The organism is Myxococcus sp. MISCRS1 (genome assembly GCF_026626605.1).
GTDB classification, from domain to species: Bacteria; Myxococcota; Myxococcia; order Myxococcales; family Myxococcaceae; genus Myxococcus; species Myxococcus fulvus.
In genome coordinates, this window is record NZ_JAPNKB010000001.1 from 3,682,029 (window position 1) to 3,739,699 (window position 57,671).

Below are 57,671 nucleotides of genomic sequence, written 5' to 3' on the forward strand. Positions count from 1 at the left end.
TGCCAATCTCCGTCACCACGCGCGCGCGCGCCTCGGGCGAGGTGTTCGCCACGCTGCCCTGGCACTCCATCCCGTCCACGGCGCAGTTGAACTCGTTGGCGTTGAGCGCCCCCACCCCCGACGCCAGGTCGCTGACCTCCGGCACCGTCTGCGTCTTCAGCAGGGAGAGGCCATGGCTCGAGCCGTCCTTCACCGCCTGCAGCGTCTTCTCATGCACCTCCCGCTGCGAGGTGTGGATGTTGTCCACCATGAGGTCCAGGCCCTCCATGGCGTTCTTGAACTTGCCCTCCAGGCCCCGGACGTCCCGGTCGTACATCAAGGACTGCTTGGCGAACTTGGCGGCGATCTGTCCCGCCTCGACGGCGTGCTGGCAGCAGGGGCACTTCCCCTGACAGGCGGCGCACTTGGCGGCCTCGGAGGCGGCGATGGCCGTGAAGTTCACCCCGCCCGCGCGCAGCATCTCGCCGGTGACGCTCGCGGCCGCCATGTACGCGTGCAGGCTGTTCATCGCCACGTAGGAGCCGGCGATGGCCCGGTTGCTGACCGCGTAGTAGTTGAGCGCGCGCGCCTCCAGCACGCCCATGGAGAACGCCATCGCGTCGCCGTGCTGCTGCAGGGACATCTTGCGGCGCAGCGCGTGGCTCAGGTTGAAGCTCAGCGTCACCATCAGCGCCAGGACGAGGAACGACAGCGAGCCCAGGACGATGGCCTGCCCGCGAGGAGAGCGGCGACGCGGCCGGCGACTCAGTATGCGAACGGGAAGAGGCATGCGTTCCTCGAGGGCAGGTCGTCGGTGTTGGTATAGAGGTTCGACTGCATCCGCATGGTGTAGGTGGCGCGGATGGGGGCGATGTAGATGCGCTTGGACGCGGCGGCGTCGTAGGGGCCCTCGCCGGTGGAGGCGCTCCCGAACTTCCGGACGGCCACCTTGCTCTTCTCCGTGCCCTTCACCTCGCCCATGCGAATCACCATGGGCATGTCGCGGGCACGTGCGGCGTTGAAGATGACCCAGTCCGCGAACGGGACGACCAGCCGGAAGTTGAACGTGACCTGGATGCGCAGCTTGGTGCGGTGGCTCTGCTTCCAGTCAGCGGAGGTGGCGTTGTCCGGGTCGTCGAAGTCCACCTCGCCGCCGCTCCCGCCCGCGTCCGCCTTCGTCGGCCCGCAGATGGTGACCTCGGCGTACTTCAGCTCCGTGTCCGCCATCTTGTTGTCCTTGAGCTCCTTCCACTTGTCCGCGAACTGCTGCCCGCTGCCCACCGGCCGCACGTACTCGATGCCCCCCTGGCCGGACGCGCGCTGGGCGAGCATGGGCAGCAGCACGGCGACGGCCGCCTTCTCCATCTCCCGCACGTTCGCGTTGTGGATGGAGCCAGCCCGCACCGCCTTGTAGGCCGCGTACTTCGTGAGCAGCCGCGCCTGGTGCATCAGCCCCAACTGCAGGATACCCAGGATGAGGAACACGAAGAGCGGCAGGACAATCGCGGTCTCCACCGCGGACTGCCCGGACTGCGCCCTCGCAAGATGTAAGCGGAAGGAGCATCGCATCCATCAATCACTACCACGCACGCAGAAAGAACCACAAAAGCCGAGGATTCGATTCTTCCACCCCTGACCGGGAATGTCCTGCGCCTCACATCAATGACAGCCATGAATGGACAAAGCCATCCCAGCCTCCCCGCCTGCCTGCCCGCAGCCACATCAAACAAATACAGGCAACGACCTCGGGGGAATCCACGACATGACGACGCCTCCGCGACACTTCATCGCCCTGGAGGGCAATGAGGTGGCTGTCTTTCGGAAAACACGTAAGGGTTTCCCGTCCGCCCTCCAGGCAGCCGGCGCCCACGCGCGCGAACGCGAATCAACCAGACAGGAATGAAACAGCCCGGTCGAATCCAGCGCGCCAGGAGCGCGCGACTCGTCCCGGGCCAGGGGTTGCCGCCGGCGCCCTACGGAATGGGCGACTGGATGACGTAGTAGATGGAGTTGAAGTACCGGTGCAGCGCGTTCAGCAACTGCACGAGGAACGGCCAGCCCATCACGGTGAAGCCCATCAGCGCCGCGGTGACGACGGCGTACTCCACCATCGACTGGCCCCGGGCACGCCCCTGCTTCCTCAGCGACTTCTCCACCACGGCCTCCTTCATGGCACAGCCCCGCGCTGCAGCAGCGACAGCTGGAGCTCCACGCCCGGCTCGGGCAGCTTCAGGCGCAGCGTGGCGCGACCCATCGTCGTCCCCCGCATCACCTCGAACCCGATGCCACCGGCGTCCATCGGCTCCACCGCCCCCACCTCCCAGCCCTTCTCCTTCAACAGCGCCCGGTACGTCTCCCCCACCGCCTGGGGAGAGTCCCCCGGAAGCCTGCCCGACACCACGTGGTGCGCCGCGCCCTCCATGTCGAAGGACAGCGTCACCGGCCCGCTCAGCTCCGGCGGCAGCGGCATCCACGACGGCACCTTCGAGGCCCGCTTGAGCAGCGGCGCCACCTGCCCCGCCGACACGAAGCCCAGGGTCTCCCCGCCCTGCGCCAGCACGGACACCAGCCGCATCTCCTCCGTGGCCGGGCTCCAGTACCCCACCCAGCCGCCGTTCACCCCGTGCCGCTCGCCGAGCACCGGCAGCCCGTTGTCGAGCAGCACCTTGCGGTAGTGCTCCAGCACCTGCTCGGGCGTGTCCTGCGTGGTGAACCAGGCCACCGCGATGGGCACGTCCGGCCCCAGGTAGTCCACCGCGAGCAGCTCCGCGCGGCTCGCGCGCGGGTACGCCGGGAAGTGCACCAGCGCCCGCTTCAGCGCCGCCTCCTCCGCGGGCGAGCGGCCCGGCGCCTTCGCCGGAGGCGCGTCATCCAACGAGGGCGGAGGAGACCACTCCTCGGACACGTCCCGCCGCCCGTAGACGGCTCCCTCCCAGGCGAAGCCGATCAACGCGCCCACCACGGCCACGGAGAACAGCAGCGCGGGCACGCGAATGACCAGGCTCGACGACTTGGGCATCAGCAGCGCTCCGCCTGGGCGCAGCCCAGGTAGTTGTTCCCTCGCGCGTTGTGCGTCTTCTCGTTGTTGTTGCGGTCCCAGTCCCGCCACTCGCTGTTGAAGTACGTGGCGCTGCCGCCATTCTGGTTCATCGTCTGTGTCGGGCCGCCGCTGGACGGGAACGGGACGATGGAGAGGCTCGCCTCGCGCGGGTCATCCCCCGGCGGCATGTCATCCAGGCGGATGTCGCTGCTGAGCACCTCCTGCGTGGCCTCGTTGACGAACGCCTCCGCGGCCGAGGACATCTGCTCGTAGGCCGGGTTGTCTCCGCTCTTGTAGATCTGCGACACGCGCGCGTAGAGGTTCTCCTGGTCGCTGTCCTCGGTGCCCGGCTCGTAGCGGGCCTCCTTGGTGAGCGCCCACGTGTCCGTCACGATGGCGATGCGCTCCCAGGGCAGCAGGTAGACATCGCCCGCGAGGCCCCGCGGGTCGTCCTGCAAATCACCACCCTGCGCGTTGCTGTGGATGCCGTCGCTCTTCTTCTTCGTCTGGCGCGCCAGGTTCACCTGGCTGAAGTCCTGGAGGAAGGTGCGCGGCAACAGGTAGTTCTGCACGCCCAGGCGCGCCGAGCAGCGGATGACGCCGCCCTTGCCGAAGTCATCCATGTACGCCTGGTGCAGCGTCACGTTGTACGCGCCCGCGGGCCCACCACCGCCGCCGCCGTTCGGGTCCGCCTGGTTCAGCGTGCACTGCACCTGCTGCGCGCCCGGGTTGAGCCAGCACGCGTGCGCGGTGACTTCGGCGTGGTGGCCCTCGTCGTTCTCGCACTCGGGGCCCTTGCCGGGGCCGAAGCTGTCCAGGCCCGACTCGTGGTCGCAGTACTGGAGGCGCGCGTAGTACTGGGCGCCGTTGAAGCCATAGAAGGGCTCCTCCGCGCCGCCCTCGGGCGGAGGGTTCTTGGGCTTCGTCGGATAGTCCTGGACGGCGTAATCCCAGATGGTCGACAGCGCCGTCTCCTGCGAGTCCAGCGTGTGCCTCAGCAGGTCATCGACGAAGAGCGCGTACATGAACACGGGGATGATGACGAGCATGCACAGCGCCGTCTCCACCGCGGCCGCGCCGCGCCTCGCGCGTTGTCCATAAGTCTTCACAGGGCCACCCCGTCCACCTGGGACATCTGCGCCGCGTCCGAGTTGCCCGCCGCGTCCAGCACCTGCTGCGCATCCCCCTTGGTGAAGGGGTGCAGCTTGGCGCGCCAGTAGGGCGCGAAGAGGTTGGGCGCCTCCTTCCAGCCCTCCTCGCCGAAGCGGTGGTAGTAGACCAGGGACTTGGACATGGCCATGCCCTCGGTGGCCGCCACGGTGAGGCTGCCCTGGCCCTGCTGTCCGTGGGTGAGGCGCACCTGCGCGGACGAGTTGAGCTCCCACGGCGCCTGGCGCGTGTTGCCCACGCGGAAGGGCATGGACACGTAGCTGTAGACGCGCGGCTGGCCCCAGTCCCGGTCCGGGTCCGGGTTGGCGCGGAACTTCATGAAGCAGTTGCCGGAGCCCGCGCAGCCGGTGAGCGCGCGCGTGTTGACGCCCTCGAAGCGGTGCTGGCCGGAGTGCGCGCCGTTGTTCACGTGGCCACCGCCGCCGTCGTCGCTCCAGACCTCCGACTTGAAGTTGCTGGTGCCCACGCCGTGCTCCCAGCGGTGGAAGATGTTGCCCTCGTCCGACGCGGCCACCATGATGCCGTCGTTGCCGCCGGACTGGCCGCCCTGGGTGAGCTGCCCCTTGCTCTTCACCGTCTTGGCGGTGCCCTTGGTGCCGGAGATGAGCTTCGTCGCCTCGTTGTCCGGAATCTCGTCCAGCTCATCGAAGAACTGCGAGTTGAGGTACTTGGGCAGGTTCGCGGACGCGCCGGCGCCGGGGCTGTCGCGGTTGGCGGGCCAGCCCGAGCGCGTGGCGTTGGCGATCTCCGTCATCACCCGCGCGCGGGCCTCGGGCGAGGTGTTGCTCTCGCTGCCCTGGCACTCCATGCCGTCCACGGCGCAGTTGAACTCGTTGGCGTTGATGGAGCCCACCGCGGAGACCAAATCCGTGGCGAGCGGCGCGGTGTAGTCGCGCAGCTGCCCCAGGCCGTGGCTCCTGCCGTCCTTCACCGCCTGGAGCGTCTTGTCGTGGACCTCGCGCTGGGCGGTGTGGATGTTGTCCACCATCAGGTCCAGGGCCTCCATGGCTTGACGGAAGTTGGACTCGAAGGCCTCCACCTTGTCGTCGTAGTCCTTGCCCGCGTCGCGGAAGTCGCCGGAAATCTTGAACGCCTCCGCCATGTGCTCGCAGTGGTCGCACATGAACTCGCAGGCGACGCACAGGCCGAACTCAATCATGGCGATCTGCATGAAGTTGTTCGACGACGCGCGCATCATCTGGCCGGTGAGGCTGGCGGCGGACATGTACGCGTGCAGGCTGTTCATCGCCACGTAGGAGCTGGCGATGGCCCGGTTGCTGACGGCGTAGTAGTTGAGCGCGCGCGCCTCCAGCACCGCCATGGAGAACGACAGCGTGTCGCTGTGCTGCTGCAGGGACATCTTGCGGCGCAGCGCGTGGCTCAGGTTGAAGCTCAGCGTCACCATCAACGCGAGGACGAGGAACGACAACGAGCCCAGGACGATGGCCTGCCCGCGCTGGCGGCGGCGGGCGGGCCGGCTCAGTAGGAGAACGGGAAGAGGCATGCGTTGCTCGCGGGCAGGGCGTTGGCGCCCAGGTACAGGTTGGACTGCATCCGCATGGTGTACGTGGTGCGGATGGGCATGATGTAGATGCCCTGGGAGGCGGCGCTCTCGTAGGGGCCCTCGCCCGTGGCGGCGCCGCCGAAGCGACGGGTGGACGTCTTGGATTGCTCCTCCGCCTTCATCTTCCCCATGCGCATCAGCATGGGCACCTCGCGGCCGCGCGCGGCCTTGTAGATGACCCAGTCCGCGAAGGGCACCACCAGCCGGTAGTTGAGCGTCAGCTGGATGCGCAGCTTGGTGCGGTGGTTCTCCCGCCAGCCGTCCGGGTGGATGTTGTCCGGGTCGTCGAAGTCGAACTCACCGCCGCCGGACACCTCCTCCTGCGTGGGGCCGCAGATGGTGACCTCGGCGTACTTGAGGTTCGCCCCGGGCATCTGGTTGTTCTTCAGCTCCTCGAACTTGGTCTCGAACTCCTGGGCGCTGCCGACGGGCTTGACGACCTCGATGCCCGCCTCGCCCGAGGTCCGGGTGCTGAGGATGGGCAGGAGCACCGCGAGCGCGGCGGCCTCCATGGTCTCCACCTTGGCGTTGTGCAGCGAGCCGGCGCGCACGGCCTTGTACGCGGCGTACTTCGCGAGCAGCCGCGCCTGGTGCATCAGCCCCAGCTGCAACGTGCCCAGGATGAGGAACACGAACAGCGGCAGGACGATGGCGGACTCCACCGCGGCCTGGCCTGATTGGGCCCTTGTGGGGACGGAACGCATCCAGCCTCGCTTCAGGAGCGGCCGCCCCACCGGGGGCTGCCGCCGGACGACAACAGGGTTGCACGGACCTTTAGATCTCGCGAATGAAGGGCCCGTTGTTGCGAGCCCCTTCCCCCCCTCTGGGAGCATCCCTCTCCTTGGGGGAAAATGCCGTGCGCGAAAGAGCCGTTCGGCCAGATGACCGATGGGTCCCGGGAAAACTCTCAGCGCCTGGAAAAGCGGGTGACGTGAAGAGACATCCATGCACCGCTCGGACGGCTGCTTTCGGGGGGATTGACCGGGCTAGCGGCGGCGGGCCATCTCCTGGATGAGCTCCACGTAGCGGCGGTTCTTGGGGTTGATCTTGAAGGCCTTGCGCAGGGCCTCGTCGGCCAGGGGCCACTGGCCCTCGCCCTGGGCCACCTCGCCCAGCAAGGCCCAGCCATCCTCCAGGCCGGGCTCCTGGCGGACCACCTCCTGGAGCTCCTGGAGGGCCAGCCGGCCGTGGGACTCGGGCTTCATCAGATACCGGGCCCAGGCGCGCCAGGCGTGGTGCAGGGGCTTGGGCTCGATGTCGCAGGCGTACTCGAAGTACTCGAACGCGCCGGCGTACTGCTTGTCGTTGAGGCGGCGGCGGGCCTCGTCGAACTGCGTCCTGGCGTCGAGCAAATCCGTGCGGATGCGGAACTGCTCGGCGGTGGAGGGGCGCCCGGTGGCGGTGCGCTCCTTCTCGCGGTGGGCGGCGCGGCGCTTCCGCCACAAGAGGTTCTGCTCCGCGTCGGACAGGGTGCCATAGGCGCGGGCGTAGGCGGCGAGCAGGGACTCGGCCTTCTCCTTGAGCTCGGGCGTCTGGAAGCGCAGGGGTGAGAAGCGCTCGGCCCAGGCGAGGAAGGCCCGGCGCAGCGGCAGGGGCTGCACGTCCTCGGGCACCTCCAGCAGCGCGAAGGGGTCCTTGGCGCGGTGCGCGAGGAAGGCCGACACCAGCGCGTCGCGCGTGGGCACGTCCTCGTCGCTGAAGGGCAGGCCCCGGGCGGCGACGGGCTCGGGCGCCACGGGCTCGGGAGGCGGGGCGGCCACGGGCACCGCGCGCGAGGACAGCTCCACGGCCCGGGCGTCCACGTCCTCCACGAAGCCCGCGACGCCCAGCAGGCACAGCGCGTACAGGCGGCGCAGGACGGTCTCCATGTCGAAGCCCGTGCGCTCCATCAGCTCGTTGAAGGTGGGGCGCTGGCGCAGCTGCTGGAGCAGCCGGGCGTCCTTGGACGACAGCTTGGGGCCCGACTCCACGGCGGGCATCTGCCCGAAGCGGCGCTCGTCGGTGAAGGTGAAGTGGGTGGCCACCGCGTCGAAGGGCATCACGCCCTCCACGCCCGTGAGGATGAGCTGCGCGGTGTTCATCCGCACGCTCGCGTCGGGCGTCTCCACGTCCGCGATGAGGCGGTACTTCGCGTCCACCCACCGGAAGCAGTCGAGCAGCTTGTGCGCCAGGTTCGCCTGCAGCTGCTTGTACAAGTCGAACGGGCTGATGAGCCCCTTCTGCACCAGCAGCCCGCCCATCTGCATGCCCGAGGAGACGCTCTCCGCCAGCGACTTCTGGTAGTCGGACTCGGACAGCTTGCCCTTCTCCACCAGGTACTTCCCCAGCGTCTCGTGGAGCAGGTTGGACTGGCACGCCACGGGCGAGCCTTCCTCGAAGAGGATGCGCTTCTCGCGCTGGCGCACCTTCAGCTCCAGCGTGCACGTGCGCTCCTCGGCCATCAGCGCCTGGAGCAGCAGCGGGAAGGGCGTGTCCGCGAGCAATCCCTCGCGCTGCCGGAGCACCTGCGACGGGGAGGGAAACATGGAGCGGGGCCTCGGCTGTGGACGCGGGGAGGGACGACGTCTTGAAGCCTACGCCCGTCCCGCCACTCCAGACATCCCCCGGCCCCAGGGCCCTTCACCAGGAGGTCCGAACAGCGAGCGGACCGGCCTCCACTCGCGGTCCTGGGGTCTGGGGCTACCCGGCGCGCTACTCGATTGGGGGCCCGGCCTCTTCCCATCCGGCGGCCGAGGGGGCCTCGCCCGGGGGGTAGCCCTCGCCGTAGCCGCCGCCGTAGCGGTGGGTGCGCTGGGTGAACAGGCCCATCTGGCGGGCCATCGTCGCGCCCGTGCCCAGCACCAGCGCGAGCAGCACCGCGTAGGTCAGCGGACGGCTGGGTCGGGACAGCCACGCCCACCGGCGCTCGCGGCGACGCTGGAAGCCCGGGGCGACGACGTACTCGTTCCACGCCGCGTCCCGAGCGCGCTTCGCGTCCGCGCTGCGCCCGTCCTTCGCCAGGGCCCGGGCGAGCAGGTAGCGGCCCTCCACCGAGCCCAGCCGCGTCGCGCAGAAGCGCTCCAGCGCCTCGATGGCGCCCTTCACCTCGCCGCGCTTCAATCGGAAGCGGCCGCGCTCCAGGTCGATGGCGCCCTGGCGGTAGCCGGCGTCCAGCTTCGCCGCCTCGTCCAGGAGCAGCTCGCCGCGCTGCGCGTCGCCCGCGCCCAGGTACGCGACGCCGAGCAGGAACAGGGTGTCCACGTCCTCGTCGCCCGCCTCCAGGTTGGGCTTGAGGATGTCCACGGCCTCCTCATAGCGCTTCTGCTCCACGCGGATGTCCGCCAGCTCGTGGCGCGCGCGGCGCTCGTGGGGGTTGGTGAGGATGGTCCCCGCCAGGTACCCGGCGCGCTGGAAGCGCTTCATCATGCGCACGGGGCTGGGCAACAGCCGCCACGTGAAGCGGTCCGCCACGAAGATGAAGACGATGACCAGGCCCAGCGACAACAGCGGGCTGCCCGTCAGCAGCGTCAGGAACATCCACAATAGCCACTTGCTCATACGCTCCTCGAAATCCCTCGCGCGCGCCGGCTCGACTACAAGAGCCGCGCGCAGACGGCGCTGTGCACGTCCGCGCCCTTCTCCGTCAAGGCCAGTCGCCCGTTCGTGAGCGTCGCGAAGCCGTGCTCCACCAGCCGCGCCACCTCCGCCCGTCGGGGCTCCACCGGCTGGCCATATCGCTCACACACCGCCTCCCAGTCCACGCCCGACACCAGCCGCAGCCCCATCGCCAGCCGCTCCGCGAACAGCTCCTCGGCGCCCAGCGCCTCGCGGCTGTCCTCGGGCAGGCGCCCCGCCTCCACCTGGGCCAGGTACCTCTCCGGGCTGCGCAGGTTCGCGTAGCGCGAGGGCTCGGGGGACAGCAGCATCCCCGTGGCGCCCACGCCCAGCGCCAGGTACTCGCCGCCCGTCCAGTACAGCGCGTTGTGCCGGGAGCTGAAGCCCGCTCTGGCGTGGTTGGAGACCTCGTAGCGGGTGAGGCCCGCGGCGCCGTACACCTGGCGCACCGTGGCGGCCATCGTCACCACGTCGTCGTCCGAGGGCAGCTCCAGCTCGCCGCGCTTGAGCTGCTTGGACAAGGGCGTGTCCACCGCCAGCACCTCGCGCTCCACCGTCAGCGCGTACGTGGACAGGTGCTCGGGCTGGAGCGCCACCGCGCGGCGCGCGTCCTGCTCCACCTGGGCCACCGTCTGGCCGTGCACGCCGTAGATGAAGTCCATGGACACCACCGGGAAGCGCGCGCGCCGTGCCAGCTCCACCGCGCGCTCCACCTGCTCGGCGTCGTGCGCGCGGCCCAGCGCCTTGAGCGTCCGGGGCTCGAAGGACTGGACGCCCAGGGACAGCCGATTCACGCCCGCGGCCCGGTAGCCCTCGAAGCGCTCCGCGTCCGCGCGCTCCGGGTTGCCCTCCAGCGAGACCTCCGCGCCGGGCGACACCTTCAGCCTCGCGGCGATTCCGTCCAGCACGCGGGAGACGTAACGCGGATGCCACAGTGACGGAGTTCCACCGCCCAGGAAGATGGACTCCAGGGGCTTGTCGCGCAGCCCGGGCGAGAGGGCGAGGCGCGCGTCGAGCTCCGCCAGCACCGCGTTCGCGTAGCGCTCCTCGGGCACCTGGCGCGCCACGGCCACGGCGAAGTCGCAGTACGGGCACTTCGCGAGGCAGTAGGGGAAGTGCAGGTACAGCCCGAAGCGGGCCGCCGGCATCCCCGTGAGCAGGTCCACTGGCGCGTCGAACGGCATGAGGGGCAAACCTCTACTTCCGGCCCTTCAATTGCGCTTCCAGTTTGGCGATCTTCGCCTTGTAGCCGGCCGCCGCCTCGAGCGCCGTCTCGGCCGCCACCAGCTTGCGCTTGAGGTTGGCCGCGTCCGCCTTGAGCCCCTCCCGCTCGGCCTCCCAGTCGGCGGGCGCACTCGACGCCACGGGCTGTGGTGCCTGGGCCAGCTTCTCTTCCAGCGCCTCGCGGGCCTGCTGCTCGGCGCGCAGCTTCGCCTCCGCCGCGGACAGCGCCGCCTTCGCCTCCTCCAGCTTCTTCTCGGACGCGGTGCGCGCCTGGGCGGACTCCTGCGCCTTGCCCGCCTGCGAGGACTCCGCGCGAGCGAGCCGGGCCTCGGCGTCCTGGAGCTTCGAAGTCAGCTCCGCGCGCGTCGCCTCCGCGTCCTGGAGCTTCGAGGCCAGCTCCAGCCGAGCCACCTCGACGTCCTTGAGCCGGGTCTCCGCCGCCTGGGCCGCGGCCTCCTCCTTCTGCTTGCCGGCCTGCGCGGTCTGCGCCGCCTGGCTCGCTCGGGCCGCGTCGGCCTTCGCCGTCTCCAGCGCGCCCTCCAGCATCTTCAGCCGCTGCTGGAGCCGCTCGGCCTTGTCCGCCTCGGCGCGCGCGGCCTCCAGCTCCTCGCGCAGCTCCGCCAGCTGAGCCTCGGCGCCGCCCTGCCCTTCCGCCAGAGCGTCCGCGCGGGCTTCCACTTCCGCCGCGTGCACCTGCGCGTCGGAGCGCTCCGCCTCCGCGGCCTCGCGGCGCACGCGCTCCAGCGACACCTCCTCCTTCGCCTGCGCGAGCGCGCCCTGCACCCGGACGAGCTCCGCCTCGCGCTGCGCGGAGGCCGTCTCCAGCATCGTCACCCGCGCGGCCAGTCCCACGCGCTCGGCGTCCGTGGTGGCGGTCTTCATCTCCGCGGCGGCGAGCTGCTTCTTGAGCTCGTCGCGCTCGGCGTGCGCGGCCTCCAGTGCCGCGGACACCTCGCCCACCTTCGCCTCGGCCTGCTGCGCCGCCTCGCCCAGCGCCGCCGCGTCCGCCTCCATGCGGTCACGCAGCGAGACCTGCTCGACCTCCAGCGCCTCCAGCGCCTCCTTCAGCGCCGCGGCCTCGCCCTCCGCCACCTGCGCCCGCTCGCCGGCCTGCGCGAGCCCCTCTTCCAGGGCCTGGGCGCGCTCGTTCGCGCGCGCGGCCTCGGTCTCCAGCCGCGCCGTGAGTCGGGCCACCTCGGCGGCGCGTTGCTCCAGCGCCTGCCGCAGCACGGGCAGCTCGGAGGCCTCCGTGGTGCGCGCGGTGAGCGCCGCGCGCAGGCCCACGATTTCGGCGTCCTTCAGGGCCAGCGCCTTCTCCAGCTCGGAGGTCTGCGCCTGCAGCGTGCGCAGCCCCTCCTCCACCACCGCGAGCTGGCGGCGCGCCTGGTCGCGCTCCTCCTCCAGCGTGCGCGAGCGGGTCTGCGCCTCCTCCAGCGAGCTCTTGGACCAGTCGCTCTCGCTCTCCACCGCGGAGAGCGCGCCCTGCGCCTCGGCGAGCGCGGCCTCCAGCTGGCCCACGCGCAGGCCCAGCGAGTCGCGCTCGGCCGTGGCCGTCTCCAGCTCGCCGCCCAGCCGCTCCACGTCGGAGAGCACCTGCTGGTACTGCTCCTGGACGGCCTCCAGCGCGCCCTGCGCCTCGGACTTCTCCGCCGCCAGCTCCGCGACGCGGTCCTGCGCCAGCGACAGCGCCTCCTTGGCGCCCACCAGCTCCTCGGCCACCGCGCCCCGCGACTCGCGCTCGTCGTGCAGCTCCGCCGTCAGCCGGGGGACCTCCGACTCCACCTCCGCGAGCGCCCGCGACAAGTCCTTGCGGTCCGCCTCCACCGCGGACAGCTCCGCCTCCACCGCGGCGAGCTTCGCCTCGGCGTCCGCCGCGCGCTTCTCCGCGCTGGCCAGCGCCTCCGAGGTCTGCGCCAGCTTCGCCGGGGAGTCCTTCACCGCCCCCAGCTGCGCCTTGGCCTCCGCGGCCTCCTTGCGCGCCTGGGTGAGCGACTGCTTGAGCCCCGTCACCTCCCCGTCGCGCTCGGCGTACAGGGTGCGCGCCCGGGCCAGGGTCTCCGTCTTCTGCCGGACGACGGCCCGGAAGTACTCGAGCTTCTCCTCTGGAGAAGCCCCCATGGGCATCCGGGGCTCGGCGGCCTCCTTGAAGGGATCATCCCCGGGCACCCGCACCGCCCGCGAAACCGGGGCCGGGGTGGTGGCGATGGGGGCGGGGGCCTTGGCCGCGCCCGTGCCCGCCGACGACAAAGCCGGGGACGCCGCCGGACGGCGAGGGGGCAGAGGGGGCGGAGCAGCGGGCGGTGGCGCCGAAGGCGGGGGCTTGGGCTGGGGCCTGGGGAGGGCAGTGGCGGTGGGGGCGGGGGGGGCCGCTTGGACGCCAGTGTCCTCCAGGTCCAGGCTGTCGCGCAGGTCCGCGAGCGGATCCACCTCTTCCGGAGGTGACGGCATGGGCGTTCCCAGGTTACCGCCCGGCGGCGCGGCCTACCAGGGACGCGTGACGGGAAGGGTCGGTTCAGGCGACCGGACGCGGGGAGGCCCCTCGGACCCCTCGACGCCAGGGCGCCTGGGCGTTAGCCAGTGAGGGATAAATCTCACCTCGCCTTGCCCTCCTGGGGGGCGAGTGCCAGCTTCGGACCCTTCCATATGGCCATCCGCTACGCGCTGCCCAACGGGCTCACTGTCGTCTTCGAGGAACAGCACGCCGCCAAGGTCGCGGCCTTCCAGGTCTGGGTGAAGGTCGGCAGCGCCGACGAGCGCCCGGACCAGGCGGGCCTGGCCCACCTGCACGAGCACATGCTCTTCAAGGGCACGGAGCGGCGCGGCCCCGGCGAAATCGCGCGGGACGTGGAGGCCCACGGCGGGGAGATCAACGCCTGGACGTCCTACGACCAGACGGTCTACCACATCGTCATCGCCAGCCAGTTCGCCCGGACGGGCCTGGACATCCTCGGGGACGCGGTGCGCCGCTCCGCCTTCGACGCCGAGGAGCTCTCGCGCGAAATCGAGGTCGTCTGCGAGGAGATCAAGCGCAGCCAGGACACCCCGTCCCGGCGCGCCTCGCGCGACTTGTTCTCCACGGCCTTCCAGCGCCACCCGTACCGGCTGCCGGTGCTGGGGACCGCCGAGAGCGTGCGCAGCTTCAGCCGCGAGAAGGTGCTGGAGTTCTACCACCGGTACTACACGCCGAAGAACATGGTGCTGTCCGTCTCGGGGGACCTGAGCGAGGCGGAGCTGCGCGGGTGGGTGGACGAGATCTTCGGCGGGGACTGGGGCCGGCCGTTCGAGGGGGAGGTGAAGCGCCCCGAGGAGCCCGCGCTCACGGGCCGCCGCGTGCTGCTGCGTCCGGACGAGGTGAAGGAGGCGTGGCTGCACCTGACGTTCCCGATTCCGGAGGCCGCGCACCCGGACACGCCCGCGCTGGACGTGCTGGCGATGATGGTGGGTCAGGGAGAGGCGTCCCGGCTGTCGCGCGAGGTGAAGCGCCGCCACAACCTGGTCAACGACATCCACGCCTTCGCGTACACGCCGCAGGACCCGGGGCTGTTCTCGGTGTCGATGACGCTGCAGCCCGGCCACTGCGAGCGCGCGCTGGAGGAGGCGGCGAAGACGCTGGCCACCATGCGCGTGACGCCGGTGACGGCGGACGAGCTGTCCACGGCGAAGGCGCTGCTGGAGGCGGAGGCCGTCTACCAGCGCGAGACGGTGCAGGGCGTGGCGCGGAAGATGGGCTACTTCCAGTCCGGCATGGGCAGCCTGGAGGCGGAGGCGCGCTACTACGAGGCCGTGCGCTCGCTGACGCCCGAGCACATCCAGAAGGCGGCGGAGAAGTACCTGCGGCTGGACAAGGCCATCGTCACGGCGCTGTTGCCGCACGGGACGGAGTTCACGGAGGCGCAGGTGAACGCGGTGCTGGACCGCGTGGAGAAGGGCCCCGTGGCCGCGCCGCCCGAGCGCAGGGCGAGCAAGGTGTCGGCGGGCGAGCCCTCGCTCAAGCTGGGCGCGAAGGCGAAGGGTCCCAGCGACATCATCCAGGAGACGCTGCCTTCGGGGGCGAAGGTGGTGGTGCGCGTGGAGCCGGCGGTGCCGCTGTTCGCGGTGCGCGCGGCGTTCATGGGCGGGTTGCGCTACGAGACGCCGGCGGACAACGGACTGACGACGCTCTTGGCGCGCAGCCTCACGCGGGGCACGCCGACGCGGGACGCGGAGGAGATTTCGCAGCTCGCGGACATCTACGCGGGCAGCATGGGGGGCTTGAGCGGACGCAACTCGGTGAACCTGCGCGGGGAGTTCCTCTCGCGGCACTTCGAGGCGGCGTTCCGGCTGTTCTCCGACAGCGTGTTGCACCCCTCGTTCCCCGAGGTGGAGGTCGCGCGGGAGCGCTCGCTGATGCTCCAGGACATCCTCACGCGGGAGGACAAGCCGTCGGGCCTGGCGTTCGACCTGTTCAACCGGACGCTGTTCCGGACGCACCCGTACCGGATGCCGACGCTGGGTGAGAAGGAGTCGGTGGAGGCGCTGGGGCCCGAGGCGCTCCGCGCGTACCACGAGAAGTACATGGACCCGTCGCAGCTGGTGCTGACGGTGGTGGGCGACGTGAAGGTGGACGAGGTGCTCGCGCTGGCGAACGAGTACTTCGGCAAGTCGCGGGGCAAGGCCGCGCCGGCGCCGCGCATCCTGGAGGAGGGGCCGCTGGAGGGTGCGCGCGAGGAGAAGCGCGTGCTGGCCAAGGCGCAGTCGCACCTGGTGATGGGCTTCCGGGGCATGCGCATCAACGACCCGGAGCGGCACGCGCTGGAGGCGCTGTCGGGGGTGTTGTCCGGCCAGGGCGGGCGGCTGTTCGTGGAGCTGCGCGACAAGCGGTCGATGGCGTACAGCGTGAGCAGCTTCGGCGTGGAGGGCATCGAGCCGGGCTACTTCGCGGCGTACATGGGGACGAGTCCGGAGAAGGTGGACGCGGCGCTGGAGGGCATCCGCGCGGAGCTTCGGCGCGTGCGTGACGAGCGGATTCCCGAGGCGGAGCTGGAGCGGGCGAAGCAGAACCTCATCGGCACGCATGAAATCGCGCTCCAGCGCAACGGCGCGCGCGCGGGGATGATGGCCATGGACACCCTGTACGGGCTGAACCTGGACAACTTCCTGCACTACGCGGAGCACATCGCCGCGGTGACGTCGGAGCAGGTCCGGGACGTGGCGCGCAAGGTCATCGACTTCGACAAGAGCGTGCTTGCCGTCGTCGGGCCGTGATGTCGGGTGGGCGAGCGCCGGGGTCGTGGCGCTCGCCTTCTCACGACGGGGCTACTTCTGGCCGCTCAGGGCGGTGAGGAGTGGGTTCTCACGGTAGACGCGCCAGAAGGCCTCGCCGTGCTTCTGGAGGGCCTCGTCGGGAATCTCGAAGGGGTGCCAGGTGATGTCGCGGAAGCCCGCCTCGGCGAGGGTGGCTTCGTAGACCTGGGTGGACCAGCGGAAGTACTCGAAGGGCGCTGGGGGCTCGGTGAGGAAGAGGGCCTTGCAGAAGTGGCGCCCGTCCTCGAGTTGCTCGCTGAGGACCTCGACGCCGTAGGGCGCCCAGCTCGAGCGGGCCACGTCGAAGGTCGGGTCGATGGTCATCGCGATGAAGCGCCCACCGGGCTTGAGGTTGGCGTAGGCGCCGCGGCACATGTCGAGCAGCTCCTGACGGGCGCCCGCGTAGTTCAGCAGGTAGACGGCCGTGACCAGGTCGAAGTCGCCGAGTCGTGGGAGGGCTCGGGCGTCGAGCACGTGGTAGCGCAGTCCGCGGGGTTGGGTTTGTTCCTTGTCGCGCGCGAGCTGGACCATCTCCAGGGAGATGTCCACGCCCTCCACGCCGTCGGCGCCGAGTTCGTTGAGGAGCCGTGAGTAGTGGCCCGTGCCACAGGCGAGGTCCAACACACGCTTCCCGCGCAGGTCGCCGACCAGTCGCAGGAAGGTGTGTCGCTCTGGGATGGGCAGAGCGGCGGTGTTCTTGAACTGCTCGTACTTGGTCCCGATGCTGTCGTACTGCTCGGACATGCGTGCGCCCCCGGTGGAAGGGGACGATGCGAGCAGGGGTGCTGGCGCGAGTCAAACGGGTGTGAGCTTCACGCCGGTGGCCTTCTTCTTCGTTAGGGCACGCTGGAGGTCCTCGGAGACGATGAGAGCGATGGACCAGCCCCAGGTGCGGAACACCTTCGCATCCCCCACCTTCGCGGGGTCGATGCGCATGCCATAGACATCGCGGTACTGGCCCAGCTTCTCGGGTCGACGGTCCTCCTCGGTCCAGTAGAGCACCTCTTCCGTCGCCCCATCGTCGATGCAGCGGATGAGCTTCGTCGCCACGAGGATGAAGTACGCGTCGGGGCGTCCCTCGATATCCACGGGGACGAGTTGCACATCGTCAGGGGCAAGTTCCTGGAAGAGGTTGGCCACGGTGACATGGACTACCGGGGTGCTGAAGCCCGCCAGGGAGAAGTCGAGCGCCTTACCCGGCACTTCGATGGGAACAGAGAGCCGTCCGCTCACCGCTACCGGATGGCCCTCCCTGAACATCCAGGGGTCCTCCAGCTCACGTCCTCCAGACTCGCGGGGATGCCCCAGGTCCCATCGGCCCGGCACGGAGACATCGTCGGTCAATTGGAAGTACCGCTTCACCATCGCGCAGCCTCGGTCTCACTCGCTTCGCGTCAGCAACTTGTTCAAGCCCGAGCCAGGAGTGGAGACCTCCCTCGCGAGCCGTCTGAGTTCCGTGACCAGGACCTCACGACACTCCATCACCGTCCGGCATCCCTTCGTCGCTTCTTCCAGCCGTGCATAGACGCGCTCATGATAGCGCTGCGGATGGGGACCTCGATGGCCTTGAACCTCGACCACGTTCTCGGCGTCCTTCAGCTCCATCCCCGCCTTCGCGAAGATTCGTCGGAACCGTGGCGTCCAAGGGCCACCCCGGACCGGAGATTTGCTGTTCTTGTCGGTGGCGATGTGATGGTTCTCGGGGTCCCTGCCGCCCATCTCACGTGACGCCATGGCGACGGCGTTGGGAGCCAGCGCGATGGTGAAGCCATCTGCTGCCATCGCCACCGACTGGACGCCTCCGATCGCCCCGTAGCGGTAACCCGCCTGAGACTCGACGAAGAGCGCGGCCTGCGAGGAGCCGGGCAGCCTTGAGGAGCGAGCCAACAGTCCCGCTGTATTCCCCAGAGCAGCGGTGGTCAGCATGACGAAGATGCGCGCCGCGTTCTCTCCAAGGACTTCACCGTAGACCTCTCCCGCGTCACGGAGTTGCTCGAAGGTCGTGGCCCGGTCCACGGTCCGCACCAGCGAGACCCATCCATCCAGGATGCGCCAGACCGTGTCGACGCCCAGGTAGGCGATGGCCGAGGCCGTCAGCAGCGCAGCAAGGCCCTTACTCATGGGCTCGGGCAATACCCAGAGGAGCATGTACATGCTGACGGAGGCACTCACCGTCGCCATCAATGCCTGTGGGTCCGCCATGTCCTCCAGCGCTTCCGCCGTCTCCTCCCAAACTGACTCCATTGCGATGGCCATGGCCAACGAGTACTTGCCGTCGCTGGCCAGCAATGGGCCCTCCGTCAGCAGGCGGAGGCAATCACCCGGTTGGTTCTTCCGCTCACACCAATGGCCGTAGGCGCGCGTCAGCGCATCGTCCGCGTAGGACTCCAGCAGGCTCGGTCCATCGGGTGAATCTTGCTCCTTCCGGGGGATGAGCCGTGGTCCCTGGTTGTCGAAGAAGAACACCCCACTCCGCTCGGGAACACCGAAGAGTTCGCGTGCCTCTCGCATGGGACTCGCGAAAGGTCGCACGTCTCGAGCGAGTACCACCACTGCGGCCTCGAACTCCTCTTCGTCCAACTCCACCGGCGCAGCATCGTCCTGGGCGATGGGAGCGTGTGCCAGTGGAGGCTCGACCCCTGTCTCCAGGCGAACCAGACGCGTCGTCCTGCATCCCGTCACGGCCAGCGCAAGCAACAGCCCGACAATCCCGAGCGCTTTCATCCACGCCCTCCCTCTCCGGACTCGTTCCCCGAAGACTGGGCTCCGGGATATCAGAGTGAGTGGGCTGGTGAGGACAAGAGACTCCTCCGCAATCAATCAGAGTTCAGTGCCAGGGAGCACGGGTGACGGCGGCGGTGGCTCCGCTTCCGGCACCTCCCGGAGTCCCATCGACAGCGCCGAGTCGAGCGCATCGAGCAGTGGCCCCGTGGGAGCCCCAGGCAACGTGTTGCACGCCCGGACAAGGTCGCGCTTCCTGCGCAGCTTCTCCGGCTGCCGCTTCGCCTCCACCGCGAGCGCCTCCACATCCACCGGCGCCGACAGCAAGACAGCACACGTGCGGAACAACTCCATCCGCGCGCGGTCGTCCTCCTCCAACAACACCGGCGCCCCGTCCAGCTTCAGCCCCTTGAAGCCCAACGCCCGCACCTGCTCCACATCGAGCACCAGCACACCGTTCTCCGTGGGACGTGGCGCGGGCGGCTCGCCCTTGCCTCCGGTCAGCTCCACCACCCCGTCCGCCGGCTCGGGATGACAGGGCACCTCGCGCAGCGCCACCATCTCATCCGCCTTGCGCGTCTCCGTCGTCTCCCCTCCCCTGTGGAGCTGGATGAGCCCCGCGACCAGCGCCGGCACGCCCACCGACAACAACACCACGCCCCACGTCGTCGCCACCTTGCGACTCGAAGGCCCGTAGTGCCCGTCCCGGTCGATGCCATCCCGGTCCGGCGTGTTCGAGAACAACGTCCTCCCGAGCACCAGGAAGCCACCGATGCCCGTGAGCACCCCACCCGAGCTCACCGCCCCCGCCGCGCCCGGTGACGAGTGCGTGCTGATGAGGTTCTCCGTGTACTCGACGTGCTGCTCCGTCCGACAGACGTCCGCCGTGGAGAACCGCAGTGAGAGTCTTGGCCAGTCCACCTCGGCGCTCGCGAAGGGCATCCGCTCCCCGAGCTGCGACTCCTGGACATACGTCCGCAGCACAGGGCCCCGCTCGGTGCGCCGCTCCACGTCCAGCGGCGTGCACCCCACCGCCAACATCAACACCGACGCCACCCACCGCTTCATGGCTGCTCCCCCCGGAAGTACGCCGCCACGTCCGGGCACTCCACCAGGAAGCGCGTCGTGTCCTCGCAGCTCGGCGCCCGCTCCGTCGTCGTCCCCACCCGGATGAGCGGCTCCCGGCAGTCCAGCACCCGCTCCCGCGCGGGCGTCACGAAGGCGAAGTCCTCCGAGCCACACCCCGTCCGCTCCAGCAGGGTCGTCTCACAGGAGGTGTCCAGGTCGAGCTGCTCGGCGACTCCAGGGCAGGCCGACGTCTGGCAGAGGCGGGTCACCACATCCCGACAGACCGCCGCGTCGGGTGCTTCCGGGCCGGAGCAGGCACACAGCCAGGCCAGGGGCCACAAGATGAACAGGTATCTCACGGCGCTCCCACGCTACGCACGGCGCGGTAAAAGGGCCCGCATGTCCCAGACCTATCTGTCACTCACCGTGGAGTTGCCCGAGGAAGCGTCCGAGGCCGTACAGGACCTCCTCCACGAGTCCGGTGCGCTCGGCCTCGAGGTACGAGACCGCGAAACCCCCACCATGCCCGGCGTGAAGCCCCCCAACGCGGGCGAGTCCATCGTCATCGGCTACTTCGAGGACCGCCCCACCGCCGAGTCCGCGCGCGACAGCGTCGCCGAGTCCTTCCCCGACGCCCGCCTCGGCCTGGACGAGCAGCCCCAGCAGGACTGGAGCAACGAGTGGAAGTCCCTCATCAAGTCCGTCCACGTCGGCCGCCTCTGGGTGGGCCCGCCCTGGGACGTGGCCAACGCCCCCGCGGACGCGGTGCGCCTGGTCATCGAGCCCAAGATGGCCTTCGGCACCGGTGACCACCCCACGACGTCCCTGTGCCTCGCCGCCGTGGACGCGTACATGACCGACCACCCCGGCGCGAGCGTCCTGGACGTCGGCACCGGCACCGGCGTGCTCGCCATCGCCGCGAAGAAGCTGGGCGCGGGCCGCGTGGTCGCCACCGACAACGACCCCACCTCCGTGGAGCTCGCCCAGGAGAACCTCACCGACAACGGCACCCCGGACATCGACGTGTCCGGCAAGGAGCTGACCGCCGTCGAGGGCACCTTCGACCTGGTGCTGGCCAACATCCTCGCCAACACGCTCATCGAGCTGGCGCCGCTCATCGCGCCCAAGGCCAAGGACCGGCTGGTCCTCGCGGGTGTACTCTCCCACCAGCGCGCCGACGTCGAGGCCGCCTACCGCAACCTCGGCTTCACCGTGCTCCCCGGCGCCACCCAGGGTGAGTGGGTGCGCATCGACTTGAAGCGCTGATGAGCCTCAACGCTCCGAGGGCTCGAACGAGGCCAACCCCTCACGAGCCTTCGGATGCCTGGAGCACTCCTCGATTCCGAACCCAGGAGTGGCCCTTCGCGACGCCACTCCACCTCGCGCGCGAAGGCCCCCCTCGTGCCCTACTGCACGACGAGGGGACGCGGTGCTGAGCCAGGACACGTGTCCTGCGCCTTCACCGCCTGCTTCGGGCCTCGCGTCAATGCGTCCCGTTGCTCGGCGGAGCGCGAACGGGCTTCAGCTCCTTGTCCAGCTCGACCACCGCGGAGCCGAGCCCGCCACTCTGCATCCGCGAGTAGCGCACGTCATCGATGGTGACGCGCCAGCCCTGCGCCGTCTCGCGAACCTGATACGTGGGCAGTCGCAGCCAGTTCGACAGTCCGCGCAAGTGCGGCGCCGCGAGCGCGGCCTGGATGACCGGGCCCGGATTCGGCTCGCGCGGCAGCGTCGGGCCGTTGATGCGCAGGTGCTCGTCTCCGCCCTTCAAGAAGTCCGCCGTCACGAAGTGGTAGCGGTCCTTCCCCACCGCGATGAGGTCTCGCACGAAGGGGTTCGCCGGCACCGGCCCCGCGATGACGCGCTCCACCGACTGCCCCTGCCCCTCCAGCCACGCCTTCGCGCGAGGCGCCGCCACCTGCGAGCCCAACAAGATGGCCCCCAGGTACAACACCAACCCCACCCCACACACCGTCGCCACGCGCTGCGTGGACACCACCTGCGTCCCCTTCAATCGCAGCCACACAATCGCCGCCACGCCCACCACCCACAGCACCTTCGCGGGCCACGGCACGAAGTCGGGCACCGTCACGAGCGCCGTGCTCGCGATGCCCAATACCATCCACCCCGCCGCGGACTTGCGCGTGCGCGCATCCGCCATGATGACCGCCGCCCCCGCGAGCAACCACACCCACGGGTCGACGATGAACAGCGTATCCCCGTAGAACCACGCCCCGTCGAACGGCATCAACAACCGCACGCCATACGTGTTGAGCCAGTCCAACGCGGGATGACTCAACACCGACAGCGTCGACAACAACAACAGCGGCCCCGCGCGCGCAGGCTCCAGCTCCGGATGGCGACGCCTGCGCACGAAGCGGTCCCACGCCAGCATCAACCCCGTGAGCACGAACGGCCAGAGGGCCAGCATCAACACGCCGTGCGTCCACCCGCGTCGCCAGTACAGCGAGGCATCCGAGCCCGCGAACGTCACCACCGCGTCCACATCCGGGAGGTTGGCGCCGATGACGAGCGTCGCGGTGGCAAGCGGTGTGTAGCGCTTGAGCCCCGCCTCCGCCATCCAGGCCCCGACGAGCGAGTGCGCGAGGTTGTCCATTCCCCCCGAGGCTACTTCACCCCACGCGGACCTCGACACCTCGCGTCAGCCGAATTCCTCCAGCACGGCGGACACCGGCGGATTAACACTCGCCCCGCGCACCCCTTCTTGTGGAGCACTCCATGTCCCTGTCGATGTACGAGGCCACCATCCCCGTCTTCATCCGCGCCCTCGAGGTGCTCTCCACCCTCGTCACGCAGGGCGAGAAGTACGCCCAGGAGAACGGCCTCGACCCGAAGCAGGTGCTCGAGGCGCGCCTCGCGTCGGACATGTTCAACCTGGTGCAGCAGGTCCAGCGAGCCAGCGACACCTCGAAGGCCACCGCCGAGCGGCTCAGCGGAGAACCCGCCCCGCGCATGCCCGACACCGAGAGCACCTTCGATGAGCTGCGCCAGCGCATCGCCAAGACCATCACGTATCTCAAGTCCGTCCCCGCCAAGAGCTTCGCGGGCAGCGAGAACCGCACCGTCACGCTCACCACCGGCACCCTCAAGCGCGACTTCAAGGGCGACGAGTACCTGCTCACCTTCGGCCTGCCCAACTTCTACTTCCACATCACCACCGCCTACGGAATCCTCCGCCACCTGGGCGTGCCCATCGGCAAGAAGGACTTCATCGGCCCCATGTGAGCCCCGGCTGAACGCCTCTTGGGCCCGACGCGCCGGACAGGCTAGCGTCCCCGGCGCGTGGAGCCCCCTGCCTCCCAGTCCCTCCCGAGACCTCCCACGGAGGTCCGCTCGCAGCTCGTGGGTCCGCTGCTCGCGTACCTGCGCGCCACGGGCCTGGACCCCTCGCCCCTGGTGGAGCGCTTCGGCCTGCCGCTCGACGCGGGCTCGCTCCCCGAGGTCAGCCTCCCGCTGACCACCCTGCACGCCTTCCTCGACGCCGCCGAGCGGCTCTCCCAGGACGCCTTCCTTGGCCTGCACGTCGCCCAGCGCGTGCCTCGCGGCAACTACGGCCTCGTCGAGTACATCGCCCGGGCCTCGCCCACGCTGCGCGACACCTTCCGCGCGATGGCGCGCTACATGGCCCTCCTGGAGCCCGCCTGGAGCGCGTCCTTCACCGACGACGCGGACGGCGGCGGCACCTTCTCCTACGGCATCGAGGGCGCCCCGCTCGCATACGGACGCCACGCCAGCGAGTACGGGCTCGCGCTCTTCACCCACGTCGGCCGGCAGCTCACCGAGCGCCCGTGGTCGCCGCGCGCCATCGCCTTCGCGCACCCCGCCCCTCCGGACATCGCGCCGCTGGTGGACCACTTCGGCGTCGCGCCCACGTTCAACCGCGGCCGCAACGCGCTCACGCTGGACGCGGCCACGTTGGATTTGCGCGTGCTCGGCGCGGACGCCGCCCTGCTCTCCGTGCTGGAGCGCGCCGCGAGCGCCGCCGTGCCCTCGCCCGCACCGGATGCGCCCGGCTTCGTCCAGGCCGTGCGCGACACCATCCGCGCGTCCCTGCGCGAGGGCGCGCCCCAGGCCGCCGACGTGGCCAAGGGACTCCACCTGAGCCTGCGCACCCTGCAGCGCCGCCTCACCGAGCACGGCACGTCCTTCCAGGACGAGGTCGACACGGTGCGCCGTGAGCTGGCCTGCCAGTACCTGCGCGACGCGAACCTGGGCGTCAGCCAGGTCGCCTTCCTCCTGGGCTACTCCGAGCTGAGCACCTTCGACCGCGCCTTCAAGCGGTGGACGGGGATGACGCCGCGCGTCTGGCGCGAGGGCGCGGAGCGGGGCTGAGACACCGGGCGTGCGGGCCAGCCGACCCGTGGCGTCCCGTGCCAGGAGATTGGCGTGAGCCGCCAGGGACACGCGCCGGGGGACTCTCCTAGTTTGGGAGGTCCCTGCTCCACCGTCCGGAGGACGCCATGCTCAAGGCCCCCATCGCCGCGCTCTTCGACGAGTACTACTCGTCGCACCAGCACCCCACCAACCGGCTGACGCACAAGGTCGCCATTCCGGTCATCGTCCTGCACATCATCGCGATGCTGGACTGGGTGAGGCTGGCGACGGTGCCCGCGCTGCCGGGCGGCGTGCTGACGCTGGGCATGGTGGCCTGGGCGCTCGCCGCGGTCTGGTACCTGCGCGCGGACGTGAAGCTGGGGCTCGTCGTGGTGGCCTTCATGGCCGCCTGCTTCCCCCTGGGCCGGCTGATGCCCACCTGGAGCGTGGTGGCCATCGCCGCGTTCGGCTGGCTCATCCAGCTGGCGGGCCACGCCGTGTGGGAGAAGAAGTCCCCGTCCTTCCTCACCAACCTGGTGCACGCGCTGGTGGGCCCGCTGTTCTTCGTCGCCGTGCTCTTCGGCGACTACGTCATCAAGCCCCAGCCCCAGGGCGCCACACCGGCGCGCGCCTGAAATATCCTCCGGACTCCCATGAGCTTCGCCGACAAGCTGCGCACCTGGATGCCCCTGCACGAGAACGGCCCCAGCCGCGCCGTGCACTTCGTGGGCGCTTACATGTTCATCTTCGCCCTGCTCGTCCCGCTGGGCCTCGTGCGCTTCTCGGTGGGAGGCTTCTCGCTGTCCGCCGCCCACGTGCTGGTGGCCCTGGTGGCGCTGTACGCCATCAGCCTGGAGTGGACGGCGGGCCTGCTGATGAGCCTGCCGCTCGTCCCCACGCTGAGCGCCGCGCTCGCGGTGGGCCACCTTCCCGGCACCACCGTGGCCATCGTCGCCGTGTCCGTGATGGTGGTGCGCTTCGCGCTCGTGGTGGGCGCGCACGTCGTCCTCGAGAAGAAGACCCACGGCCTGTCCCTGGGTGGGCCGCAGCTGTTCTTCATCGAGCCCGTGTACCTCATCACGCTGTTGCTGTTCGGCATGGGGCTCAAGCGCGACCTGCACGCGCGTGTCATGTCCGGTGGGTCCCGCCCCGCGCCGCTGACGGTGTGACGCCCGAGCGCCTGGGGGCCTTCCTCCCTCAGGTGCCGCTGGCGATGCGCACGGGAGCAGGCGACTCGACGTCCGCGTCGAGCGCGTGGCCCTGGAGCGCGTGGACCACCACCGCTTCCCGGCGTCCCTTCACGTGGGCCTCGCCCAGGCGCAGGCCGACGAAGTCGCCGCCGCCGCGCGTCCACGTGCTCTCGCTCACCAGGATGTCCACGCCGTGCACCTTGGTGAGCCCCTCGACTCGCGAGGCCAGGTTCACCGCGTCGCCGATGACGGTGTACTCGTGCTGCTCGGCGCCCCCGAGCATGCCCGCGGCCACCACGCCCGTGTGAAGCCCGATGCCGATGCGCAACGGAGGCAGGCCCCGGCGCAGGCGCAGCACGTTGAGCTCGGCCAGCTTCTCGCGCATGGCCAGGGCCGCGCGCATCGCCTGCTCCGCGTGGTCCTCGCTCGAGTCCGGCACGCCCCAGCACGCGAGCATCCCGTCCCCGAGGAACTTGTTCACGATGCCCCCGTGCGCCATCACGATGTGCGTCATCCGCCCGAAGTACTCGTCGAGCAGCTCCAGCACCTCGCGCGGCTGCAGCGTCTCGCTCAGCATGGTGAAGTCGCGGATGTCGCTGAAGAGGATGGTCACCTCGCGCTGCACCGGCCGCAGCGACGTGTCCCCCGACGCCATCACCCGCTCCACCACCGGCTTGGGCAGGAAGCGCGACAGGCCGTCGCGGCGCCGCAGCCGCAGGAACATGCTGCCCACCTCCGCGTTCGTCATCGCGATGAGCAGCCCCAGCGTCACGTAGCAGAAGACGACGAAGCTGGTGCTGGACCAGGTGCCGTGCCCGGACACGCCTGCGACGAAGGCATACCCCATGGACGACAGCGCCGTGGACAACAGCACGTGCAGCCACGAGAAGCGCGCCACGGAGAACACCAGCACCATGCCCATGCTCGCGCCCAGCATGCCCGCGTCGAACTGGCCCGTGCGCGCCCAGGCGTGCCACCCCATGAAGGCGAAGAAGCTGGTGTCCGCCACCGTGGTGGGCACCGGCAACCACCGCGCGTGCCTCAAGTGCGGCCGCTGGCGCAGCAGCACCACCAGCGCGAGCACGGAGAACAGCCCGTACAGGACGATGGCCAGCACACGCTGGAGGTCATGCGGCGGCAGGGACTCGCCGGTGACGTGGGCGATGCCGCCCTGGCTCACCGCCAGGAGCGCCATCAGCGCCAGCCGCACCCACGCCACGCGCCGCTCGCCTCGCAGCGAGCTCTCCGCCAGCACCAGCTCCTCGTTGGCGCGGCTCAGCGCGAAGCGGGCCACGGCGGAGTCCTGTCCCGGCGAGAAGCCCTCGTCGTCCCGGCCCATGATGGCGAGCTCCCCTTCCTTCCCTTCCCGGGGCGGAGCCAGGACCTCCGCCTGGCCCGTCATCGTCACGTCCGCGCGTCCACCACGCCCCGTGCGCGAGCAGGTCCAGGGGAACCTGCCACGGGGCACCGACATGCCCATGGTGCCTGAAGTCGCGAAGGCCAGCGAGCCCTGGCATTGGGCCGGCGCTTGCTGTTGAAGTCCCCGCCCCGACACGCCCCCACCCCGTCGCCGCTGGAGAAGCCCACGTGGTCCGCCTCTTCGTCCCCATCGCCGAGCCCGCCCCCGACACGCTCGTGCTCACCGGCGAGCGCCGCCACTACGTCGTCCACGTCCTGCGCCTGGGCGAAGGTGACGCGCTGGAGGTCTTCGACGGCAAGGGCCGCGCGTTCGAGGCGAAGGTCACCGGCGTGGACGCCGAGGAGGTGCGCGTGAGCCTGGGGGCGTCGCGACAGGCGCCGCCCCGCCGCGCGGTGAGCGTGGTGCAGGGCCTGCCCAAGGGCGACAAGCTGGAGTGGGTGCTGCAGAAGGGCACGGAGCTGGGCGCGGCCGCCTTCCTCCCGGTGGACACGCTGCGCAGCGTGGTGAAGCTCGAGCCCAAGCGCGCGCAGGAGCGCACCCAGCGGTGGACGAAGATCGTCGAGGAGGCCGCGCGCCAGTGTCGTCGCGACGACGTTCCACGGGTCGAGGTGCCGAGCGCGTTGGGTGATGCCGTCCGCGCGCTCGCGCGGGGGACGGTGGTATTGGTGTTGGACGAAGAGGAGTCCGCGGTGCCGCTGGGCGAGGCGTTCCGGGCCGCGGGCGCGGGCACGCCCATCGCGCTGGTCGTGGGGCCGGAGGGGGGACTCGCCCGTGAGGAGGTGGAGGCGCTGAAGGCCCAGGGCGCCCGACCCGTCACGTTGGGTGCGCGTATCCTCCGTACGGAGACGGCCGCGCTCGCCGCCCTGGCGGTGATGATGCACCTCGATGGGGAGCTTGGTTAGCGGGGGGCCGGTCGAGCGCCCGTTCCATACGGGTTCCCACCTTCTCTGGGTCATTCCTACGTTTGGGCCATCTGGGACCTTCCGGGTCCCCACAGACAGGAGAAGGGTTCATGGGGATCATCGCATTCATCATCATCGGCCTCATCGCGGGCCTCATCGCTCGCGCCATCCTTCCCGGCAAGCAGAGCATGGGCCTGTTGGCGACGACGCTGCTGGGCATGGTCGGCTCGCTGCTGGGCGGATTGGTCGGGTCCCTCTTCACGCGGGACGGACGGCTCTTCGACCTGCGACCCTCGGGTCTCATCATGTCGGTCGTGGGTGCCATCGTCGTGCTGCTCATCGTCGGAGCGGTGGGGCGGCGCCGTGTCCACGCCTAGCGTGAGGCGCTCCACACCGGCTGTCCCCCAGGGGACAGGTGGACGCCTGTCGTTGACGAGCCCCTGACGGTTCCTCGACCGAGGGACCTCGGGGGCTCGCCACTTTTCTTGCTCCTTCGGTGCGGACGTCTTTTCATGGCGACGCGTCTCATCCCGGAGGAGAGTCCGTTGTCCAAGTGCATGAAGTGCGGAGCCCTGTTGCCGCCCGTCGGAGAGTGCCCCGCCTGCGCCAAGGCCGCCGCCCAGACCACCCTGCCGGGTCTGCCGAGCTTCCTCGACCGGGACCTGCAGATCGACCGCCGCTCCGGCGTGCGTGACGACGGCCCCGCCTTCGCCGAGCGCAGCCCCGCTCCCCCGGCCCCGCCGTCCGTGGCGCCGCTCGCGGGCCCGCTTCCTCCGCCCGCCGCGCCCCGCGCCGCCGCGCCCCAGAACCCGCCCGGGGTCGCCCGCCCCACCCCGCCGGGCATGACGCCCTCGCACCGGCCCGCGCCTCGCGCCGCGACGCCCCCGCCGGCCGCCCAGCCGTCCTGGGCCCAGGGGGGCGGCTTCCCCGTGGACGTGCCGCCCGTGCCCGCCACGGCGCAGACGCCCATGTCCGCCATGACGCCCGCCTACGGCACCCCGCCGGTGCCGCCGCGCGTGCAGCCCCTGGTGGCACCCGCCCCCGGCCTGCCCCGCGTGGAGACGCCGGCGCCCGCCGCGAGCCTGGCGGACACGGAGCCCGGCTCGCCCATGCCGTCGGGCCTGCCCTGGTCCGCTCCGGAGCCCTTGGCCCCGGTGTCCTCGGGCCTGCCGGTGATGACGGCCCCGGAGACGCCGGCGCCTTCCGCGTCCAGCCTTCCAGCGATGGAGTCCGCGCCGGCCCCGGTGTCCTCGGGTCTGCCCGTGATGGCCAGCGCCGCGCCTCGGGCGGAGAAGCCGAAGTCCGTGCGCACCGCCGCGGTGCAGCCGGGGGTCACCGAGGTCCACGCGCGCCCCGCGTCGCTGTGGCGCCGGCTGCTGTCCTTCAGCATCGACGCGGCGGCCATCGGTGGCGTGGCGGCGCTGTACATCACCCTGGCCTCGTCGGTGACGGGGATGAAGGCGCCCGAGGCGGGCCTGTCCGGCCTGGACGGGTTCGTCGCGTGGCTGCGGGCGCTGCACACGGTGCTGCTGCCCGGGTTTTTCCTGGTGCTGGTGTTGGCGCTCGTGTACTGCGCGGTGGCGGCCTTCCTCTGGAACGGACGCACGTTGGGCCGACTGCTGCTGGGCCTCAGGCTGGTGGACACCCACGGCCTGGCGCCGGCGCCGGGAAGGGCCATCGTCCGCGCGATGCTCGCCAGCCTCTCCTTCGTCCTGTTCCTGGGCGGATTCTGGATGGCGCTCTTTGATCGCCGTGGACAGACGCTCCATGACAAGCTGACGTCCACCTTCGTCGTTCAACCGAGCTGAACCACCGCTTCATTGTGCCTTGCGGCCGCGGCCGTAAGATGCCGCGCCTACATGCCCGCCCGCCTTGCCCAGCTCCTCGTCTCCCGCACGCTCCTTTCCCAGGAGAAGGCGGGAGAGTTGTTGCGACTCCAGCAGGCCCAGGGCGGACATCTGGACACGCTGCTCTTGGAGCAGGGGCTCGCGAACGAGGCGGATGTCCTCTCGCTGCTCGGTGACGTCGCGGGCTTCCGGCCCGTGAACCTGGTCGACTTCGAGCCGAACCTCGAGGTCGCGTCCTTCATCCCGCCGAAAATCGCGGAGCGGCTGTGCGTGGTGCCGCTGTCGCTGGATGGGCAGACGCTGCACGTCGCGTGCGCGTATCCGGTGCCGAAGAAGGAGCTGGACGAGGTCGGGTTCCTGCTCGGCAAGCCGCTCGAGCTGTGGGTGGCCACCGAGGTGCGGATCCGCGAGTGGATCTCCACCATCTACCGCCAGCCGCTGGCGCCGCGCTTCACGCAGCTGGTGTCCGCGTTGGACCCGGACAAGCAGCTCCCCGTCACGCCGCCGCCTCCTCCGCCGGCGGACGAGTCGCTCACGGTGGACATGGTGGAGCGGCTGGCCCGCTCCGTCGCCGGTGAGCCGGTGGCCGCGGAGATTCGCGCCGCGCCCCGCGAGGCGCCCGCGCCCCAGCGTCCGCCTCCGCCGCCGCCTCCCGACCCGGTGCCGCCACCCGCCTTCGTGCGAGCCCCGCTGCGGCTGAACATGCCCGCGGCCGAGCGTCCCTCGACGCCGCCGTCCAGGCCCGATACGTCTCGCCCGGCCCAGCCGCCGGTGCTCACGGCGACGCCCCCTCGGCCTCCCGTGGAAGCGACGCCCACGACGGTTCAACGGGGCGGTGTGCCGTCCGCGAGCGGTGCTCCGACTGGGGCGCGCGCCGGAGGGACTTCGCCGACGGGCGCGCAGTCTCCTGCCCGGTCCACGACGGGTACCTCCGGGGGACAGCCTCCGCCGTTTTCCCCGACGAGCGGAGCCTCGGCCGGAGTGCCCGGAACGCAGTCCTCCGCGAGCGGCGCTTCACCGACAGGCTTCGCGGGACAGCCTCCCGCGGCGAGTGGTGCTTCGCCCGGCACGCAGCCCGCGGCGGGCGGCGGCTCAACGACAGGGTTCGCGGGACAGCCACCGGCGCAGCTCGCGGCGAGCGGCGCCTCCTCGACGACTTCAGCGGGCCGCCCCGCGACAGGTCCCGGCGCGCAGCCTCCGGTGACGACGGTGAGCGGCGTTCCGTCGGCCACGTCCACGGGCCGACTCGTGACAGGCCCCGCCGCGCAGCCTCCGGCGACGACGCAGGGTGGTGCTTCTTCTGGCGCACGTCCCTCCACGGCGCCTGCCACGCAGCCTTCCTCCCAGCCCGTGACGGGGGCGCGTGCCTCCACGGCTCCGGCCAGCGGAGCGCCTTCTTCCGCGACGACGCCTGGCGCCGCGCCCCCGTTGTGGCCGCCCGCGCAGTCCGGTGGCGCGCCGCAGCTGTGGCCACCGGGTCCCGCCGCGCCCACGTCGGGGGCGGACTCCGTGCCGCTCTCCACGATGCGCTTCGGCTCGCCGCTGTTGGCCGGAGGTCCTCGGCCCGAGGTGCCGCCCGCGCAGCCTCCGCGCTCGAGCGAGCCCGCGTTCATCGTCTTCCCCAATCCGAACAAGCCGGCCGCGCAGCCCAAGGCCAGGCCGCCCGAGCCCGAGGTCCGGCCGCCGCCCACCGCGTCCGCCAATCAGGAGGTCCCTGACTGGACGCTGGCGGCGGCACGCGCCGCGCTGCGCGAGTCCACCAAGGACCGCGACAAGTTGATGGACGTGGCGCTGCGCTTCGGCCGGCGGACGTTCGATTACGTGGCCGCCTTCGCGGTGTTGCGAGGCGCGGCGATTGGATGGGAAGCGCGCGGCGAGGGCATGGCGAGCGAAGGGCTCACCCAGGTGTCCGTGCCGCTCGACGCGAGCAGCGTCTTCCGCACGGTGGCGGTGACGCGGGGAAGCTACGCGGGGCCGCTGCCTCCGGACGCGCTCACCCGGCACTACCTGGAGCTGTTCGGTCGGCAGACGCCTCGCACGGTGTTCCTGTACCCGGTGGAGGTGAAGGGCCGGCTGGTGGCCATCCTCTACGGAGACTGCGGACAGAAGCCGATGAGCCAGCGCCGGCTGTCGGACTACATCCTGTTCTGCCAGGACCTGGCCTCGGCCTTCCAGGAGCTCATCCTCTTCCGCAAGCAGCGCGTGTCCGAGCCTCGCTCCGTCGAGGAGGACATCACCATCGACGTGGACGTGCCGGTGGCCGCCACGCCCGCTCCCGCGCCCGCGGTGGTGGCGGGGCTGGGGTGGAGCCCGTTCTTCGGTCGAGGCGCCGCGGGCACGGTGGGACGCGCCGCCGCGCTGCCGCCTCGCGCGCAGTCGCAGGAGGAGCGCCCGCCGCCGGACTTCGCGCCGCTGCTGCGTCGGCTCACGGGCCCGGACGCCGCGCAGCGCTCGAACGCGATGGTGGAGCTGGCGCGCTCGCCCGAGGCGAGTGCCCGCGTGCTCGCCCAGCACTTCCCCGGCCCCACCGCGTGGAGCCGGCTGCCCGTGGTGGAGCTGCCCGAGGCGGACGAGCTCGGCCCGATTCCGGCGGCGCTGTCGCGACTGGGACGCCCGGCCGCGCAGGCGCTGGCGCCGCTCCTGGATTCGCATGACGCGGACACGCGCTACTTCGCGCTGCTCACGGCGGGCAACCTGCCCTACGTGGAGCTGGTGGACGGGGTGCTGCGCGGCCTGTTCGACCTGGAGCCGGACATCTCCAGCGCCGCGCGGGTGGCGGCGGCCGCGCTGAAGCAGTTGCCGAGGTTGGACTCGGCGATGCGTGAGCTGCGCCAGGAGCTCAACAGCCGGGACACGATGCGTCGCGCGCTGGCGGCCCGGGCGTTGGGAACGCTGCATGACCGCGAGGCCGTCGAGGGCCTCATCCAGCTCACGCGCAGCGAGGACGAGATGTGCGCGCAGGCCGCGGCGGAAGCACTGCGCGAGGTGACGCGCATGCCGCTGGGCCTCAGCCCGAAGCAGTGGGCGGCGTGGTGGGCGGAGAACCGCAGCCGTCGCCGCGCGGACTGGCTCATCGCGGCACTGCGACACCGCGAGCTCGACGTGCGGCTCGCCGCCATCGAGGAGCTGAGCCGCGCGCTCAACGACACGCTCGGCTACTACGCGGACGCGCCGGAGAACGAGCGCGAAGTGGCCGCTCGTCGGTGGGAGAGCGCCGCCGTGGACCCGGCCAATGCGCGCCGGCTGGGCATGCTCTGAGCGTCGGTGAGTCGAGGCGAACACCGCCTCGGCTCCGGACGCCGCGCCATCCCGCTATGCTGCGCCGGTGACGCCAGCACGGGACAGGACCCCATGACCGGTGGGATGTGGATCAGCCTCATCGCGTGCGCCGGGCAGCTCGCGCTCGCGGGGCTGGCATTGGCCCGGGTGGGACGCAGCCCGCTCGCGCTGCCGCTCTCCCTGCTCTCCATCGCGCTGTCCGCGTGGAACTTCACCGGCTACGCGTATGCCGGCGCGGGAGAGACGGGCTGGCGACTGGTGGGCTTCGCCGCCGCGCTGATGACGGTGCCGTGCACCCTGCACTTCACCCTCGCCTTCGTGGGCCGCCGCCGCCGCTCGGCCTGGGCCATGTACGGCACCTATGCCGTCTTCGGAGCCCTCGCCCTGCTGATGCACGTGGCGCTGGGCGTGCCCTCGCTCGCCGCGACAATCCTCACCCTGCGCTTCGGCATCTTCGTCACCGTCCTCGTGGTCCCCCCGGTCATCGGGACCTTCACGCTGCTGGCGCTGCACCTGCGCGACGCGCGTCGCCCGGACGAGCGCGCCCGCGCGAGCTTGATGGCCCTGGGGCTCACCTTCCTCGTCGCCCTGCTCCTCACCGAGCTCGCGGTGGAGCTCGGCCTCAGACAGGTGCCACGCCTGGGCAACCTGGGCACGCTCCTGTGCATGCCCTTGATGGCCACCGCCTCGCTGCGCTTCGGACTCTTCGGACGCGACGAGAGCGAGGGCGCCCCGCGCATGGCGCTGCACGCGGTGGTGCTCGCGGGCGTGGGCGTCCTCGCCTACCTCACCGTCTTCCGCCTCTTCGCCGCGCAGGTGGGCGCGCTCGTCCTGTGCACCACCGCCATCACCTTCTCGCTCGTCGCCGCCACGCGCCGGGGCGTCACCGCCTTCGTCACCCGGGGCGAGCGCATGGAGCGCCTGGCCACCCTGGGCCGCTTCTCCGCGCAGATGGCGCACGACCTGAAGAACCCCATCGCCGCGCTCAAGGGCGCCGCCCAGTACCTCAAGGAAGAGCACGCCCGAGGCCAGTCGTGGGACACGCACGGCGAGTTCCTCGACCTGATGCTCGAACAGGTGGAGCGCCTGGGACGCGTCGTGGACACCTACCAGCGCCTCGCGCGCGTGGAGCCCCTCCCCCGCCCCGTGGACCTGGGCCGGCTCGTGGAGGGCGTCCTCTCCCTCCAGTCCTTCGCGAGCACGAGCCCCATCACCATCGTCCGCGAGCTCACCCCGGACCTGCCCGCCTGCGCCGCGGACGAGGACCTGCTCACCAACGCCGTGGAGAACCTGGTGCGCAACGCCACGGAGGCCATGCCGAAGGGCGGCACACTCACCGTGCGCACGCTGAGGGACGACGAGGACGTGGCGGTGGAGGTGGAGGACACGGGTGAGGGCATGGACGTGCGCACCCGCGAGCGCGCCTTCGACGACTTCTTCACCACCAAGGCCTCGGGCAGCGGGATGGGGCTGGCCTTCGTCCGACGCGTGGTGGAGGCGCACGGAGGCACCGTGGGTCTGACAAGCCGGGAGGGGCGCGGTACGGTGGTGCGTCTGCGCCTGCCGGTGGATGCCCGGCGCGGGGACGGTGGGGCCGAAGGAGAAGCCGCGTGAGTGAGTCGTTGAAGGGAACCGTGCTGCTGGTCGATGACGACCCGGCGGTGGCGAAGGTGCTGGGTGCGCTCCTGGGTCAGGCGGGCCTGGCCACGCACACGGCGCGCAACGGGACGGAGGCGCTCTCGCTGCTCGAGCGCTGGCCGGTGGACGTGGTGGTGAGCGACGTGCGCATGCCCGGCATGGACGGCATGCAGCTGTTGGCCGAGATGGGCCGGCTCTGGCCGGACGTCCCCGTCATCCTCATCACCGCGCACGGCACCGTGCCGCTGGCGGTGGAGGCGATGAAGGCGGGCGCCGCGGACTTCGTGCTCAAGCCCTTCGACCGCGAGGAGATCCTCTTCACCATCCGCAAGGCGCTCCTGCGCGCGCAAGGCGAGGCGACGAACGAACCGCTCCGCACCCCGAGCGCCTTCGTCGGGAGCAGCCAGCGGATGCTGGAGGCCCAGGCCCTGCTCGCGAAGGCGGCCACGGGCATGGCCACGGTGCTGCTGCGCGGCGAGTCCGGCACGGGCAAGGAGCTGGCCGCCAAGGCCGTGCACGACGGCAGCCCCCGGCACGCAGGGCCCTTCGTGAAGCTGCACTGCGCCGCGCTGCCGGACACGCTGCTGGAGAGCGAGCTGTTCGGCTACGAGAAGGGCGCCTTCACCGGCGCGGCCACCCGCAAGCCCGGTCGCGTGGAGCTGGCGCACGGCGGCACGCTGTTCCTGGACGAGATTGGCGACATCTCCCTCGCCGTGCAGGTGAAGCTCCTGCGAGTGATTCAGGAGCGGGAGCTGGAGCGGCTGGGCGGAACGCAGACGGTGAAGGTGGACGTCCGCTTCGTCGCCGCCACGCACCAGCCGCTCGAGGAGCTGGTGAAGGCGGGGAGATTCCGCGAGGACCTCTTCTACCGCCTCAACGTGGTGCCCCTGTGGCTGCCGTCACTGCGCGAGCGCCCCGAGGACATCGAGCCGCTCGCGCGTCACTTCCTGGACATCCACGCGCGCACCAACGGCAAGCCGCCCTTCACGCTCACCCCGGACGGGCTCGCGGTGCTGCGCGCCCAGCCCTGGCCGGGCAACGTGCGCCAGCTCCAGAACTTCCTGGAGCGACTGGTGGTCCTCTCGGACGGACAGACGCTCACGGGCGACGACGTCTCGCGCGAGCTGGCCCGGCAGCCGGGGCTCACCACGCCCGTGCTCACGCCGCCTCAGGGCGTCACCGCGCTCGCGAGCCCCGCCGCCGACAGCGGCCGCACGCTCGAGTCCCAACGCAAGGGCACCGAGAAGCAGGCCCTGGTGGACGCACTCGCGCGCGCGGGCGACAACCGCACGCTGGCGGCCCGGCTGCTCGGCATCAGCCGCCGGACGCTCTACAACAAGCTGGAGGAGCACGCCCTGCTGTAGCTACGCGACCTGCGTCACCCCGTCGCTCAGCGCCTCCAGCTCCGCGTGGAAGTGGTCGATGAGCGCGTGCGGGTCCGGCACGCGCAGCTCATCCGCGGCCACGCCCACCGTCACCTGCCCCGCGTAGCTGAACAGGCTCACCCCCAGCCCCAGGTGTCCCGCCTGGGGCACCCAGAACGTGAGCGCGCGCAGCTTCACGCCCGCGAGCGACACCGGCTGCCGGGGCCCCGGCACGTTGGTGGCCACCAGCGAGGCCTTCGTGGCGAAGACATCCACCACCACCCGCTCCAGCGGCGCGGGCGTGTAGCCCAGCAGCTCCAGCGCGCCGAAGGTCACCACCGCCTCGGGGGACTTCTTCACCAGGTCCATGCGCCGCGACAGCTCGTGGAGCCGCCGTCGAGGCTCGGCCAGGTGCACCGGCAGCCGCAGCAGCACCACGCCGAACCGGTTGCCCAACGCCCGAGGCACCGGCTCATCCAGCGGCCGCAGGTTCACCGGCACCACGGCGTGCAGGTCCTCGGGAGGGACGTTGCGCGCCTCCAGGTAGCGCCGCAGCGCGCCCGTCAGCGCCGCGAGCAGCACGTCGTTCACCGTGCCGCCCAGGGCCTTGCCCACGGCCTTCACCCGCTCCAGGGGGATGGGCGAGGACCACGCCGCGCGCTTGCGAGTCCCCAGGGGCCCCCTGAGCGGCGTGCGCGGGTCCGGCGTCACCACCATCAGCTTGCCGAGCGCCGCGGCCCCCAGCGCCCCCTGCCGCACCAGGTCTCCGGCGAGGATGGGCTCCGCGGCAATCTCCGCGCCCTTGCGCAGCACCGTCCGAGCCGTGCCCGCCACCGCCCGCGCCCCGCGCATCCACTTCGCGAGCCCTCCCTCACGAGGCGCTGTCCGCGAGGACTCCGGCGCCTCCTCCCGCGCACCGTCCCCATCCGTGAGCGTCAGCAGCACCCGCGCCAGCGCGATGCCATCCGACAGACAGTGATGCAGCCGCGCGAGCAGCACATCGCCCCCGTCTCCACCCTCCAGCACGTGGAACTGCCACAGCGGACGCGAGCGCTCCAGCGGCGTGCTCATCCACTCGCTCACCAGGGACTCCAGCGCGGCGCGGTCTCCGGGGGCCGGCACCTGGAGTCGCCGCAGGTGCGCGTCCAGCGAGAAGTCCTGGGCCTCCTCCCACTGCGGCTGCCCCAACCGTCCCATCACCACCTTCTGGCGGAAGCGCGGGTAGCACTCCACCAGGCGCGTGCGCACCAGCTCGCGCAGCCGCTCGAAGTCCAGCCGGCCCTCGAAGCCGAGCACGGCTGTGATCATCATCAGGTTGGCGGGCTCCTCCATGTGGAACCACAGCGCGTCCACACTCGCCATCCGCTCCTGGTTCATCCCGGCCACGCGTGCCTCCGTGCGTCCCACCCGACGGGACACACCATGATGGCGCAGGACGGCCTCCCGTGGCGCGCTGTCTTGACGAGGGGGCCGCTACTCCTCCTCGCGCTCGAACTGGAAGGTCTGCTTGGTCGCGTCGTCGACCGTCAACGTGAGCGTCTCCTCCTCGAAGTCCCACCGGAACGAGCCGCCCTTGAACTTCACCTTGGAGCGGGCCAGGGGGATGACGCGCTTGTCACCACATACCGGGCCCACCGCCTGGCCATCCTTCGCGAGCAGCTTCACGTGGTGGTCATCCAGCACCTCCATCGTCCCCCAGGCGCGCACGACGAGCTGGTTGCCCTGCCCCAACGTCGCGTCCTTCAACGCGGTGCGCAGCACGAAGCACCCCTCGGGCGTGATTCGCAGCGTGCGCGCATAGTCCGCGCGCGGCTGGGGTTCGATTCGCGTGAAGCCTCCGTCCTGCTGCAACGGCAGGCTCGCGGCCGCCAGCCGCCAGGCGCCCACCAGCTTCTGGGGCACGGGCCTGGCCGAGGCCGCCTGCCCGTCACACGGAGACTTCTGCTCCTTCTCCGGACTGGGCGGCGCGGGCTCGAAGGCCTTCTGACACGTGTTGCCGCACGCCTTCGCCGAACACTGCGTGTCGTCCTCGGCGCAGCCCGCCTTCAGGGTGCAGGCCTTGAGCCGGTCCAGCGACTGCTCGCAGCCCTCGCGCAGACAGCGGTCCACGCACTCGGGCTCGATGCACTCGGCCACGCACACCCAGTTGGCGCTGCCGCAGACGCCCGCCACCGTGCGTGGACGCTCGCCCCCTTCCTGCCCCAGCGCCGTGAAGGCGCTCAGCAGGCCCCCCACCACCACCCACCCACGAATGGAACCCATGCCGGGGTGAAACCTAGGCACGGTCCGACGGAGGCGAAGCCCTCCAGTCCCCCCGGGTGTCCACCCGCGAGCACTGCCGCCCGCTCCCTCAGCGGAAGTGCCAGCGCCAGGTGCCCACATCCCCCGGGTCGGCCAGCTCCAGCTCGAAGGACAACAGCTCGTTGCGAGCGAAGTCGCGCGGGTCCACGCGCAAGAACGTCATGCCCGCCGGATTCTGTCCTCGCAGCGGCGACACCGTGAAGGACAGCTCCGCGTCGAAGGCCACCTTGTAGAACAGGCAGAAGCCATCCACGCGCCCCGCCTCCATCACCGGCCGCTCGTAGCGCACGCGCTGGGGCAGGCCGTCCGCCGCCATCGTCTCCAAATCAAAGGCGAACGCGGGCTCCGGCTCGCACAGCAGGTGGTCCACCTCGTACGAGCGCACCACGCGCGTGAAGTAGGACGGGTTCATCGCCTCGCGCAGCGTCTGCAGGCAGCTGTAGTCCACGCCCGGGATTCGCTGGCTCCAGATGAAGGGCAGGCACGCCTCGTCGCGCAGCTGCACCGGCTCCACGAAGACCTCGAAGCGGTTGGGGAGGATGCGCCCGCCGGGCCTGAGCAGCCGCGAGCGCAGGTCCAGCATCCTCGGCACCAGCCCCGCGTCGAAGAGCGCCTCCCCGAGCAGCTCGTGCAACAGCACGTCCACCTTCTCCGGCGGCTGGAAGCCCCACGGCTGCGCGCGCACGAAGTCGATGTGCTCGAGCCCGTTGCGCCGCGCCACCCACTGCGTGGTGTCCAGCAGCCGCGAGGGGTCCACCGCATACAGCCGCCGCGGATGACGCGTCGCCGCCGCGAAGGTGCGCAAGCCCGCCCCCGCGCACACGTCCATCACCACCTGCCCCGGCTTCACGTACCGCGCACACGCCTTCTGCCACGCCAGCACCCGCGCCGGGTCCGACAGCGCCGAGTCCTGCGGCGCCGGGCTCGACAACGCCAGACTGTCCGGCACCACGTTGCGCAACGGCAGCTGCGACACCAACGGCAGGTGGCTCAGCCGAGAACGCAGGTCCATCAACGCCTGCCGAGGCAGGTCGAGCAGATTGGGCATGACACCCCCCACGACAGGAGACGGAAGAACCCCGGGGCGGGCCGTCGGCCTACCGGGGATTACCAATCATGCTGGAATTACCTGGAGCACCCCATCCACCGTGGGGACAGGGTCTGTGTCCCCACATGAACGGCCCCGGCGTCGAGTCGAGGACAGTCCCGCCTCGTTGGCGGCGGGGTGTCAGGAGGAGGACGGGAGCTTCGCGCCGAAGGCCTTCAATCGCTCGCAGGCCTTCTCCAGCTTGTCGCGGGGGATGGAGAAGACGGCGCGCACCCGCTCCGGGTCCGAGCACCAGGGGCCGCCGTTGAGCACCACGTGCGTGTGCTCGTAGACGACGCGCGGCAGGTTCTCGGGCGTGAGCCGCTCGCCGTCCACCGTGCGCCCCAACCAGGACGTCACGCGGGGCGCGAGGAACAGCCCGCCCGCGTCACCCACCTCCGCGCGCGCCTCGCTCGGCAGCACCGCCGCGAGCAGGTCGCGCTTCTCCGCCAGCTCGCGGCGCATCTTCGTGAGGAAGGCGCGCAGGGAGCGGTGTCGCGCCGGGTAGAGCAGCTGGCCGTCCGGGCTGCGCGCGTAGGCCGCGTACAGGTAGGCCGCCGCGCGTGCGGTGACCAGGTGCAGCACGCCCGGGCCCGCCTCGCGCATCGCCGAGGCCAGCGCGCGGTCCCTCGTGGCGAGCCAGCCGACGCGCAGCCCGCCCGCGGCGAACTCCTTGGACAGGCCGCCGAGCACCACCGTGCGCGCGCCCACGCCCGGCACCGCGCCCTCCAGCGTCACCGGGCTGTGCACCGTCTCCGCCGTGGGGCTGGTGAGGTTCACCAGCCCGAAGATTTCGTCGGACACCAGGAGGCAGCGCTGCTCCACCACGTAGTTGGCGAGCGCCACCAGCTCCTCGCGCGCCACGTAGACGCCCGTGGGGTTGGAGGGCTGCGAGATGACGACGGCGTCCGGGACGAAGCCGCCCTGTCCCCGTCGCGAGAGCAGCTCCGACAGCGTGCCCTGGTCCACCTGGCAGCCGGCGGAGAGGAACGTCGGCGGCAGCACGCCGTAGCAGGGCGTCGTCAGGAAGACGCGGGGCGCGCGGCCCAGGCGCTTCTTGAGGGCGACGCCCAGGTGGTGGATGAGCGGCCAGACCCCCGGCGCGAGCACCAGCTCCTCGGGCGTGTAGCGCACGGCGCGCGTCTCCAGCAGGAAGGCGGCCACGGCCTCCGAGAGGCCCGTCTGCGCGCCGGACTCGCGAGGCGCGGCCGCGGCGGCGATGAGCCCCTCCACGAGCGGCTCGGGCAGCGGCCCCTCGTTCTCGCCGTAGTCCAGGCGCACCAGCTCCGCGTCGTCCTCGCGGAACACCTTGGGCGCGAAGGCGGGGAAGGCCGAGAGCGTCTGGATGCGCGAGGAGCGCGGCAGCGGCACCACCGGGTGCCGGCGGGGCCCGGGCGGCTCCGGCTCCGCGAAGGAGATGCGGAAGGACAAGAGGTCCGCGAAGGTGCGCTCGTAGAACCACTGCGCCAGCGTGCTGATGCGCGAGTACGTCACCTCGGCCGCCACCTCCAGGTCCGCGCGCAGCGGCTCCGGCACGGGCAGCAGCAGCGTCAGCTCCAGGTCCGGCCACACCGCGTTCTTCACCAGGCCGTAGAGCACGACCAGGTTGGGGGCATACGGCTCGCGCGCCAGGAACTCGAAGAGGGTGAGCGGCTCCACCTGGCCAGTGATGTTGAAGAAGGCGCTCTCGTCCAGCACCACCCAGATGCCCCGCCGCGACGCCTCCGCGATGATGTCGCGCAGCACGGACAGGTTGGTGCGCTCGCCCTTCTCCACCGTGAGCAGCACCATCTTCACGTCGAAGGCGGACAGCAGCCGGCGAATCTCCTCCAGCGTCGTGTGCGTCACGGTGGCGCGCACGCCCGCCTTCTCCAGCGCTCGCGCGTAGAGCGGGTGGAGGTTGCGCGACACCAGCACCTCGTCGCCCGCGTCGCACGTGGCGAGCAGGAGCGAGTACACCGCCTGCTCACGCTCGGGCGCGACGAACAGCTCCTCCGCCGACAGCCTCAGGCCGAAGTAGCGCTCCAGGTAGCGCACCAGCTGACGCCGGAACGACGCGTCTCCCGCCTCGTGCGCGTACGGCAGCAGCGGCCCCTTCGCGAGCCGCTCCGACAGCGCCGCGACGAAGCCCAGCTGCTCGGGCGAGGCGGCGCCCAGATCCAGCTCCTCCTGCAGCGCGGGGATGCCCAGTCCTCGAAGCGACTGGCGCAGGGCCAGCGTCTCGCGCGGACGCGACAGGTGCGCCTCCCACACGGCCACCTCGTGCCATACGGCATGGCCCGACTGTAGCCAGCCCAGCGCGGTGGCGGCGCGCAGGGGCTCGGGGCTGTGCGCCTCCATGAAGAACTCGAACTCGCGCCCGGTGCGCTGCTCCAGCGCGACCAGCGGACGGATGTCCGTGTCCGCCGCCTGCCGCACCCGCCGCGCCACGCGCACCCGCGTGGAGAAGCCGCGCCGGGTGAACATGCGCTCGATGATGGGACGGCCCGGGCGGCCCGCCAGGTTGAGCAGCAGCCTGCCCGTCAGCGCCAGCCGCTCGGGCGCCTCGTCGAGCAGCCGCGCGATGAGCCCCAGGCCGAAGTGGTCCTCGTACACGTTCTGCAACGTGCAGTAGTTCGACAAGTCATACAGCGCCTGCTCGTCGGCCTGGGACAGCTCCCCGGGCAGCTCCTCCGTGCGCAGCACCTGGGGGATGCAGCCCACCACGAAGTCCCACGCGGGCTGCGCCGGGACGCCGCGCAACAGGTCGCTCTCCGCGAAGGACAGCCGCGACACCAGCGTCTCGTCGCCGTTGAGCCACGCGTTGCAGCGCGCGACGACGGGCGAGTGCGGGTTGAGGTCCGCGCCGTGCACGTGCGCCAGCCGGGTGAACTTCGCCAGCGCGATGCAGATCCAGCCCGAGCCCGCGCCCACCTCCACCAGCCGCTTGCCGGCGTACTCGTCCAACGGGACGCTGAGCAGCCCCTCCAGGAAGGTGTAGGCCCAGGACTCGGGCGCGAAGATGGAGGGCAAGAGGAACAGCTCCAGCCGCTCCTGCGAGGCGCCCACCGCCACGGTGACGGTCACCAGCCGCAGCGGGGCCGACTCGGGCTGGTCGCGCGACAGGTCCGCCAGTTCGCGCAGCTCCACCCGCGCCTGGGCGCGCCGCTCGGGGTGGGCCAGGTCCTCCGACAACGCGCGCAGCAGGTGGAAGGCCTCTCGGGGTGAGGACGGATAGGTCGGCATGGCGCGCGCGACTGTCCCGGGCCCACCGCCGTGTGTCAACGCACTCCTGGCGCATGCACGCAACCCTTTGGCGCCGTGGCTCCAATCAAGATTTGGCCGCTCGCGCGTAATGAAGGGGTGGTCGCGTGGGTAGGACGGGAAGGCAACGGCTGGAACGAATGAAGTCGGTCACGCTCGTGGACAGACCCCGTGGTGGAGAGGGGGCACTGATGGAACTCAGTTTCGGGTCGCCGATGAAGGTCGGCATGCAGGCCTTGATGAGCATTCAGCCCTCGCGGAACCGAGTCCTAAGGGACCCCGCGCGTGTGCGGTGGGAGTCCCAGCCGTGGCGTCGTCAGCTGCGCAATCCGGAGGAGTTCGAGACGCCGGTGTCCCGCTCGGCGCTGGTGAAGGCGCTGCTGGATGAGCAGCTGGAGGTGGACGCGGAGGTGGCGCGGTTCGCCGGGGCGTCGGAGGACGCCGACTGCATCAGCATCGCGCAGGTGGTGCGCTTCGCGGAGCTGTTGACGCGGCGCATGACGCTCGCGGACGCGGATGACCAGGTGCTCCAGCTGGCGCACCTGCGGCGCAACACCGAGGATCTGGCGGAGCGGATGATCGAGTGGGCCAACCAGGGCCGACTCTGAGTTTTCTGGAAGTCGCAGTGCATCCCGGCTGACTCGACATGCCGGGCCGTACGGGCGGACGCCTGGGGCCCGGGGCCCCGGGCCCACGTGCCCGCGGCGGCCTGGGCGAGGCGGCACGGGATGGGGAGGGGGACCGGTGGGCAGTCGGGCGGACTGGCTCCGCCTCGCTGTTCCACCGGGGTTTTACCGGCGCCATCGTCAACCACTGGCCGTTCGGGTGAGGCCCCAGCGGGTTCCAAGGGCACGGGGGGTGCGAGTGCCTTGACAGGGGTGGAGGTGCGCTGCTCTCACGGAGGGCATGCTCTCCTCGCTCGTCCTCGCCGCCACGCTGGCGGCTGCTCCCGCGCCCCGTTCCGCAGCCCAGGCCCAGACGGTGGTCCACGTGCCCAAGCTGGACGCGCTGGCGGGGCTCACGGCCTTCCTGGAGCGCGCGGGGACGCACGCGGCGCTGCTCAGGCCCGCGGCGTGGCGCGCGGAGCTGCACCCGTTCCTGACCATCGACCCGACGAAGCCGGAGACGTTGACGGCGGTGGGGCTGGACCCGGCGGGGCCGGCGACGGTGTCGCTGCGCACGGATGGCCGCGTGTCGTGCATGCGGGTGTCGGACGCGAAGGTGTTCCAGGCCAAGGCGGCCGAGGCGATGACGCAGGCCGGGGGTGAGGAGGCGAAGTCGGCGACGTCGAAGGGCGTGACGACGGTGAGCACGACGCGCTCTGCGGGTGGGGCCATGGGCTATGCGCTCAAGGGCTCGGACGTCTGCGCGTACGGGGCGACGGATGAGGGCGGGGCGGCGCTCCTGAAGGAGTCGGTGAAGCTGGTGGGCAAGGCGCCCGCGGCGGATGCGCGGCTGGGGAAGGTGGCGGGGGTGGCGTTCCTGGCCACGGGTGGAGCGGTGCTGGGATTGGACGGCAACGCGACGGGGCTGAAGGTGGACGGCACGACGACGAAGCTGCCGTTGCCGCCGTTCCAGGCGAAGGCGGCGAGCCCATATGCGGCGATGAAGCCGGAGGGGCTGTTGTTCTCGCGCGTGGCGGTGGCGCCGGCGGGGGTTTCGCAGGCGGTGGGCTCGCTCAGGGCGAACATCCAGGCGCTGTGCGCGTCGTGTCCGAGGGAGCAGGTGCAGGCGACGACGGACGCGGTGGCGAAGCAGCTGACGGGCAACATGTTGGTGAGCATGAGCAACGTGCAGGTGCGCGGCTCGCTGCGTGCGCCGGAGGCGCGCTTCTTCGCGGTGAAGCAGGCGCTGGCGGCGGAGGTGAAGGACGCGGCGGCGATGAAGAATGCGCTGGCGCCGCTGGGGAAGTTGCCGGGGGCGAAGGCGCTGGAGGATGGCTGGGCGCTGACGGTGAAGGGCGGCACGGTGCAGGTGCGGCAGAAGGGCAAGCACCTGGTGGTGGGCAACGACGACGCGGTGACGCAGGCGACGATGGCGGCGCTGCCGGAGACGACGGCGAAGCTGGAGCGGGCGGCGGACTTCTCACTGGACCCCAAGCTGCTCGCGCGCGGACTGTCCCAGGTGTCGCTGGCGGACGTGCTCTCGGACGAGAACCTCGCGGCGATGTTCGCGGTGAGCTCCGAGCTGGGGCCGCTGCTCGCGCGCAGCGAGCGAATCACGGGCTGGCTGGACAGCGCTCCGGGTGGCGCGCACCGGTTCTTCTTCGACTGGACGTTGCCGGAGTCGAAGTAGGGAGCACGGGGCGCTAACGCGCCTCCCCCGGAAGGTCGCGCCGTTCCCGGGTGACACACTTTCCCGAACCCACGCCTATCCTCTCCTCGCTGTCCCCACACCCGAGACACCCAGGAGAGCCCATGATTGGCACGACACATCCCCGATGGACGGCGAAGCGCGCGGCGCTCGCGACGCTGGTGCTGGCCCCCATGGCGGCTGGCGCCGTGAGCCAGAAGCTGCGCTACCGCTTCGACACCGTCACCACGCCCGTCACCACCGTCACGGACGACAGCGGCAAGGGCCACACCGGCACGGTGCAGACGAACAATGGCGCCACGGTGACGGCGGTGACGGGCTTCGAGGGTCTCGGCGTGAGGTTCCCCGCCGTCTGTGATGGCACAGGCTGCCCGCTGGCGAACATCACCACCCCCGACGCGACCGACCTGAACCCCGGCACGGCGCTCTTCACCTTCGGCGCCCGCGTCCGCCTCACGCTCGCCGAGCTACTTGAAGGGCCCTACCAACTGGTAGGGCCCTTTTTGTTTAACAAGGGCCTCGCGATGATATCGCGGGGCCTTCGTGCTTAAGCCCCTGAATCGCAAGGGATTTTGGCTCGCGGTGCTGCAGAGGGCGTTCTCGGCGCTCGGCTCCGCAGAGCGAGATGCCCTCTCCTCTCCGCCGCCAACTGGGCCCTCTGAAGCGCTCTTTCGCCCGATTTGGGGAGAGAGCGGCCGAGAGTGGTTAACAGTTTTGTTAACCACCGCGGGCGCCCGATTCTGACAATCCCTGGCTTTCGATGTCGTACCTTCCAGGGTTGCGCCCTTTCCCTCTTTCAGAAGGCCAAAAAAGGCCACCTGTTAACCAAGGGAGCGAAAAAGGGCTTTCCGTTACTCGGTATTCTCGACTTCGCCGCGCGGCGCAGACTCTCCGAGAAACCTCTCGGCGTGTCTCGGCCACGCCCCCGGCACGGCCCTCTGCCGCGCCTCGCTGCCCTTGCCCGCGCACCGTGGTGGCTCCGGCTGGCCACGGAAGGGCGGCCCGGGGATGCACCCGCGTTCGCCCGCTCCTGTCCTGAGCCACCCCAAAGGCCCGCGCAGCAGCCCGCCGCGACTGCCCCACGACGGGCCCGCTGGGGCGCGGCTGCGCTTCCGCCCGCGAGGAACTGCGCGTGAACGAGCATCAGCGGTTCGGGCGGGCTCGGCCCGCGCAGGGGCTCGTCCAGTGCTGGAAGCGAACGCGCAACAGTATACGTTCGCAAATCCACCCTGCGGCATCCTTTGACCCGCCCAATCAGACTGAGGACCTACGATGAACCTCACTGCACCAGCCACCATCACGCCGGCCATTCTTTCCTTTTCAAAGGAACTCACTGGCAGGAACACCCAACCAGTCTACGTGCCCATTATCCCCGCGGTGAACGCCAAGGGACTCGACTGCTACGTCAACGCAAAGAACGTGGCGGAGCAGTGTGGCGGGCAAGTTGTCTACGGTTGGCGGATATGGGAGTGGCCGGGGATTCTCCTGGAAGCCCAGGCGCATGCGGTCGTGCAGAAGCCTGATGGCACATTCGTGGATGTCACCCCTCCGCATGACGGAAGCACCCAAGACCTCTTCGTGCCCGACCCGCGAAACGTCTACAACGGCAAGCGAATCCTCACGCGACAGAAGGCCCTGGCCGCAAGCCGAACCGTTGACAAGTACATCGAGGCAGTCGCAGTAGTGGGTAAGCTTGAGGCCGCGAACTACGTCGACAACGGCGACGATGAGGCTGGGGTCTACCTCGATGAGCGAGCAGAGAGAGAGCATCACAAGCTCACGAAGAAACGCATCGAGGCACAGATGCGTCTGGAGGGATTCAGCCAGCGCCGGCCTGCTCATGTACCTGAGACCGGCCGATGCACTTGTGGAAGCGGAGACAAGGTCGAGGACTGCCACGGTCCCCGGCCGTTGTAACTGCGTAGGACAATGTTAGGCAGAGGGGGGGCGCGACAAGGCCCCCCCGCGAGCCAACGCTGGCAACCCGCGCTAGTCCTCCACGTGAACGACCTGCCCGCGCTGAATGAAGAAGTACTTCGTGTTGATGACCTTCCCACCGAAGGCATTCTTTCCCCGGAAGGAACTCTTCACAACCCAGTAGCCATCGCGGGCAACAGGAGCCGACGACGAGACATGCTCGTAGCTGTCCGGGTCATTCATCACCTGCCTGAGGTACTGCTTCACCTCCAACACGGAGCCGTCCCAGGCTGAGTTCACAGGCTTCGGCCCGCGCAGCTCCACCATCAGCTTCTGGGCCTCGCGCTGGAGCTGGAGTTTCTCCAATCCCGGCTGGATGCGCTTCCGCTGCTGAGCGGCCTGGCCCGACAGGGTGCTCCACTCCTTCGACTTGGCGACCTCGAGTCCCTCGAATGCCTTCAGGGTGGCGTCAGCCGCGTTCAGCTCCGTCTCCGCCTCTTCCCATTGCTTCGCCTTGGCATGGGTCAATGTGGGCTTGATCCGCATCAGTGGACACCACGGAAGAGGCAGATACGGTGTCCGCCATGAAGGAAGAGAAGAAGCCGAGACGGCCCCGACGTAGCTACACGGAGGAGTTCAAGGCCGGAGCGGTGAGGCTGGTGCTGGAGGAAGGCAAGACGACGTCACAGGTGGCAAGGGACCTGGACCTGACGCTGTCGGCATTGCGGATGTGGGTGGACCAGGCGCGAGCCGACAAAGGCCAGGGCAAGCCTGGGGCGCTGACGAGTGCGGAGCGGCAGGAGCTCACGAAGCTGCGCAAACAGGTGCGCGAGCTGGAGATGGAGCGGACGCTGCTAAAAAAACTACGCCGGCAAATATGGCCTGAGCCCATCCTCGATGTCTCGGAGGTAGCCATCCGGGTTGACACGAAAGCGTCGGCCCATGATGCGAGGAGCGCGCCGCTGTTCGAGCTGGGCGCGCAGCCGCTGCCAGTCATTGATGTCTTCAGGGGCCAACTGGGGGCCGTCAATCTCAGGGAGTAGCAGGGCCGAGGCGATGGCTGGCAACCTTACCGCTCCGCGCACGACAAGGCCCGCGCTGCCGCGCACCCGGCCCGAGGAGCGCCGCTCGTGGTAGCGGCAAGTGCCGAAGAGGTGTTCCAAGTCATTGTCGGTGCGGGGCAGGTCCGGCGCGTCGTAGCAGTGGAAGAGCCCCTTCCAGTATCGACGCGTCTCCAGGAGAAAGTGGGCAAGGGCCTGACGCAGCACTCCACGGTGATGTCGGCCTGTCCACCGCACGAGGGCCGCCAACAAGGCCGCGAGTCTGCGTCGTACGCCACCCGCGTCCAGACCAGGCTCATTGCGGAGGATGGTCGCGGTGCGCTCTATCCATTGATAGGCCCGCGCCAATCCACGCCACATGTTGGCAGTAGCCTTCAATGCCTTTCGCAAGACTGTATGCAAGCGGCTCAACTCCGGCGGGCAGGCCCCCCTTTTGACACTCGCTCCAGGCTCTTCTCGATGGCGCCCAGACGTCGACGCAGCAGTAGTCCGGAGGGCTTGAGTGGTGGGCGATGGTCGTCGGTGAGCGCGCTCCTGACGGCAGCCGCGTAGGCGCGTGTTGTTCGAGCGCCAACGTCCTGGCGACCTTCCACCACTCGCTCTACCTTTCTCACCTCGCGGACCTGCTTCTTCAACTCCTTCTTCGCGTGCCGGTCCATCTCATAGAGGGGGCGAGCCGCCTCACGCAGATAGTGGAAATGGCAGAGCTGGTGAGGAACCTGGGGCAGCGCGTGGGCGAGAGCGTTGCGGATGCTCCTCTGCCCATCGGACACCACACCAACGATGGGAATTGGCCCCAGCACGCGTTCGACTTCATCGAGGAGTGGCACAAGTTCCTGCTCGCTCCCGGACAGCAGGGGACGAGCCAACAACACCTGGCCCGATAGGCATTCGCGTACCACCCAGAGCACCTCGTGTCCCACGTCTGGAGCGAGCCCATCAATGGCGAGCACAGCACGCCCCTGTCGTTGGAGGGTCTCTCTCAACCGCCCGGAGTCGAGCAGTTTGAGACTGACGAGTTCATCGTACCGGTCGAGAAGGTTGGTGCAGGTGCGCTCCGAAATGCCGACGGCCATCTGGCGCAACAAGGCGTGGATTTCCGGCACGCTGCGGTGCTCCCGGTAGCGCTGCGCCCCGATGAAGGCCAGGACGTCCAGGCCGAACTCATGCTCGGGCAGCGCCCAGTATCCCTCTGTCTCGGCCCGAAAGGAGACTCCCTCCAGCAGACAGCCCTCGCGATGACACACCCGCACCTGCACGGAGAGTCCAACGCAGCCAGAAAGCGTCGTCACACAGCGCCGCGAGCGCCAGTCCGCACGCGTCCTCGTGCCGCACGCCTCGCAGCGTCGGCGCTCGCTGTCGAGCCGCACCTCCCGAACTGCCACAGGGCGTTCTGTCGTCCGTGCCATGGCGCCTCTCCTCTCACTTGGAGAACACCTGGGGGGCAGGCCATATTTGCCGGCGTAGTTTTTTTAGCAGCGTCCGCTCCATCTCCAGCTCGCGCACCTGTTTGCGCAGCTTCGTGAGCTCCTGCCGCTCCGTACTCGTCAGCGCCCCAGGCTTGCCCTGGCCTTTATCGGCCCGCGCCTGGTCCACCCACATCCTCAAGGCCGACAGCGTCAGGTCCAGGTCCCTTGCCACCTGAGACGTCGTCTTGCCCTCCTCCAGCACCAGCCTCACCGCCCCGGCCTTGAACTCCTCCGTGTAGCTACGCCGGGGCCGTCTCGGCTTCTTCTCTTCCTTCATGGCGGACACCGTATCTGCCTCTTCCTTGGTGTCCACTGAGACGGATCAAGCCCACTCACCACCACAGGCAGCAAGCGCGCACTGTGAACACGCCATGCACGGGCCCCGCGAGGTATGCCCGCCCAAGCATGGCAGCTTTTCCACCGTGCCACAGATGGCATCCAGGACTCATGGTCCGGCAGCGGCGGATGGATGTCTGCACCATGCTTGGGCGGGGAGTTCGCCGGGCTAGTTGTCGTCGCCCTCTTCTCCCATGAGAGGAGCGCGCACGCCGGGCAGCTTTCGCTGAAGGCTCTTCCGTACTCGTTCCAGACGACGGCTATCCCACCCGTTCTCCCTGGCAGCCTCCGTCTCGGAAGCCCCATTGAGGCGAGCAAGCAGCAGCGTGCCGGTCTCCCCGTCCAAATTCACCTTGGCGACGCCATCCAACGTTTCGAAGCGAGAGAGCTGCTGGACGTTCCGCGGATCACCACCTTGTCGCTCCAAATGGAGCACGGGGTCCTCGCTCCAGTCCTTGTGGTGGAAGACGTAGCCTCCCTTGCGCCCCCCAGTGATATCGAGCGCCCTCTCACGCCGGCGCAGCTTGGACACCGTGCCCCTGAGATAGGCAATGGGGTCGCTAGCGTTCGGCCAGTTCGACTTAATGAGGGCCACCGCAACAAGATGAGCATCTCTCGGGTTGAGGAGCAGCGTCTTCGTCGTGAACTGCTGCACCAGGGCCACTTCCGGTCCGCGTAGGGAATACTCCACGAAGGCGCAGCGAGCGATGACCTCCCAGTTCTCGTGCCGCGTCAACTCGACGAGGTTCCACACCCAATCAGGGATGTTGCGCGCAGCACGCGCCACTCCCTCGAGCACGGGCGAGAGGTCGAGAAGGGCCGGGGCGATGGAGAACTTCCATTGATGCTCCGCCTCCTCCAGAACAGGCTGCGCCCACACGACGACTGCCCTACGCACGGCCTCAACGACGATAGGTGCGGCCCTGCGGGCCAGCTCCGCCACGCCCATCAGGAAGGGGTACACCTCCATCACGAGGGGAGAGAGGACCTCTTTCAGCGCGGCCTCGTAATCGGCTCCCCCGTTGTCGAGCCACAGAGGGCTCGGCACGCCGCTCGCCAGAGAAGCCCCATGGGCGTCAACCACCGCAGGCCTTTCGGGCGTGGCATCCAGGACCAGCTCCTGTGCTGTGGTGGGGGCCTCCGATTTGATGCAGTCGGACGAGCTCGGCTGAGGGTCCACGGGAGAATCGTTCGTACTCATGATTCGCATTCCATGGCGTCAATTCGGTTGAGGACGGCAGGCGGAGCTGACACCGCGGAATCTCGCGCCCTACAAGTTAGGGCACGAGCTGCGGGGCACTTCGGGACATGCTCCCCAAAAAAAGTTGAGGTGGGACTCCGGTGAGGGAGCCCGACGAGCGGCCACGCTACTCCAGGGCCTCGGAGCGGCCTGGCGCAGCCCCGCCTCAAGGAAGAGTGGGCCGAAGTATGACATTGACCACCATGCCGCTCTCGTGAGGCCAGCACCGTCAATGCAGGTCTGCTGCGCCATGCGCAACCAATGAAGGGATGCCGACACCGCGCTCGCGCCAAGCTGCGAGTCCAGTCCTCGCGAAGGTGCAGAACCATCGAAGCCGGTGGCACCGTCCATGAGCGGGTGGAATGCAGTCCCACATGACTCATCTGACTTGTGCGATGCGCCCTGCATCCTCCCCTTCTGAAGGATTGTGGACGCCCTCCTCTCTCCTGCGCGCCCGTCGGCTGGTGCACCGCAGCTTCTCGCCGGGGTCGGCGCCACGACCGACAACCCAACGTCACACACCAGCCGACACCTCAGCACCAGGGTTTCGCCGCTGAGTGCTCAACTTGTCTGGAGCCGTTGTGAGTCGTAACATCTCCGCATGGGCACATCGCCTGCCCTTGCTCATCCCACCCGCGCTGGGGGACAGGGAGGAGAAGCCGGCCATCGCGTCGGTGGCGATTCAGTACGGTTCACTTGTCCTTGGCGTGCCCTCTTCCTCGAGGCGCGCTGTGCGCGGGCCAGCAAGCATCGAGTGAGAAGACGGACATGTCGTCGTTCAAGGCTGTGGTGCGTGCGCTCATGGAGCCCACCGGATGGACGTACCAGCAGATTTGGAACGCCCTGAAGAAGCTGGGAAATCTCCCCGAGGAACTGAGCGCTGAGAAGGGATGGACCCTCGCCACCTGCCGTGCCCTGTATGCACAGCACGGGTTTGAAGATGTTGACTTCCGCGAGGCTCAAGTCGTCGAGAAGGCGATGTGCCAGGAGTGCGGGGAAGATTTCCCGTACGCGGACGCTCATCCCTACGACAGGGCGACCCGTGGAGCGGGGCGCATGGAGCCGCCGCAGTTCTGCTTCCGCTGCCGCGCAGCGAACGGCGTGCACGACTGCTACGGCGGGTGCGGCGGCCGGCAGGTGCTTGGTAGCAACCAGGACTTGATGTGCGACCAGTGCAGGGACGAGGCGCGCTACAAGATGGAGCACGACTAGGCGGGACGCCGCCCAGTTAGGCGAAACCGAAAAGACGTGCCAAGCACGCACTCCGCTGTTCCCCCCAGTGCTCATGAACGGCTGGGGTTCCTCAGCGCAAACCCGTTGGCTTGGCCATCCACCGGACGCCAGGAGGCCCACCGCAAGGGCCAGGCACGCAGCGGCCGGCGGAGCCCGTCCGGAGCGCGGCATGAAGTCCCACATGCCCCACCCCCGGCCTATGCGCCACTTCCCTGCATCCACCCTGATGAAGGACACTGGTCGCCGTCCCCAATCCGCGATACTCGGGGAAAGAGCCGCACGGAAGTTTGCGGACACTCAATCGGGCCCCGAACTTTCCGGACTTCACCTAACCCCAGGATTTCTCTCGTGTTTTCCGTCGCAGTCTCTGGAGCCTGTGCCGAGAACGAGTTCGCGCAGGCCTTCGTTCGGGGAGCTGAATAGAAGGCCCTGCCAACTGGCAGGGCCTTCTTGTTTAACACGGGCCTCGCGATGAGAATCGCGGGGCCTTCGTGCTTAAGCCCCTGAATCTCAAGGGATTCTGGCTCGCGGTGCTGAAGAGGGCGTTCTCGGCCCTCTACCCCGCAGAGCGAGATGCCCCCTCTTCTCAGCAGTCGACTGGGCTCTCTGGAGCGCTCTTTCACCCGTTTTGGGGAGAGAGAGGCCGAGAGTGGTTAACAGTTTTGTTAACCACCGCAGGCAGCCGATTCTGACAATCCCAGGCTTTCGATGTCGTACCTTCCAGGGTTACGCCATTTCCCTCTTTCAGAATGACGAATTGGGCCACCTGTTAACCGAGAGAGCGAAACGCGGCTCGCCGTTACTCGGTATTCTCGATTTCGTCGCGCGGCGCAGAACTGTTGAGCATAGGGACGCTGCCCCGGACTGGGAGCTTTTCAGAGCGTCCCCCACGCCCTCCGCAGCATTGGCCCGCGCGTCGCTTCGAGCGAGCTGAGCGCCGAGCGCACCGGGTCAAAGGCGTCAGAGAAGCTGCGGAGCCCGGGCAACACGCCGGCCCGTACAAGTTGCCGCGCCTGCCGTTCGGCAGCATCCAGCGTTCGGCGAAGGTTGGTCACTGTGGCGTCGAACGTCGCGGCGCGAACACCCCGCGCCTGATGGAGCAGACACTGTAGGTAGTGGCGGAACGCCTCCTGCTCGCCGAAGCCAACGGAGCTCGGCTGCACGCCCGAGAACAACGGCGCGGCATAGGTGCTGCCGAATGACGCTGGTGGAGCCATCGACGCGAGCACACCTCGCTGCTGCGCCATGTCAAGGAAGGCTGGCTTGTACTCGGAGAGGCTCGCCGGATCGTAGTACCATACAGCCTTCCGCTTGATGTCCTCTTCCGCGGCAAGGAAACGGTCCGGCGAGAACGCTCGCACGTTCATCCAGGTGCCCGAGGCGATCGCGTTGACAGAGGCTGCACCGAGGCACAGCAGTTCGTGGTTCGCGTAGCCGACGATGACGGTCTTCCCAAGTAGCCGAAGTCCAGCCGCCAGTTCCAACGCGTTCGCGAGCCAGATGGGATCCTGAACGATGTAGTCGCCATTCGTGTGCTCGAAGAGGAGGTACGCTCCCTCAACCTCTAGCGATTCGAACTCGGCGAGCACATCCTGGATCCCAGAACTGTTCCGAACGCCGTCAGCGCCGAGCGCGACCGTCGCGTAGAGTGGAATGCCAGCGTTCATGGTCACCGCGTGTTCGGCCGTCGCCCGAAGGGTCGCGAGCCAGTCGTCGTCAATCGTTGTCGCCATTAACCCTGGGAGAATGACGGCCGAACAGCCGAGGTCTCGGTTGAGCTGCAGCACCGCGCTCATCAGCGTCTGCATGCCTGGCCCACCGAAGAAGCCGTTGGTCTCGTAGCTGGCCGGCCAGTAGTCGTGCGCGGTGAGGCGGAAATGGTCGCTGCGTGGGACGTAGAATTGAGGGTCTACGAGGACCTGTCCACCGGGCAGGTCACGAATCTCATCCGAGAGCTTCACGAGTTGCTCTCGCTTCAGGTCTCGTGGACTCAGAATGACGGTCCCACCGCCCCACGAGCGAACGAGATGGCGGCAGTGCTCCATCATTCCGTAGCCAAATTGAAAGTGAAGGTCCATCAGACATTCCTTACGCCAGCGGGAGCGATAGCATGGGTAGAGGCGATCTCGGTCATCCACTTCAGTGCATCGGCAACGGAGCGCGGGCGCTGGTTCGGGTACTTCTGCGTGAGAGCGGCGACGAGATCGGCAAACGAGCCATCGCAATCAGCCACCAACTGCAGCCGAGGAAGCTGCTGCTGCTCGACACGCTTCAGCACTTCGAGTTGATCGCGCGCCCCAACTAAAAACGGATTGATACCCGTTGCGCACTCGTAGAGCAGGACCCCAGCAGCGAAGAGGTCCGCCCGTCCGTCGATCTCTCGCTTCCGATTTCGCATCTGCTCAGGGGGCGAGTACCCGACCGTGCCAACACCGAAGGCGAACCGAGTGGCCGTCAACGACTCAAGATCGAGGTGTCGAGCTAGGCCAAAGTCGAGCAGCCAGAAATTGCCGCTCCCGTCGACCATCATGTTCTCCGGCTTGATGTCACGATGCACAATCCGCTTGGCTTCGGCCAGCGCCAGCGTCGCGAGCAACTGCACACCGAGCCGAACGACAACAGCAAAGTCGAACGCGCCCGTGCGGAGAGGCGTGCGCAGCGTAGTGCCTTGAACGCGTTGCTCGCGCAGCCAGATGCAGCTCCCGATCGGTGTCGCGAGCTCACCGGTCTCAAATACCCGAGGCACGCGCTCGCACTCGATGAGCTGCCCTGCGAGCACCTCTCGCTCGAGGCGCTCCTCACCCGTTGCCTTCAGCAGGAGCTTCAGCACGACGTCGCCGTCGCTCGCATGCTGCGCGGCAAAGACCACCTTCTGTCCCCCTGTCGCGAGCGGCTGCAGACCAGAGAGCTGCGGAAACTGTGCAGCGATCCACGGAATATCCATGCTCAGCTCCCTCTTCCATCAGATCGCGCCCGTTTCACGGGCAATGCGCCAAGTCCATTCGTTGAAGAGCCACGAGCCGTAAGAGCGAGGCACGACGCGAATCGACGCCGCGCATACCTTCGTCACTCGGTCTTCCTCGAAGCCGAGCACTCCGACACCGAGGGACGAAGCTACGCCCATGAGACGCTCCCCGGCACGTCGACGTGGAAGCAGTGCGTGCGATTCGGAACTAAACCACGTATTCGCACTCGCCTGCTCAAGCGCTCGCTGCGTCGCAGAGACCTTCGCCTCTATGGCAATGATGCGTTCGACAGCAAAAATGCGCTCCATGCTGCGAGCCCGGCATTTTGACTTCCCAATCGACACGACGCCGGCCTCCTCAAGCCGAGTCAGCATGCCGTTGAGGCCCCGCTGAAAGAGCCTATGTAGGAACGAGAATTCCATCACGCCTTGGGTCGCCAGCAGGTGTAGAAGCCGCAGATCCATCGCGCGAAGGCGCTCGCGTTCGGCGCTCCATTCGCGAGCCAAATCGCTGCGCCAGACCACCCCAACGAGGTCGGGGAAGCCAGTATCGATCGCAGGCTCGGCGAACACGGTCAGGCGCCGGCAAGGGCGAAGCTGGATCGTGGCCGTGTTGAGGAAGGTCTCGACGAGCACCTGCTCGGGACCGGAAACGGACCCACGGAAACGCAGCCCAAGCCCGCCCTCACTCGACGAATGCCCATGCGACGAGTCGACGAGGAAGTCCGCCCACATGGACGCGCGACGTCCTCCTCCGCTACGCGGCGGGTCGAACACACTCGATGGCGTCGCCTGCGTCACGTCTCTCCCCACGCTCACTCCCTACAATAGTTAACGTGCGGCCCGCTATCGCCGTTTTTGTTGGGCATTCTGGTCCACCTTTACCCTGCATAGCCTCAGAGGTCAGAGTTCACCCAGCCTGCTCTGAGGGCAAGCTGACGGTCCCTCCAGTCACGAGAGATGCCGCCCCCCTCGCTTTCGGAAGAACTGCGTGAGCGAGTAGTCCAGCAGCGACTGGCGGGACTGCATGTACCGAGGGGCGCGGAGGAAGAGCACCAGGCGCGCTTGCCAACGCGCACCAGGGACTCCTTCCTCTTCTGGCGCGGCCTCCCATCATCTGCCCAGCCGTCGCAGCAACCCCACGTTGGCGCCAAGGCAGAAGGAGTGCAGCGCGTTCGAAGGCAGAGGCAGGCATCCTGGTCCATACCACCCAGGGGTGACTCCCTCGCGGCCGGCAGCGCCTCGACTCGCCATGGGGAGATGGCTACTGTCTCTAGGAAGGCTGCCCGCGGCGCTGCCTGGCGCCCGCTGTGGACATGGGCGCTTGGGGCGGTGCTGTCACTGACGCCGCCCGCCTTTCGGGCATAGACGAACCGAACGAACTCGTGGGCGTCATGCACGTCATGGTCAGCGAGGACTGGGGTACGAGGCGCGGCGTCATCTCACGTCGTGACGGCGGTATGGTCGTCATCGGTAAAAGGGGAGCGGGCCTCCGTCCAGAATAGGTTGACCGCCTCTCTCCCTACGAGAACCACCGCAGTCACATCCGCGGGCTATAAATTTGAGTACCATTTGCGCCAAGTGTGGTGGGGTTGGGGCGGAGTTGGTTGGTCGGCGCTGGAAGGATGAGTGGTGTCCGTCACAAGGAGCCTAGCTGCCATGAGCGATATTGATGAGCCTTCAGAATTTGGTGAACACACGTTCACGATCCCAGAGAGTCCAGCTTCGATCCAGGCGCATCAGGATGCGAAGCAACGGCTTCGTGACGTCGTGCTTGCGATGACCCGCCCCCTTAAATGGATCTTAGATAGCACCATCACTTTGGATATTGAGTGGCTCATCCACGAGAAGCATCGGTGGGAGACCGACGCAGCAAGCGACATCGACAACATCCTCAAGCCGCTCATAGATGCCTTTACTGGACCCGAGGGCATCCTGATTGATGACTCGCAAATCAGCAGCCTCGGAGTGAGCGTGCACTCAACAATGTCAGACACGGAGAAGCTAATCGTTCGCTTTCGGTTCGATGCGGATCACTACCTACCGAAAGCCGGATTGTGCTTTGTCCGGATCAAAGGGCCAATGTGTTACCCTGTTCCCGGCGAAGTACGCGGAACTGCGGCACTTCCACTCTGGTTAGCTGGACTGGAGACTGCCCTACTAGCGCGAGCAGGGCTGGAGAAACTCACGGGCTCGTATTATCCAGCCCGCTACGTGCTCCCTCCCGGGTTCATTCACCGTTCGCGCCTTCAAAAATTTCCCGTGCTCGCTCCTGGTGAGTTGTTGAAGGAGGTACTTGGTCACCAGGGTGGTTCCACCTGACAGCGTAGCCCGGGTATGTAGAACAACGAGGTAGCCGCAGTGGTCAAACTACCCCGAGGCATTGTGTGGGAGCTGGTAGAGAGCGCGAAGTCGATGCCTAATACGAGGCGCGAAGTCATCGCACCTCGTGACGGCGAGTGGGAACGGACCATTGCCTCACGTTCGTTGCTCGCCAGCCCGTCATCGTGTTCGCGACTTAAATACCCGACGCACCTGGGCCCATAGCTGGTCAGGCGCAAGGCATTCTGTGAGACGCTCGTAGAGGATTGCGCGGGGCTTACTACGCACGCCCCGCGCGGCTCCGACCTCCTCAAGCGGCCTCCGCATTACCCCTCAGTCGCGCCACTCCCACTGGCGAAACGCGGGGTGCCCTGTCTCTTTGTTGTGAGCGGCGACGTCCGCATCGGCCTTCGCGTCAGCGTCTGAGCCGGTATACGCCGGGCCCTTCCAATTCGAACGTCTCCGACGGGTAGCGACGCGCAGCAACAGGCGTGCGCCCACTTCCTATCCTTCATCCCGCTCGCCGCGATTCGCCTCGGCCTCCGTGCCCACAGCCCAGCGGCAAT

The 57,671-nt window shown here is 69.2% G+C and carries 46 protein-coding genes and 2 pseudogenes (1 of these 48 only partly in view); 19 read left to right on the forward strand and 29 right to left on the reverse strand.

Going from position 1 to position 57,671, the window contains the following annotated elements; all coding sequences use genetic code 11:
* The 11 genes from OWM54_RS14185 to OWM54_RS14235 all read right to left on the reverse strand — a co-directional run.
* Positions 1-769 carry the start of a hypothetical protein gene (locus tag OWM54_RS14185; protein WP_267697837.1) on the reverse strand. The gene continues 788 nt to the left of window position 1, outside the view, so 769 of the gene's 1,557 nt are visible here — the first part of the coding sequence; its start codon is at positions 767-769; its stop codon lies off the left edge, out of view.
* The gene (locus tag OWM54_RS14190) at positions 745-1,548 is read right to left on the reverse strand and encodes a TadE/TadG family type IV pilus assembly protein (RefSeq protein WP_420715331.1); all 804 of its coding nucleotides are present in this window, start codon (positions 1,546-1,548) and stop codon (positions 745-747) included. Before OWM54_RS14190 ends, OWM54_RS14185 begins: the two co-directional genes overlap by 25 nt.
* 404 nt (positions 1,549-1,952) lie before the next feature.
* Positions 1,953-2,135, reverse strand: coding sequence for a hypothetical protein (locus OWM54_RS14195; protein ID WP_141327720.1), 183 nt, complete (start codon positions 2,133-2,135; stop codon positions 1,953-1,955).
* Positions 2,136-2,146: 11 nt separating this feature from the next.
* A complete protein-coding gene (locus OWM54_RS14200; protein ID WP_267697839.1) occupies positions 2,147-2,998 on the reverse strand; it encodes a hypothetical protein in 852 nt (283 codons plus the stop codon).
* Complete coding sequence (locus OWM54_RS14205; RefSeq protein ID WP_223746221.1) at positions 2,998-4,128, reverse strand: hypothetical protein; 1,131 nt, start codon at positions 4,126-4,128, stop codon at positions 2,998-3,000. The genes OWM54_RS14200 and OWM54_RS14205 overlap by 1 nt, the downstream gene beginning before the upstream one ends.
* Complete coding sequence (locus tag OWM54_RS14210; protein WP_267697840.1) at positions 4,125-5,693, reverse strand: hypothetical protein; 1,569 nt, start codon at positions 5,691-5,693, stop codon at positions 4,125-4,127. Before OWM54_RS14210 ends, OWM54_RS14205 begins: the two co-directional genes overlap by 4 nt.
* Positions 5,669-6,457 carry a TadE/TadG family type IV pilus assembly protein gene (locus OWM54_RS14215; protein ID WP_223746220.1) on the reverse strand — a complete coding sequence of 263 codons (789 nt, stop codon included), beginning with the start codon at positions 6,455-6,457 and terminating at the stop codon, positions 5,669-5,671. Before OWM54_RS14215 ends, OWM54_RS14210 begins: the two co-directional genes overlap by 25 nt.
* Before the next feature lie 282 nt (positions 6,458-6,739).
* Positions 6,740-8,278 (reverse strand): DUF4388 domain-containing protein, encoded by a 1,539-nt coding sequence (locus OWM54_RS14220; protein ID WP_267697841.1) that lies wholly within the window; start codon positions 8,276-8,278, stop codon positions 6,740-6,742.
* A gap of 166 nt (positions 8,279-8,444) precedes the next feature.
* Positions 8,445-9,290 (reverse strand): tetratricopeptide repeat protein, encoded by an 846-nt coding sequence (locus tag OWM54_RS14225; RefSeq protein ID WP_223746218.1) that lies wholly within the window; start codon positions 9,288-9,290, stop codon positions 8,445-8,447.
* Between the two features lie 35 nt (positions 9,291-9,325).
* Positions 9,326-10,531, reverse strand: a complete 1,206-nt coding sequence (gene hemW, locus OWM54_RS14230) for a radical SAM family heme chaperone HemW (RefSeq protein ID WP_267697842.1) — start codon at positions 10,529-10,531, stop codon at positions 9,326-9,328.
* 13 nt (positions 10,532-10,544) lie between these two features.
* Positions 10,545-13,019, reverse strand: coding sequence for a plectin 1 isoform 8 (locus OWM54_RS14235; protein ID WP_267697843.1), 2,475 nt, complete (start codon positions 13,017-13,019; stop codon positions 10,545-10,547).
* A 195-nt stretch (positions 13,020-13,214) separates the two neighbouring features.
* Here OWM54_RS14235 and OWM54_RS14240 point away from each other — a divergent pair, with 195 nt between their 5' ends.
* Positions 13,215-15,815 carry a M16 family metallopeptidase gene (locus OWM54_RS14240; RefSeq protein ID WP_223783409.1) on the forward strand — a complete coding sequence of 867 codons (2,601 nt, stop codon included), beginning with the start codon at positions 13,215-13,217 and terminating at the stop codon, positions 15,813-15,815.
* A gap of 51 nt (positions 15,816-15,866) precedes the next feature.
* Here OWM54_RS14240 and OWM54_RS14245 read toward each other — a convergent pair whose 3' ends face one another.
* The 5 genes from OWM54_RS14245 to OWM54_RS14265 form a co-directional block, all read right to left on the reverse strand.
* A complete protein-coding gene (locus tag OWM54_RS14245; RefSeq protein WP_267697844.1) occupies positions 15,867-16,598 on the reverse strand; it encodes a class I SAM-dependent methyltransferase in 732 nt (243 codons plus the stop codon).
* Between the two features lie 51 nt (positions 16,599-16,649).
* Positions 16,650-17,219 (reverse strand): imm11 family protein, encoded by a 570-nt coding sequence (locus OWM54_RS14250; protein ID WP_267697845.1) that lies wholly within the window; start codon positions 17,217-17,219, stop codon positions 16,650-16,652.
* A gap of 15 nt (positions 17,220-17,234) precedes the next feature.
* Complete coding sequence (locus tag OWM54_RS14255) at positions 17,235-18,578, reverse strand: AHH domain-containing protein (RefSeq protein WP_267697846.1); 1,344 nt, start codon at positions 18,576-18,578, stop codon at positions 17,235-17,237.
* 96 nt (positions 18,579-18,674) lie between these two features.
* Entirely contained in the window at positions 18,675-19,643 is a 969-nt protein-coding gene (locus OWM54_RS14260) for a hypothetical protein (protein WP_267697847.1), read from the reverse strand.
* Positions 19,640-20,002: a hypothetical protein gene (locus OWM54_RS14265; protein ID WP_248542287.1), complete on the reverse strand. Its 363-nt coding sequence runs from the start codon at positions 20,000-20,002 to the stop codon at positions 19,640-19,642. Before OWM54_RS14265 ends, OWM54_RS14260 begins: the two co-directional genes overlap by 4 nt.
* A gap of 40 nt (positions 20,003-20,042) precedes the next feature.
* On the opposite strand from OWM54_RS14265, the gene OWM54_RS14270 reads away from it, so the two are divergent.
* The gene (locus OWM54_RS14270; RefSeq protein ID WP_141331451.1) at positions 20,043-20,909 is read left to right on the forward strand and encodes a 50S ribosomal protein L11 methyltransferase; all 867 of its coding nucleotides are present in this window, start codon (positions 20,043-20,045) and stop codon (positions 20,907-20,909) included.
* A gap of 217 nt (positions 20,910-21,126) precedes the next feature.
* Here OWM54_RS14270 and OWM54_RS14275 read toward each other — a convergent pair whose 3' ends face one another.
* Positions 21,127-22,260 carry a metal-dependent hydrolase gene (locus OWM54_RS14275; protein WP_267697848.1) on the reverse strand — a complete coding sequence of 378 codons (1,134 nt, stop codon included), beginning with the start codon at positions 22,258-22,260 and terminating at the stop codon, positions 21,127-21,129.
* Between the two features lie 122 nt (positions 22,261-22,382).
* On the opposite strand from OWM54_RS14275, the gene OWM54_RS14280 reads away from it, so the two are divergent.
* From OWM54_RS14280 to OWM54_RS14295, 4 genes are all read left to right on the forward strand, one after another.
* A complete protein-coding gene (locus OWM54_RS14280; RefSeq protein WP_223783416.1) occupies positions 22,383-22,889 on the forward strand; it encodes a DUF1993 domain-containing protein in 507 nt (168 codons plus the stop codon).
* Between the two features lie 117 nt (positions 22,890-23,006).
* Positions 23,007-23,996, forward strand: a complete 990-nt coding sequence (locus OWM54_RS14285; protein ID WP_267697849.1) for an AraC family transcriptional regulator — start codon at positions 23,007-23,009, stop codon at positions 23,994-23,996.
* 128 nt (positions 23,997-24,124) lie between these two features.
* Positions 24,125-24,613 carry a DUF962 domain-containing protein gene (locus OWM54_RS14290; RefSeq protein ID WP_267697850.1) on the forward strand — a complete coding sequence of 163 codons (489 nt, stop codon included), beginning with the start codon at positions 24,125-24,127 and terminating at the stop codon, positions 24,611-24,613.
* Positions 24,614-24,631: 18 nt separating this feature from the next.
* On the forward strand, positions 24,632-25,147 hold the full coding sequence (locus OWM54_RS14295; RefSeq protein ID WP_141331441.1) for a hypothetical protein: 516 nt from the start codon (positions 24,632-24,634) through the stop codon (positions 25,145-25,147).
* Between the two features lie 28 nt (positions 25,148-25,175).
* Here OWM54_RS14295 and OWM54_RS14300 read toward each other — a convergent pair whose 3' ends face one another.
* Positions 25,176-26,642 (reverse strand): adenylate/guanylate cyclase domain-containing protein, encoded by a 1,467-nt coding sequence (locus OWM54_RS14300; protein ID WP_267697851.1) that lies wholly within the window; start codon positions 26,640-26,642, stop codon positions 25,176-25,178.
* A gap of 113 nt (positions 26,643-26,755) precedes the next feature.
* On the opposite strand from OWM54_RS14300, the gene OWM54_RS14305 reads away from it, so the two are divergent.
* The 6 genes from OWM54_RS14305 to OWM54_RS14330 all read left to right on the forward strand — a co-directional run bounded on the left by OWM54_RS14305 (position 26,756) and on the right by OWM54_RS14330 (position 35,618).
* The gene (locus OWM54_RS14305) at positions 26,756-27,490 is read left to right on the forward strand and encodes a 16S rRNA (uracil(1498)-N(3))-methyltransferase (protein WP_267697852.1); all 735 of its coding nucleotides are present in this window, start codon (positions 26,756-26,758) and stop codon (positions 27,488-27,490) included.
* A 110-nt stretch (positions 27,491-27,600) separates the two neighbouring features.
* The gene (locus OWM54_RS14310; protein ID WP_046711275.1) at positions 27,601-27,867 is read left to right on the forward strand and encodes a GlsB/YeaQ/YmgE family stress response membrane protein; all 267 of its coding nucleotides are present in this window, start codon (positions 27,601-27,603) and stop codon (positions 27,865-27,867) included.
* A gap of 135 nt (positions 27,868-28,002) precedes the next feature.
* Complete coding sequence (locus tag OWM54_RS14315; protein ID WP_267697853.1) at positions 28,003-29,298, forward strand: RDD family protein; 1,296 nt, start codon at positions 28,003-28,005, stop codon at positions 29,296-29,298.
* Between the two features lie 51 nt (positions 29,299-29,349).
* The gene (locus OWM54_RS14320; RefSeq protein WP_267697854.1) at positions 29,350-32,595 is read left to right on the forward strand and encodes a HEAT repeat domain-containing protein; all 3,246 of its coding nucleotides are present in this window, start codon (positions 29,350-29,352) and stop codon (positions 32,593-32,595) included.
* A gap of 93 nt (positions 32,596-32,688) precedes the next feature.
* Positions 32,689-34,230, forward strand: a complete 1,542-nt coding sequence (locus OWM54_RS14325; protein ID WP_267697855.1) for an ATP-binding protein — start codon at positions 32,689-32,691, stop codon at positions 34,228-34,230.
* Entirely contained in the window at positions 34,227-35,618 is a 1,392-nt protein-coding gene (locus OWM54_RS14330) for a sigma-54-dependent transcriptional regulator (protein ID WP_267697856.1), read from the forward strand. The genes OWM54_RS14325 and OWM54_RS14330 overlap by 4 nt, the downstream gene beginning before the upstream one ends.
* Here the strand turns inward: OWM54_RS14330 and OWM54_RS14335 are convergent, their stop codons facing one another.
* The 4 genes from OWM54_RS14335 to OWM54_RS14350 form a co-directional block, all read right to left on the reverse strand.
* On the reverse strand, positions 35,619-36,995 hold the full coding sequence (locus OWM54_RS14335) for a WS/DGAT/MGAT family O-acyltransferase (RefSeq protein ID WP_267701125.1): 1,377 nt from the start codon (positions 36,993-36,995) through the stop codon (positions 35,619-35,621). It lies immediately after the preceding gene.
* Positions 36,996-37,091: 96 nt separating this feature from the next.
* Entirely contained in the window at positions 37,092-37,880 is a 789-nt protein-coding gene (locus OWM54_RS14340; protein ID WP_267697857.1) for a hypothetical protein, read from the reverse strand.
* Positions 37,881-37,968: 88 nt separating this feature from the next.
* A complete protein-coding gene (locus tag OWM54_RS14345; RefSeq protein WP_223746196.1) occupies positions 37,969-38,967 on the reverse strand; it encodes a class I SAM-dependent methyltransferase in 999 nt (332 codons plus the stop codon).
* 180 nt (positions 38,968-39,147) lie between these two features.
* Entirely contained in the window at positions 39,148-42,231 is a 3,084-nt protein-coding gene (locus tag OWM54_RS14350) for an aminotransferase class I/II-fold pyridoxal phosphate-dependent enzyme (protein WP_223746195.1), read from the reverse strand.
* A 305-nt stretch (positions 42,232-42,536) separates the two neighbouring features.
* Here OWM54_RS14350 and OWM54_RS14355 point away from each other — a divergent pair, with 305 nt between their 5' ends.
* The 4 genes from OWM54_RS14355 (at position 42,537) to OWM54_RS14370 (ending at position 46,479) form a co-directional block, all read left to right on the forward strand.
* Positions 42,537-42,857 (forward strand): hypothetical protein, encoded by a 321-nt coding sequence (locus OWM54_RS14355; protein ID WP_267697858.1) that lies wholly within the window; start codon positions 42,537-42,539, stop codon positions 42,855-42,857.
* A 298-nt stretch (positions 42,858-43,155) separates the two neighbouring features.
* On the forward strand, positions 43,156-44,544 hold the full coding sequence (locus OWM54_RS14360; RefSeq protein WP_267697859.1) for a hypothetical protein: 1,389 nt from the start codon (positions 43,156-43,158) through the stop codon (positions 44,542-44,544).
* Positions 44,545-44,666: 122 nt separating this feature from the next.
* Positions 44,667-45,113, forward strand: a complete 447-nt coding sequence (locus tag OWM54_RS14365; RefSeq protein ID WP_267697860.1) for a hypothetical protein — start codon at positions 44,667-44,669, stop codon at positions 45,111-45,113.
* A gap of 721 nt (positions 45,114-45,834) precedes the next feature.
* Positions 45,835-46,479, forward strand: a complete 645-nt coding sequence (locus OWM54_RS14370; protein WP_267697861.1) for a hypothetical protein — start codon at positions 45,835-45,837, stop codon at positions 46,477-46,479.
* Between the two features lie 72 nt (positions 46,480-46,551).
* On the opposite strand, the gene OWM54_RS14375 is transcribed toward OWM54_RS14370, so the two are convergent.
* On the reverse strand, positions 46,552-47,025 hold the full coding sequence (locus OWM54_RS14375; protein ID WP_267697862.1) for a hypothetical protein: 474 nt from the start codon (positions 47,023-47,025) through the stop codon (positions 46,552-46,554).
* A 38-nt stretch (positions 47,026-47,063) separates the two neighbouring features.
* Between OWM54_RS14375 and OWM54_RS14380 the strand changes: the two are divergent.
* Positions 47,064-47,342 (forward strand): annotated as a pseudogene (locus OWM54_RS14380) (transposase); the annotation flags it as partial.
* Here OWM54_RS14380 and OWM54_RS14385 read toward each other — a convergent pair.
* The 3 genes and pseudogenes from OWM54_RS14385 to OWM54_RS14395 all read right to left on the reverse strand — a co-directional run bounded on the left by OWM54_RS14385 (position 47,343) and on the right by OWM54_RS14395 (position 50,546).
* Positions 47,343-48,949, reverse strand: a protein-coding gene (locus OWM54_RS14385; RefSeq protein WP_267697863.1) for a transposase whose coding sequence is annotated in 2 segments (ribosomal slippage) — positions 47,343-47,977 and positions 47,977-48,949 — 1,608 coding nt in all. Because the reading frame shifts where the segments join, the coding sequence is not laid out codon by codon here.
* A gap of 58 nt (positions 48,950-49,007) precedes the next feature.
* Positions 49,008-49,286 (reverse strand): annotated as a pseudogene (locus OWM54_RS14390) (transposase); the annotation flags it as partial.
* 228 nt (positions 49,287-49,514) lie between these two features.
* Complete coding sequence (locus OWM54_RS14395) at positions 49,515-50,546, reverse strand: hypothetical protein (protein ID WP_267697865.1); 1,032 nt, start codon at positions 50,544-50,546, stop codon at positions 49,515-49,517.
* An 807-nt stretch (positions 50,547-51,353) separates the two neighbouring features.
* Here OWM54_RS14395 and OWM54_RS14400 point away from each other — a divergent pair.
* Positions 51,354-51,797 (forward strand): hypothetical protein, encoded by a 444-nt coding sequence (locus OWM54_RS14400; protein WP_267697866.1) that lies wholly within the window; start codon positions 51,354-51,356, stop codon positions 51,795-51,797.
* 896 nt (positions 51,798-52,693) lie between these two features.
* On the opposite strand, the gene OWM54_RS14405 is transcribed toward OWM54_RS14400, so the two are convergent.
* From OWM54_RS14405 to OWM54_RS14415, 3 genes are all read right to left on the reverse strand, one after another.
* A complete protein-coding gene (locus OWM54_RS14405) occupies positions 52,694-53,779 on the reverse strand; it encodes a hypothetical protein (RefSeq protein WP_267697867.1) in 1,086 nt (361 codons plus the stop codon).
* Between the two features lie 116 nt (positions 53,780-53,895).
* Positions 53,896-54,762: a serine/threonine-protein kinase gene (locus OWM54_RS14410; RefSeq protein WP_267697868.1), complete on the reverse strand. Its 867-nt coding sequence runs from the start codon at positions 54,760-54,762 to the stop codon at positions 53,896-53,898.
* Positions 54,763-54,780: 18 nt separating this feature from the next.
* Complete coding sequence (locus OWM54_RS14415) at positions 54,781-55,518, reverse strand: hypothetical protein (protein WP_267697869.1); 738 nt, start codon at positions 55,516-55,518, stop codon at positions 54,781-54,783.
* Between the two features lie 924 nt (positions 55,519-56,442).
* On the opposite strand from OWM54_RS14415, the gene OWM54_RS14420 reads away from it, so the two are divergent.
* Positions 56,443-57,105: a RusA family crossover junction endodeoxyribonuclease gene (locus OWM54_RS14420; protein ID WP_267697870.1), complete on the forward strand. Its 663-nt coding sequence runs from the start codon at positions 56,443-56,445 to the stop codon at positions 57,103-57,105.
* Positions 57,106-57,671 lie beyond the last annotated feature (566 nt).

Bases quoted from the DNA above. Each gene is read 5' to 3' on its own strand.
- OWM54_RS14190 (WP_420715331.1), bottom strand. From the start codon at position 1,548: ATGCGATGCTCCTTCCGCTTACATCTTGCGAGGGCGCAGTCCGGGCAG.
- OWM54_RS14200 (WP_267697839.1), bottom strand. From the start codon at position 2,998: ATGCCCAAGTCGTCGAGCCTGGTCATTCGCGTGCCCGCGCTGCTGTTC.
- OWM54_RS14210 (WP_267697840.1), bottom strand. From the start codon at position 5,693: ATGCCTCTTCCCGTTCTCCTACTGAGCCGGCCCGCCCGCCGCCGCCAG.
- OWM54_RS14215 (WP_223746220.1), bottom strand. From the start codon at position 6,457: ATGCGTTCCGTCCCCACAAGGGCCCAATCAGGCCAGGCCGCGGTGGAG.
- OWM54_RS14220 (WP_267697841.1), bottom strand. From the start codon at position 8,278: ATGTTTCCCTCCCCGTCGCAGGTGCTCCGGCAGCGCGAGGGATTGCTC.
- OWM54_RS14225 (WP_223746218.1), bottom strand. From the start codon at position 9,290: ATGAGCAAGTGGCTATTGTGGATGTTCCTGACGCTGCTGACGGGCAGC.
- hemW (WP_267697842.1), bottom strand. From the start codon at position 10,531: ATGCCGTTCGACGCGCCAGTGGACCTGCTCACGGGGATGCCGGCGGCC.
- OWM54_RS14235 (WP_267697843.1), bottom strand. From the start codon at position 13,019: ATGCCGTCACCTCCGGAAGAGGTGGATCCGCTCGCGGACCTGCGCGAC.
- OWM54_RS14240 (WP_223783409.1), top strand. From the start codon at position 13,215: ATGGCCATCCGCTACGCGCTGCCCAACGGGCTCACTGTCGTCTTCGAG.
- OWM54_RS14245 (WP_267697844.1), bottom strand. From the start codon at position 16,598: ATGTCCGAGCAGTACGACAGCATCGGGACCAAGTACGAGCAGTTCAAG.
- OWM54_RS14250 (WP_267697845.1), bottom strand. From the start codon at position 17,219: ATGGTGAAGCGGTACTTCCAATTGACCGACGATGTCTCCGTGCCGGGC.
- OWM54_RS14255 (WP_267697846.1), bottom strand. From the start codon at position 18,578: ATGAAAGCGCTCGGGATTGTCGGGCTGTTGCTTGCGCTGGCCGTGACG.
- OWM54_RS14260 (WP_267697847.1), bottom strand. From the start codon at position 19,643: ATGAAGCGGTGGGTGGCGTCGGTGTTGATGTTGGCGGTGGGGTGCACG.
- OWM54_RS14270 (WP_141331451.1), top strand. From the start codon at position 20,043: ATGTCCCAGACCTATCTGTCACTCACCGTGGAGTTGCCCGAGGAAGCG.
- OWM54_RS14275 (WP_267697848.1), bottom strand. From the start codon at position 22,260: ATGGACAACCTCGCGCACTCGCTCGTCGGGGCCTGGATGGCGGAGGCG.
- OWM54_RS14280 (WP_223783416.1), top strand. From the start codon at position 22,383: ATGTCCCTGTCGATGTACGAGGCCACCATCCCCGTCTTCATCCGCGCC.
- OWM54_RS14290 (WP_267697850.1), top strand. From the start codon at position 24,125: ATGCTCAAGGCCCCCATCGCCGCGCTCTTCGACGAGTACTACTCGTCG.
- OWM54_RS14295 (WP_141331441.1), top strand. From the start codon at position 24,632: ATGAGCTTCGCCGACAAGCTGCGCACCTGGATGCCCCTGCACGAGAAC.
- OWM54_RS14300 (WP_267697851.1), bottom strand. From the start codon at position 26,642: ATGTCGGTGCCCCGTGGCAGGTTCCCCTGGACCTGCTCGCGCACGGGG.
- OWM54_RS14310 (WP_046711275.1), top strand. From the start codon at position 27,601: ATGGGGATCATCGCATTCATCATCATCGGCCTCATCGCGGGCCTCATC.
- OWM54_RS14315 (WP_267697853.1), top strand. From the start codon at position 28,003: ATGGCGACGCGTCTCATCCCGGAGGAGAGTCCGTTGTCCAAGTGCATG.
- OWM54_RS14320 (WP_267697854.1), top strand. From the start codon at position 29,350: ATGCCCGCCCGCCTTGCCCAGCTCCTCGTCTCCCGCACGCTCCTTTCC.
- OWM54_RS14325 (WP_267697855.1), top strand. From the start codon at position 32,689: ATGACCGGTGGGATGTGGATCAGCCTCATCGCGTGCGCCGGGCAGCTC.
- OWM54_RS14335 (WP_267701125.1), bottom strand. From the start codon at position 36,995: ATGAACCAGGAGCGGATGGCGAGTGTGGACGCGCTGTGGTTCCACATG.
- OWM54_RS14340 (WP_267697857.1), bottom strand. From the start codon at position 37,880: ATGGGTTCCATTCGTGGGTGGGTGGTGGTGGGGGGCCTGCTGAGCGCC.
- OWM54_RS14345 (WP_223746196.1), bottom strand. From the start codon at position 38,967: ATGCCCAATCTGCTCGACCTGCCTCGGCAGGCGTTGATGGACCTGCGT.
- OWM54_RS14350 (WP_223746195.1), bottom strand. From the start codon at position 42,231: ATGCCGACCTATCCGTCCTCACCCCGAGAGGCCTTCCACCTGCTGCGC.
- OWM54_RS14360 (WP_267697859.1), top strand. From the start codon at position 43,156: ATGCTCTCCTCGCTCGTCCTCGCCGCCACGCTGGCGGCTGCTCCCGCG.
- OWM54_RS14365 (WP_267697860.1), top strand. From the start codon at position 44,667: ATGATTGGCACGACACATCCCCGATGGACGGCGAAGCGCGCGGCGCTC.
- OWM54_RS14370 (WP_267697861.1), top strand. From the start codon at position 45,835: ATGAACCTCACTGCACCAGCCACCATCACGCCGGCCATTCTTTCCTTT.
- OWM54_RS14375 (WP_267697862.1), bottom strand. From the start codon at position 47,025: ATGCGGATCAAGCCCACATTGACCCATGCCAAGGCGAAGCAATGGGAA.
- OWM54_RS14395 (WP_267697865.1), bottom strand. From the start codon at position 50,546: ATGAGTACGAACGATTCTCCCGTGGACCCTCAGCCGAGCTCGTCCGAC.
- OWM54_RS14400 (WP_267697866.1), top strand. From the start codon at position 51,354: ATGTCGTCGTTCAAGGCTGTGGTGCGTGCGCTCATGGAGCCCACCGGA.
- OWM54_RS14410 (WP_267697868.1), bottom strand. From the start codon at position 54,762: ATGGATATTCCGTGGATCGCTGCACAGTTTCCGCAGCTCTCTGGTCTG.
- OWM54_RS14415 (WP_267697869.1), bottom strand. From the start codon at position 55,518: ATGTGGGCGGACTTCCTCGTCGACTCGTCGCATGGGCATTCGTCGAGT.
- OWM54_RS14420 (WP_267697870.1), top strand. From the start codon at position 56,443: ATGAGCGATATTGATGAGCCTTCAGAATTTGGTGAACACACGTTCACG.